Source organism: Paenibacillus sp. NRS-1760, from assembly GCF_050467785.1.
GTDB lineage: Bacteria > Bacillota > Bacilli > Paenibacillales > Paenibacillaceae > Pristimantibacillus.
This window is the reverse complement of the sequence record NZ_JBITPK010000008.1, coordinates 461,372-519,042: the sequence shown is the minus strand read 5'-3', so window position 1 is coordinate 519,042 and position 57,671 is coordinate 461,372. Positions and strand designations below refer to the sequence as shown.

Annotated in this window: 54 protein-coding genes (1 of these 54 cut by a window edge); 1 reads left to right on the top strand and 53 read right to left on the bottom strand. The window is 46.1% G+C overall.

Features of this window, described 5'->3' with window-relative positions:
* From ACIFSR_RS09440 to ACIFSR_RS09425, 4 genes are all read right to left on the bottom strand, one after another.
* Positions 1-1,253, bottom strand: the 5' portion of a protein-coding gene (locus tag ACIFSR_RS09440) for a DUF5693 family protein (RefSeq protein ID WP_430056919.1). The gene continues 892 nt to the left of window position 1, outside the view; the window shows 1,253 of its 2,145 coding nt (coding positions 1-1,253); its start codon is at positions 1,251-1,253; its stop codon lies beyond the left edge, outside the window.
* A 35-nt stretch (positions 1,254-1,288) separates the two neighbouring features.
* Positions 1,289-3,016 carry a phospho-sugar mutase gene (locus ACIFSR_RS09435; protein WP_430056916.1) on the bottom strand — a complete coding sequence of 576 codons (1,728 nt, stop codon included), beginning with the start codon at positions 3,014-3,016 and terminating at the stop codon, positions 1,289-1,291.
* A gap of 33 nt (positions 3,017-3,049) precedes the next feature.
* Positions 3,050-3,481: a 3-hydroxyacyl-ACP dehydratase FabZ gene (gene fabZ / locus ACIFSR_RS09430; RefSeq protein WP_056631018.1), complete on the bottom strand. Its 432-nt coding sequence runs from the start codon at positions 3,479-3,481 to the stop codon at positions 3,050-3,052.
* Positions 3,482-3,656: 175 nt separating this feature from the next.
* Positions 3,657-4,190: a CDP-alcohol phosphatidyltransferase family protein gene (locus ACIFSR_RS09425; RefSeq protein WP_339205382.1), complete on the bottom strand. Its 534-nt coding sequence runs from the start codon at positions 4,188-4,190 to the stop codon at positions 3,657-3,659.
* Positions 4,191-4,434: 244 nt separating this feature from the next.
* On the opposite strand from ACIFSR_RS09425, the gene ACIFSR_RS09420 reads away from it, so the two are divergent.
* On the top strand, positions 4,435-6,639 hold the full coding sequence (locus ACIFSR_RS09420) for an Ig-like domain-containing protein (protein WP_430056913.1): 2,205 nt from the start codon (positions 4,435-4,437) through the stop codon (positions 6,637-6,639).
* Positions 6,640-6,785: 146 nt separating this feature from the next.
* Here the strand turns inward: ACIFSR_RS09420 and ACIFSR_RS09415 are convergent, their stop codons facing one another.
* From ACIFSR_RS09415 to ACIFSR_RS09175, 49 genes are all read right to left on the bottom strand, one after another.
* Positions 6,786-7,103 (bottom strand): DNA-directed RNA polymerase subunit beta, encoded by a 318-nt coding sequence (locus ACIFSR_RS09415; protein WP_083681610.1) that lies wholly within the window; start codon positions 7,101-7,103, stop codon positions 6,786-6,788.
* A gap of 16 nt (positions 7,104-7,119) precedes the next feature.
* A complete protein-coding gene (locus ACIFSR_RS09410; protein WP_076266220.1) occupies positions 7,120-7,962 on the bottom strand; it encodes a flagellar hook-basal body protein in 843 nt (280 codons plus the stop codon).
* Between the two features lie 32 nt (positions 7,963-7,994).
* Positions 7,995-8,858, bottom strand: a complete 864-nt coding sequence (locus ACIFSR_RS09405; protein WP_430056909.1) for a flagellar hook-basal body protein — start codon at positions 8,856-8,858, stop codon at positions 7,995-7,997.
* Positions 8,859-9,033: 175 nt separating this feature from the next.
* The gene (gene mreB, locus ACIFSR_RS09400) at positions 9,034-10,026 is read right to left on the bottom strand and encodes a rod shape-determining protein MreB (RefSeq protein WP_076266222.1); all 993 of its coding nucleotides are present in this window, start codon (positions 10,024-10,026) and stop codon (positions 9,034-9,036) included.
* A 124-nt stretch (positions 10,027-10,150) separates the two neighbouring features.
* Positions 10,151-10,438 (bottom strand): sporulation transcriptional regulator SpoIIID, encoded by a 288-nt coding sequence (gene spoIIID / locus ACIFSR_RS09395; RefSeq protein WP_054025430.1) that lies wholly within the window; start codon positions 10,436-10,438, stop codon positions 10,151-10,153.
* Between the two features lie 192 nt (positions 10,439-10,630).
* Positions 10,631-11,377: a M23 family metallopeptidase gene (locus ACIFSR_RS09390; RefSeq protein WP_076266223.1), complete on the bottom strand. Its 747-nt coding sequence runs from the start codon at positions 11,375-11,377 to the stop codon at positions 10,631-10,633.
* An 82-nt stretch (positions 11,378-11,459) separates the two neighbouring features.
* Positions 11,460-12,650 (bottom strand): stage II sporulation protein D, encoded by a 1,191-nt coding sequence (gene spoIID / locus ACIFSR_RS09385; protein ID WP_430056905.1) that lies wholly within the window; start codon positions 12,648-12,650, stop codon positions 11,460-11,462.
* Positions 12,651-12,774: 124 nt separating this feature from the next.
* A complete protein-coding gene (locus ACIFSR_RS09380) occupies positions 12,775-13,965 on the bottom strand; it encodes an ABC transporter permease (protein ID WP_430056902.1) in 1,191 nt (396 codons plus the stop codon).
* Positions 13,907-14,674, bottom strand: a complete 768-nt coding sequence (locus tag ACIFSR_RS09375) for an ABC transporter ATP-binding protein (protein ID WP_430056900.1) — start codon at positions 14,672-14,674, stop codon at positions 13,907-13,909. The genes ACIFSR_RS09380 and ACIFSR_RS09375 overlap by 59 nt, the downstream gene beginning before the upstream one ends.
* Positions 14,671-16,176: an efflux RND transporter periplasmic adaptor subunit gene (locus ACIFSR_RS09370; RefSeq protein WP_430056897.1), complete on the bottom strand. Its 1,506-nt coding sequence runs from the start codon at positions 16,174-16,176 to the stop codon at positions 14,671-14,673. Before ACIFSR_RS09370 ends, ACIFSR_RS09375 begins: the two co-directional genes overlap by 4 nt.
* A 234-nt stretch (positions 16,177-16,410) precedes the next feature.
* On the bottom strand, positions 16,411-16,782 hold the full coding sequence (locus ACIFSR_RS09365; protein ID WP_430057095.1) for a DUF3846 domain-containing protein: 372 nt from the start codon (positions 16,780-16,782) through the stop codon (positions 16,411-16,413).
* Between the two features lie 218 nt (positions 16,783-17,000).
* A complete protein-coding gene (locus tag ACIFSR_RS09360) occupies positions 17,001-17,951 on the bottom strand; it encodes a carbohydrate kinase family protein (protein WP_430057094.1) in 951 nt (316 codons plus the stop codon).
* A 12-nt stretch (positions 17,952-17,963) separates the two neighbouring features.
* Positions 17,964-19,421: a glycoside hydrolase family 32 protein gene (locus tag ACIFSR_RS09355; protein WP_430056894.1), complete on the bottom strand. Its 1,458-nt coding sequence runs from the start codon at positions 19,419-19,421 to the stop codon at positions 17,964-17,966.
* Between the two features lie 24 nt (positions 19,422-19,445).
* Positions 19,446-20,273, bottom strand: a complete 828-nt coding sequence (locus ACIFSR_RS09350; protein WP_430057091.1) for a carbohydrate ABC transporter permease — start codon at positions 20,271-20,273, stop codon at positions 19,446-19,448.
* Positions 20,273-21,157, bottom strand: coding sequence for a carbohydrate ABC transporter permease (locus ACIFSR_RS09345; protein ID WP_076266231.1), 885 nt, complete (start codon positions 21,155-21,157; stop codon positions 20,273-20,275). Before ACIFSR_RS09345 ends, ACIFSR_RS09350 begins: the two co-directional genes overlap by 1 nt.
* A gap of 106 nt (positions 21,158-21,263) precedes the next feature.
* Positions 21,264-22,571 carry an ABC transporter substrate-binding protein gene (locus ACIFSR_RS09340; protein ID WP_430056891.1) on the bottom strand — a complete coding sequence of 436 codons (1,308 nt, stop codon included), beginning with the start codon at positions 22,569-22,571 and terminating at the stop codon, positions 21,264-21,266.
* 190 nt (positions 22,572-22,761) lie between these two features.
* Entirely contained in the window at positions 22,762-23,739 is a 978-nt protein-coding gene (locus tag ACIFSR_RS09335; RefSeq protein WP_430056889.1) for a LacI family DNA-binding transcriptional regulator, read from the bottom strand.
* A gap of 173 nt (positions 23,740-23,912) precedes the next feature.
* Positions 23,913-25,349, bottom strand: a complete 1,437-nt coding sequence (murA, locus tag ACIFSR_RS09330; protein WP_430056886.1) for a UDP-N-acetylglucosamine 1-carboxyvinyltransferase — start codon at positions 25,347-25,349, stop codon at positions 23,913-23,915.
* Positions 25,350-25,649: 300 nt separating this feature from the next.
* Positions 25,650-25,916: a DUF1146 domain-containing protein gene (locus tag ACIFSR_RS09325; RefSeq protein ID WP_076266234.1), complete on the bottom strand. Its 267-nt coding sequence runs from the start codon at positions 25,914-25,916 to the stop codon at positions 25,650-25,652.
* A 116-nt stretch (positions 25,917-26,032) separates the two neighbouring features.
* Positions 26,033-29,386 carry a S8 family peptidase gene (locus tag ACIFSR_RS09320; RefSeq protein WP_430056883.1) on the bottom strand — a complete coding sequence of 1,118 codons (3,354 nt, stop codon included), beginning with the start codon at positions 29,384-29,386 and terminating at the stop codon, positions 26,033-26,035.
* A 660-nt stretch (positions 29,387-30,046) separates the two neighbouring features.
* A complete protein-coding gene (locus ACIFSR_RS09315) occupies positions 30,047-31,600 on the bottom strand; it encodes an NADH-quinone oxidoreductase subunit N (protein WP_430056880.1) in 1,554 nt (517 codons plus the stop codon).
* Positions 31,601-31,603: 3 nt separating this feature from the next.
* Positions 31,604-33,235 carry a complex I subunit 4 family protein gene (locus ACIFSR_RS09310; RefSeq protein WP_339205396.1) on the bottom strand — a complete coding sequence of 544 codons (1,632 nt, stop codon included), beginning with the start codon at positions 33,233-33,235 and terminating at the stop codon, positions 31,604-31,606.
* The gene (nuoL, locus tag ACIFSR_RS09305) at positions 33,232-35,103 is read right to left on the bottom strand and encodes an NADH-quinone oxidoreductase subunit L (RefSeq protein WP_430056877.1); all 1,872 of its coding nucleotides are present in this window, start codon (positions 35,101-35,103) and stop codon (positions 33,232-33,234) included. The genes ACIFSR_RS09310 and nuoL overlap by 4 nt, the downstream gene beginning before the upstream one ends.
* An 8-nt stretch (positions 35,104-35,111) precedes the next feature.
* Positions 35,112-35,414 carry an NADH-quinone oxidoreductase subunit NuoK gene (nuoK, locus tag ACIFSR_RS09300; protein ID WP_339205398.1) on the bottom strand — a complete coding sequence of 101 codons (303 nt, stop codon included), beginning with the start codon at positions 35,412-35,414 and terminating at the stop codon, positions 35,112-35,114.
* A gap of 4 nt (positions 35,415-35,418) precedes the next feature.
* Positions 35,419-35,934, bottom strand: coding sequence for an NADH-quinone oxidoreductase subunit J (locus ACIFSR_RS09295; RefSeq protein WP_076266240.1), 516 nt, complete (start codon positions 35,932-35,934; stop codon positions 35,419-35,421).
* On the bottom strand, positions 35,935-36,384 hold the full coding sequence (gene nuoI / locus ACIFSR_RS09290; protein ID WP_054025448.1) for an NADH-quinone oxidoreductase subunit NuoI: 450 nt from the start codon (positions 36,382-36,384) through the stop codon (positions 35,935-35,937).
* Between the two features lie 16 nt (positions 36,385-36,400).
* A complete protein-coding gene (gene nuoH / locus ACIFSR_RS09285) occupies positions 36,401-37,417 on the bottom strand; it encodes an NADH-quinone oxidoreductase subunit NuoH (protein ID WP_339205400.1) in 1,017 nt (338 codons plus the stop codon).
* Positions 37,417-38,517, bottom strand: a complete 1,101-nt coding sequence (locus tag ACIFSR_RS09280) for an NADH-quinone oxidoreductase subunit D (RefSeq protein ID WP_430056872.1) — start codon at positions 38,515-38,517, stop codon at positions 37,417-37,419. The genes nuoH and ACIFSR_RS09280 overlap by 1 nt, the downstream gene beginning before the upstream one ends.
* A gap of 7 nt (positions 38,518-38,524) precedes the next feature.
* Complete coding sequence (locus tag ACIFSR_RS09275; RefSeq protein WP_430056869.1) at positions 38,525-39,166, bottom strand: NADH-quinone oxidoreductase subunit C; 642 nt, start codon at positions 39,164-39,166, stop codon at positions 38,525-38,527.
* Positions 39,163-39,681, bottom strand: coding sequence for a NuoB/complex I 20 kDa subunit family protein (locus tag ACIFSR_RS09270; RefSeq protein ID WP_076266244.1), 519 nt, complete (start codon positions 39,679-39,681; stop codon positions 39,163-39,165). The genes ACIFSR_RS09275 and ACIFSR_RS09270 overlap by 4 nt, the downstream gene beginning before the upstream one ends.
* Positions 39,666-39,980: an NADH-quinone oxidoreductase subunit A gene (locus ACIFSR_RS09265; RefSeq protein WP_256710814.1), complete on the bottom strand. Its 315-nt coding sequence runs from the start codon at positions 39,978-39,980 to the stop codon at positions 39,666-39,668. Before ACIFSR_RS09265 ends, ACIFSR_RS09270 begins: the two co-directional genes overlap by 16 nt.
* Positions 39,981-40,116: 136 nt before the next feature.
* Positions 40,117-41,352 carry a GerAB/ArcD/ProY family transporter gene (locus tag ACIFSR_RS09260; RefSeq protein ID WP_339205403.1) on the bottom strand — a complete coding sequence of 412 codons (1,236 nt, stop codon included), beginning with the start codon at positions 41,350-41,352 and terminating at the stop codon, positions 40,117-40,119.
* A gap of 5 nt (positions 41,353-41,357) precedes the next feature.
* Positions 41,358-41,600, bottom strand: a complete 243-nt coding sequence (locus tag ACIFSR_RS09255; protein WP_430056866.1) for a hypothetical protein — start codon at positions 41,598-41,600, stop codon at positions 41,358-41,360.
* A gap of 9 nt (positions 41,601-41,609) precedes the next feature.
* Positions 41,610-42,866: a Ger(x)C family spore germination protein gene (locus ACIFSR_RS09250; RefSeq protein ID WP_430056864.1), complete on the bottom strand. Its 1,257-nt coding sequence runs from the start codon at positions 42,864-42,866 to the stop codon at positions 41,610-41,612.
* Positions 42,863-44,476 (bottom strand): spore germination protein, encoded by a 1,614-nt coding sequence (locus ACIFSR_RS09245; RefSeq protein WP_430056861.1) that lies wholly within the window; start codon positions 44,474-44,476, stop codon positions 42,863-42,865. The genes ACIFSR_RS09250 and ACIFSR_RS09245 overlap by 4 nt, the downstream gene beginning before the upstream one ends.
* 158 nt (positions 44,477-44,634) lie before the next feature.
* The gene (locus ACIFSR_RS09240) at positions 44,635-46,857 is read right to left on the bottom strand and encodes a methyl-accepting chemotaxis protein (RefSeq protein WP_430056859.1); all 2,223 of its coding nucleotides are present in this window, start codon (positions 46,855-46,857) and stop codon (positions 44,635-44,637) included.
* A gap of 302 nt (positions 46,858-47,159) precedes the next feature.
* Complete coding sequence (locus tag ACIFSR_RS09235) at positions 47,160-47,558, bottom strand: F0F1 ATP synthase subunit epsilon (RefSeq protein WP_076266251.1); 399 nt, start codon at positions 47,556-47,558, stop codon at positions 47,160-47,162.
* A 24-nt stretch (positions 47,559-47,582) separates the two neighbouring features.
* The gene (gene atpD, locus ACIFSR_RS09230; RefSeq protein WP_076266252.1) at positions 47,583-48,986 is read right to left on the bottom strand and encodes a F0F1 ATP synthase subunit beta; all 1,404 of its coding nucleotides are present in this window, start codon (positions 48,984-48,986) and stop codon (positions 47,583-47,585) included.
* A 78-nt stretch (positions 48,987-49,064) separates the two neighbouring features.
* A complete protein-coding gene (gene atpG / locus ACIFSR_RS09225; protein WP_054025458.1) occupies positions 49,065-49,925 on the bottom strand; it encodes an ATP synthase F1 subunit gamma in 861 nt (286 codons plus the stop codon).
* 143 nt (positions 49,926-50,068) lie between these two features.
* A complete protein-coding gene (gene atpA / locus ACIFSR_RS09220) occupies positions 50,069-51,583 on the bottom strand; it encodes a F0F1 ATP synthase subunit alpha (RefSeq protein WP_076266254.1) in 1,515 nt (504 codons plus the stop codon).
* A 25-nt stretch (positions 51,584-51,608) separates the two neighbouring features.
* Entirely contained in the window at positions 51,609-52,148 is a 540-nt protein-coding gene (locus ACIFSR_RS09215) for a F0F1 ATP synthase subunit delta (protein ID WP_339205408.1), read from the bottom strand.
* A complete protein-coding gene (atpF, locus tag ACIFSR_RS09210; protein WP_339205409.1) occupies positions 52,145-52,627 on the bottom strand; it encodes a F0F1 ATP synthase subunit B in 483 nt (160 codons plus the stop codon). The genes ACIFSR_RS09215 and atpF overlap by 4 nt, the downstream gene beginning before the upstream one ends.
* Before the next feature lie 85 nt (positions 52,628-52,712).
* Positions 52,713-52,928, bottom strand: a complete 216-nt coding sequence (gene atpE / locus ACIFSR_RS09205; protein ID WP_053373757.1) for a F0F1 ATP synthase subunit C — start codon at positions 52,926-52,928, stop codon at positions 52,713-52,715.
* Positions 52,929-53,004: 76 nt separating this feature from the next.
* Positions 53,005-53,769, bottom strand: coding sequence for a F0F1 ATP synthase subunit A (gene atpB / locus ACIFSR_RS09200; protein ID WP_339205410.1), 765 nt, complete (start codon positions 53,767-53,769; stop codon positions 53,005-53,007).
* A gap of 22 nt (positions 53,770-53,791) precedes the next feature.
* Complete coding sequence (locus ACIFSR_RS09195) at positions 53,792-54,160, bottom strand: ATP synthase subunit I (protein WP_076266258.1); 369 nt, start codon at positions 54,158-54,160, stop codon at positions 53,792-53,794.
* The gene (locus ACIFSR_RS09190) at positions 54,153-54,386 is read right to left on the bottom strand and encodes an AtpZ/AtpI family protein (RefSeq protein WP_076266259.1); all 234 of its coding nucleotides are present in this window, start codon (positions 54,384-54,386) and stop codon (positions 54,153-54,155) included. Before ACIFSR_RS09190 ends, ACIFSR_RS09195 begins: the two co-directional genes overlap by 8 nt.
* A 190-nt stretch (positions 54,387-54,576) precedes the next feature.
* A complete protein-coding gene (gene wecB / locus ACIFSR_RS09185) occupies positions 54,577-55,725 on the bottom strand; it encodes a non-hydrolyzing UDP-N-acetylglucosamine 2-epimerase (RefSeq protein ID WP_054025466.1) in 1,149 nt (382 codons plus the stop codon).
* Between the two features lie 38 nt (positions 55,726-55,763).
* A complete protein-coding gene (upp, locus tag ACIFSR_RS09180; RefSeq protein WP_076266260.1) occupies positions 55,764-56,393 on the bottom strand; it encodes a uracil phosphoribosyltransferase in 630 nt (209 codons plus the stop codon).
* A 168-nt stretch (positions 56,394-56,561) separates the two neighbouring features.
* Positions 56,562-57,659: a hypothetical protein gene (locus ACIFSR_RS09175; protein WP_430056852.1), complete on the bottom strand. Its 1,098-nt coding sequence runs from the start codon at positions 57,657-57,659 to the stop codon at positions 56,562-56,564.
* Positions 57,660-57,671: the final 12 nt, after the last annotated feature.

Sequence of the window (57,671 nt, the reverse complement as noted above, 5' to 3'; positions counted from 1 at the left end):
GAGCTATTTAGCTTGTACAAGCCTGCGCTTCCAACTAAGCCAATCGCATAAACGGGTATATAAACGCCTGGAATAAATGCGCCGATTAACAAAGTAATCAGTGCTACTGCAGCCGCAGCAACGATTGCACGTAGCGGTTTATTCCAAGAAGGCTGCTCATGATCAAACGGTTTTGGCTTGCCTGGCGTAAAGCCGGCGTCCGAGAGCTTATCTACGATTCCGCCCTCTTCACTCATTGCCTCAGCAATGCGGTCCAAGGAGTGAACCACCTTTGCTTTATCCGTATTGGACTGAGCTGTCCCGTTCAAGAAAAACATCCGGATATTACGATCCTTCGCCGCTAAAAGAAAACGATCAGCAATAGCTTCCGGCGTCATCGTCATACCGTCGTTCTCCGACAATGAATATAATCTGACTACATTATAATTTGTAATATAAGCTAATTTATTTATGCCTTGTTGCGGTTTTTTCAAATTTTCTATGGTCGCTACGCCCATATCGTATTTTTTGAGTAGTTCTCCGAACTGATAAAGGCTGTTATCCATCGCTTGATCGGATGCACCCTTTACTTTGTCACCGTCGAACAATACGCGGTCTACATCGTATTCCTTCAATTTCGCAAGCATAGCATCTGTTGCCTGCTGATCATAAGGCTTAATACGGTCAGATAAGCGAGGCAATATTTGAAGTCCGGCATTATGAATCGTTTCAAGTGAAATCGGATCAAAATCCATCGTCTTCATAACTGCCTCTGCAATCGGCATCTCAACGACTAAGCCATTTCGGCCTCCGTACGACCAATTGCTATACACAGCCTCGGAACGATCAAGCGCTTCGCGAACAATCGGACCAATCATTTCTTCTTCTTTGGGCCCATTGAACAAAATATAAGTAAAGTTTTGGCCTACCGGCTCAAATTTACTTTGAAGTAGTGCAGCATCTCTAGAGCTGTAGAAAGTAAGTCTGCCAGAGATTTGCAGATCCTTCAGAGAGCTCTCATAAACAGCCATTGTAGTGACGCCAGCTTCCCTCAGCATCTCCAGCTTCTCCGTTAAAAATTGCTGCGGACGAGCCTGACGCTCCGCCACCTCAATAATATCCCGATAATCAAATACATATTCTACTTGCTTCGACGATTTTTCCATTTCCATACGAACGGCACCGAGCGGCAATGCTGCCGCCACCCCGATAATTGCAATGATCCATAATGCGAATCTTGCGCGCCGATTCCATTGCTGCCAACGTAAAAACACACAATTCCTCCGTTCTAAACAGGTTAATTATTGTACTATTCGGTAGAGTCTACCCGTTCCATAACGGAGGTTTGCAATGTTTGCAGCGCCTCAACAGCAGCATCCTTCGACTCACTTTTAACCGCAAAATAAACTTTGATTTTTGGCTCCGTGCCAGATGGACGAAGGCAGAACCATGAGCCATCCGCGCGCAAATATTTCAATACGTTTTCCGGACGCAAGCCATCTTGGCCTTTGCCGTAATCAAGCACACGCTCCACTTTGACGCCGCCGATTTCTGTAGGCGGGTTTTGACGCCAGTCATCCATAATAGCGCCTATTTTTTGCACGCCATCAAGTCCCTTAAGTGTACGCGACTCCAGGCCTTCCAAATAGAAGCCATGCTCAGCGTATAACTCTAAAAGAACATCATATAGCGTTTTCCCTTGACTGCTATAATAAGCTGCAGCTTCAGCAATTAATAGCGCAGCAACGATCGCATCTTTATCACGCGCATAAGTTCCTGTTAAATAACCGTAGCTTTCCTCGTAGCCAAATAGGAAGGTATGCTCTCCTGTTTGCTCATAACGAGTCATTTTTTCACCAATATATTTGAAGCCGGTCAACGTGTTCTCAACCGCTACACCATAGGAACGGGCAATATCTGCGCCTAGTTCACTTGTTACGATCGTTTTGATCACTACGCCATTGTCTGGCAGCTGTCCACGTTCCTTCAACTGGCTTAGCACATAATGAACCATTAGCGCACCCGATTGGTTGCCAGTGAGTACCACGTACTCGCCCTCATTGTTTTTCACAACCGCACCCATACGGTCTGCGTCAGGATCAGTACCGATAATGATATCCGCATTCACCTGCTGCGCCAGCTTAATCGCAAGCGTGAATGCTTCGCGCTCTTCCGGGTTAGGAGACTTTACCGTGCTAAAATATCCATCCGGCTGCTCTTGCTCCGGTACGATGTGCACATTTTTAAAACCAACCTTTTTCAACACTTCGCGAACAGGCATGTTGCCAGTGCCATGTAGAGGTGTGAAGACAACACTAATTTTTTCTCCAACTTCACCTTTAATAAGGTCAGCATTCAAGCTCTGAGCAACAACCGTATCAATAAATTGTTGATCGGCGTCATCTCCAAGCCAGCGCAGCAATCCTTTTCCTTCCGCTTCTTCGCGGCAAACCCGTTTCACTTCATCGAAACCCGCGATTTGACTGATAGCAGAAATAACCTGTTCAGCTTCCTCAGGAATAAGCTGGCAGCCGTCAGCGCCATATGCTTTGTAACCATTATATTCAGGTGGATTATGGCTAGCCGTAATGACAATTCCACTTGCTGCATTCAGCGCACGTACCGCAAAAGAAAGCTGTGGTGTTGGACGAAGCGCCGTGAACAAATAAGTAGTGATGCCGTTGCCCGCAAGCACAAGCGCTGCATCTAGTGCAAACTCAGGTGAATTATTGCGGGAATCGTGAGCGATAACAACAGAAGGAGCCGCTCCATCCGCCGATTTTCCAGCAAGTAGCCAATTTGCAAGTCCCTGTGTTGCTTTACCAACCGTATAAGTATTCAAACGATTCGTTCCTGCACCCATAACGCCGCGCAAGCCGCCCGTACCAAATTCAAGGTCGCGATAAAAGCGATCCGTAATTTCTTTTTCTTGTCCTTCAATACTGCGAAGCTCGTCCTTTGTTCCTGCATCAATCAACGGATCATTAAGCCACGCCTCATATTTAGCAATAACATTAGCATTCGTTTCGTTCGTCATATTTAGCAGCCTCTTTCATTCATGAATTTTAATTTATGAAGGATTAGATAAAGCAAACATAAGCTCGCCTTCGGCAACGATTTGATCGCCAACCCGTGCTGTTCCTTGTCCTTTTCCAATAGAGCCCTTCAGCCTTGTAATTTGGACCTCTAGCGTCAACGTATCGCCAGGCTTAACTTGACCGCGAAAGCGGAAGCCGTCGATGCCTGCAAAAAAACCAAGCTTTCCACGATTGGCTTCAATCATCAGCATCGCTACAGTACCTACTTGCGCAAGCGCTTCTACTATAAGCACGCCTGGCATAACCGGATAACCCGGAAAATGACCAACAAAGTAAGGTTCATTCATCGTAACATTTTTAAGACCGACTGCGCGTACGCCTGGCTCAACCTCCAAAATACGGTCGATTAGCAGAAACGGCGGGCGGTGCGGAATGATTTCTTGAATTTGGTTAATATCCAACATGAAAAAAAGCCCCTCTCAATTGTTAAGTTAGGTAGTATAAAAAGTGTCATTCTGTACGACACTATACATATCCCTCATAAACTGCAGTTTATGAAGGTTAAGATAAGAGGCTTGGCTGCTTGGACCCGAAGTGTCCTCCGCCAAGCCTCTTTGTTCATATGTAGTGACTTGATGATCACGAATGTCCAGTAGGTGTTTCTGTTATGTGTTTATTCAGCGCTTTAAACATGACGATATACATCATTGAAGTAATGAATGAAAAGCCAATAACGCCCCACAAATAAACATGAGCATTCGGCGCTTCAAAGAAAATGAGCATTATCGCTACATAAAAGAGCACAGTTGTCAGCTTTCCCATCCAGTTGGCAGGCACCGTCTTTTTCCCACGGAAGTGAAAATAGAATCCCCCCGCTATCATGCCCAAATCGCGCAAAAACATCGCTGCAGCCGCAGCCCAGGAAATATGGCCGGATACGAGCAGCGATACAATAACAGTGATCAGCATCATCTTGTCCGCAAGCGGATCAAGCATCATTCCAGCCGTTGTAATCTGACCAGTTCTGCGCGCGATATAACCATCAAGAACATCGGTAATGCCGGCAGCAACCATAATCAAAAAGGCAGGAATCATATGTCCTTCCGCAAAAATCACGATGTAGACAGGGATTAATAAAAAACGCAATGATGTTAATAGATTCGGCAGATTCAACTATTCACGCTCCTCTACCTATAACTGACGGTCCACCATGGTTCCCAACTATTATACAACTACCTCCCGTAAAAATAAAACTATCCGCTGTTCCTAATAAGCAAAGCAAATTGCAAAAGTTAGTTCTAACTGACTATTTGCAATTTTTTAAGTATACATTTTGCGATCGTTATTCATTTTCACCATCTTCTTACCGTTATAAATAGAATACCAATTACTTTAAACAAGAAAGGACAGGGATGTAGTGAATTTTAGTTTACGCTTGAATAAGTCGTTGAAAATAACTCGCAGGTGGCTTGCAGCTACAATTGCAATCGTAATGGTTATGACTTCCATGACCGGCATTGTCAACGCCGCAGAAGATACGGTTACCGGCCTTGATTTCACCTATGACCCATCGGATTACAACAGCAACACATCATCACTGGAAACATTTGTTGAAGATGATAAGGTTAATCTAGCCGTTTTCGCAACAGGTTCAGGCACTAGAAAAGAAGTTACTGCCGATGCGACATGGAAATCATCGAATACCGCTTTCGTCAAAGTGGAAAAAGGCGTTTTAACGGGTGTGGGCAAGGGAACCGCAACGATAAGCGCTACTTATAAAGGCTTCACCATTTCTATCAAAGCTTCATCTGACTATATCTATGATTCCGTAAGCCTCATGCAGAACGGAGTAACCGCTCCAACAACGCTGGATATCGAGATTGGTCAAAATCTAGCCTTCACACTAAACGGCTTGAAAGCAAACAAAGAGCCGCAAAATGTAACAGGTGACGCTGTCTGGACAACATCGAACGCAGCGATCGCAACCGTGGATGAAGGTGCTATTAAGCTGCTAGGTGTTGGAGCTGTTACAATTACCTCCAAGCTTAAAGGTAAATCCGATGCGATTACATTAAATGTAACCTCTCCTTACAAATCAATTACGATTGATTCAGGAACTTCTGGCAAGCTAGTCGAAATCGACATCGGCAATGATGATAAAGTATTAACCGCATCCGTCAATCCAAAGATCGGTTCGATCCTTGATGTAACAAAAGATGCAAAATGGGTTAGTGCTAATGAAAAAGTTGCTACAGTTAAACAAGGCGTAGTATCTGCAGTAAGCGCCGGAAAAACGACGATCACCGTATCTCATAAAGGCGTTAGTACAACGATCGATGTGGTCATACGTACGCCTTACCAATCAATCAGGCTCTCTCCAGAGAAGGAATATCATCTGCAGCTTCAGGACACAAATCTTCAAGTAACAGCAGATGTGCTCGACAATAAAAATGTCGCTTCTCCAGTAACTACCTTAGCCGATTGGACATCTTCAAACGTTGTAGTCGCTACTGTATCAAATGGATTGGTTAGCCCTAAATCCGTCGGTACAGCTAGAATTACAGCCAGCTACAAAGGTGTAAGCCGCAGCATCGAGATTACAGTGTATCCGAGCATAACTGAACTTAGTATTGAAACGGAAACTATCGATGGTTATACCGATATTAGCGAGGATCTTCCTAGAGTCATGGCAACAACATTTGATGGCTCGAAGGTAGATGTATCCAAAATCGTAAAATGGTCATCCGCAGATGAGAAGATTGCAACGATTAAAGATGGTCAATGGACAGCCAAAACACTCGGAGAGTCCGTTCTTACAGCATCTCTTCAAAACTATAAAGCGGATGTAAAATTAGTCGTTCACATGAAGCCGTTAAAGCTGATTGCCGACGTTAAGGAACTTAGCATTATTTTAGGAAAAGAAACGCCTTTCCCTTCCGTAACCGTTATTAATGAAGACGGAGAAGAAGAGAATATTTCAAGCAGAGTGAAATGGAAGGCTTCATCAGACGATATCGTATTGAAGGAAACGACGATGAAGGGCTTAGATGTGACAAGCATCACGCTCACTGCTACTTACCTGACTAAGAGCGTAACGGTACGTGTAAGAATAGAGGAAGAAATCGTCAAGCTTGTTGTTGACCCTATCTCTCTAGATCTTTACCCTGGTAAATCCAAATCCGTTAAGGTTACAGGTTATTACAAGAGCGGCAAGCAGGTTTCACTAGGTTCAAAAATGAACTGGGAGTCTGGCAATCCTAATATCGCAACCGTTAGCAGCACCTCGGTTAAAGGAATTGCCGTAGGAACAACTAAAATTACTGGTTCATACCAAGGCAAAACAGTCATTGTCCCGGTTGTGGTTTCACCTAAACTGAAATCACTTGTTCTATCCAGCAAATCGGTTCAGCTCAGCCCGGGAGGAAGCTATTCGGCTAAGCTGCAAGCTAACTTTACGACTGGAAACCCGGCTGACGTTACCGACAATGCCGTTTGGACATCCTCCAAAGCGAGTGTCGCAACCGTGGTTAATGGTAAAATCATTGCAGTTAGCAAAGGTTCCGCCTCTATTAAAGCAACCTATGCAGGTAAAAGCGTTACGATTAGAGTAAGTGTAAAATAGTTCAAAAATGCAGCAAGTGAGAAGCTCGTTACCTCTTTACATTACGAGTTTTTCACTTGCACAAATAAAGTATTGATCATCAAAAAAGGGATGCCCGCTGCGCAGCATACACTGCAAAGCGGGCATCCCTTCTTCTATTTAATTGATTACGATTCAGCAAACACTAAGTCATAGAGATGCTGCCATGTTGCCCAGCTAAAAACCTCATCCTCAGGCTGCTTGCCTATTACAGCGTAACCAATGTACAAGCCTGCCACAAGCATAATGATCATTATGAGCGGTACGATGCTTTTGCGCAAAAGCCACAGCAGCATGCTTACCCCTTTGGGCCGTTGCTTCTTATTGGAGCTCTTCTCTTCAGCCTTCACGCGACTGGCGCGCTTCTGCCTCCCTGAGCTTTTCTCTTCCGCTTTACTCCCGGATCCGCTTGCTTCGTGGTCCATTCGCTCATCGGCCATACTCATTCACATCATCCTATCCTTATGCGCGCAGCCCGTTGGTAAGACTCATCATCGTATCACTTGACGATAACGCTCTAGCTGCCAATTGATAAGCGCGCTGCACATTAATAAGCTCGGTGATCTCGTCCGTCAGCTCGACATTTGACTGCTCCAAGTAACCTTGACGCAGCACAATGTTATTTTCCGAGTTCGGCACGGTCTGCTGCACGACATCACCAGCATTAATTCCGTTTGCAACGACAAACAGGTTATCAGAAACAGCAGTTAGTGCCGCAGGACGCGAAGCTTGGAGCAGCTTAATGCTGCCAAGCGGAATTGTGCGCTCGGAAGATACTCCTAGCACCGTTCCATCTGGATTAACCCGCAAACTGTACCCTTGTGGTACTACGATATTGCCCTCAACCACGTTTCCTGTCACAGCATTTCTTACATTAGCTACGACTGGATATCCGTCTTCCGTTGCCAAAATCGTATCACCGTTTGCGCCGACCGTCAACTGAAACGCTCCATTGCGTGTATAAGCACGGTTGCCAGCGTTGTCCACTTCCACCTCGAACAATGCATTTCCCTCGATCGCAATATCCGTGTCCTTATCGGTTCCCTGCATTGGACCTTGGGACAAATTAGGCTGAACCATTGTCATTCTTGAGCCCCAGCCTTGTGTGAAATCCATCGGCGTTTTACGGCCAGGCTGATTGAATGCTTCAGGCTGAGTTCTTAAGTTCGTAAGAAGATCCTCAAAGGTAGCTTCCTTCTTTTTGTAACCAACCGTATTCACATTAGCTATGTTATCCGCTAGAAGATCCAGCTTTTGTTGAAGACCATTCATCGATACCATAGCGTTAATCATTGAACTGTTCATGTTTCGTGCACCTCCGCTACTTCAACCTGTTGTTACACGCGACCGACTTCGTTGACGGCTTTGCTTAAGCTTTGATCATAAAATTGGATAACCTTCTGGTTAGCTTCATAAGCACGAAGCGCCGACATAAGGTCAATAGCTGCTTGCGCGGTATCAACATTAGAACGTTCTATGTAGCCCTGTCTCACTTCCACGCGTTCATTCGGAGCGATAGCGACAGCTTCGCCGCCCTCTCCCGAGAATCGGAAGCTTCCGTTTCCTTCGCGCACAAGCATATTCGGATTATCAACACGGCTAATTAGCAATTGAACGCCGATATCTTGCCCATTGGCATCAACGAAGCGCTGATTATCAGTCAATACAAGTCTGTCTAGACCTACACCGGCAGGCATCTGAATGGGCTGACCGTTCGTTCCAAGCACGCTCGAGCCGTCACTTCCCATAAGAAAGCCATCCTCGGTCAGCGTAAACTTCCCGCCCCGCGTATAACGAACCTCGCCATTTTGATCCTGTAGTGTAAAAAAGGCTTGAGGCTGAAAAGTAATCTCTCCGTCCGGGCTTATATTTTTACCGGAAGCGTCAAAGGACAACCCGTCTACTTCAATGTTGGAGATCAAAGCAAAGTCAGACGAGTTGTTCGTCTGTGTGAGATCGCCCTGCAAATGAATAGACAAGCTTTCTTCCGCAAATACACCATTAGTCAGTTTACCGATCTTGGTGAAATTCTCCGGACCAGCGCCTGTCAATGACAGCATCATCTCCGGAAACGAACGAGTTACAGCGTTTGTCTGCTTATAACCAGGCGTATTAATATTCGAAATATTGTTCGTCACCGTATCATGTCTGCGCTGCTGAGAAATCATGCCTGACGCCGCGGTGTACAATCCTCTTAACATCCGTTGTTACCCCCTTAGTGCTTCCAATCGATCCTAGCTATATATGTTATCGGTTGAAAGCAAGGCTGCCTGAATAGCTTGTCCATGCGACCTATGACTCATTTACGCCTCGGCTACGCCCCCCTAAGGCTCCCTACCCGCGCAAATCATCTATTATATAGGCCGCATACGGTCTTTACTTCTTCCCGAGCTTGTCCAAGTTATCTAGAAGGATTCCCGTTCCCTTAACGACGCAGTGCATCGGATCTTCCGCAATAAGCACAGGCACTTTAAGCTCTTCTGCTAAAAGCGAATCTAGTCCGCCAAGCAAAGCGCCTCCACCTGTCAAAATAACACCACGGTCAATAATGTCCGCTGACAGCTCAGGCGGCGTGCGTTCCAGCACAGCCTTAGCAGCCGATACGATGGACATTACGGAATCCCATAGCGCCTCACGAACTTCTCCTGAACGAATCGTTAATGTGAGAGGAAGGCCTGAAACCATGTCGCGACCACGAATATCAATCTCTTCCTGTTTTCCGCCCTCTAGCACAGTACCAATTTTAATTTTAATATCCTCGCTTGTTCTTTCACCGATTAGAAGCTTGTATTTGTTCTTGATAAACTTCATAATCGCATCGTCAAACTTGTCCCCTGCGACTTTAATGGAGGAGGCAGTGACAACGTCGCCCATAGAAAGAACGGCTACATCTGTCGTGCCTCCGCCAATGTCAACGACCATATTGCCGCTAGGCTGGAAGATATCCATTCCAGCCCCTATCGCAGCGGCTTTTGGTTCATCCTCAAGAAATACTTCTTTTGCTCCGCTGCGTTCTGCAGCTTCACGAATAGCCTTCTGCTCCACAGAAGTAATGTTGGTTGGAGCACAGATAAGAATACGGGGACGGCTAAACCATTTCCGTCCCTCCACGCGATCAATAAATGCTTTAAGCATAATTTCCGTAATTTCAAAATCCGCAATAACACCATCACGCAGCGGACGAATCGCAATAATATTGCCCGGCGTTCTGCCTACCATGCGATGCGCTTCCTCGCCTACTGCCAGCACGCGTTTCGAATCACTCTCAATGGCAACTACAGAAGGCTCATCGAGAACAACGCCTCTTCCTTTTACATGTATGGATACATTAGCAGTACCAAGATCAATCCCAATATCCTTGCTCAACATAAGGCTTAAGTCCCCCAACGAATAATAATTACAAAACGTACATTTGGTTCCCTTGACACAGAAACCGCTAACGTTTATTATTCGCCAAAAAAGACAAAATTCCTCTATAATTCGTGAAAAAACTTCAATGCTTTCCTGCTGCGAGCACTTCACGCTTTTTTGTACTCGTTTTTTTATATTTAATTTTGGTCGCTTCTCCTCCCCTCAGATGCCTAATCGATTTGTGGTACTCGAGAATGTGCTTTACCTGATCGGCCAAATCGGGGTTTATTTCAGGAAGCCGCTCAGTTAAATCCTTGTGCACAGTGCTTTTAGACACGCCAAACTCCTTGGCGATCGTCCGCACCGTATGCTTCGTTTCCACGATGCAGCGGCCTATTTTAATGGTTCGCTCCTTAATGTAATCGTGCACGTTCCCGCCTCCCTACTCGAGATAGTTTGGTACATTATATGAGTAGGCACCGTATATATTCGTTGTGGCCAAGCTTGACAGGCAGGAATGTGAATAAATTTTCATAAAAACGTAAAACAGGCAGGGAATTGCTCCCCGCCTGTACGACTAAAGTCCTATTTTCACTAACCTGACGTTATGGTTTAACTTGTATTACTCTTGGACTAACGAGCTTGGGTTTATCGCCTTGCCATTGCTTCTTGTTTCATAATGAAGGTGGATGCCCAAATCGCGTTCCAAATCATTGCGACCGGCTTTTGCGATTATTGTTCCTTGCGTAACATCATCGCCTTCTTTAACTGTTACATCCGCTAAGCTTTGGTAAACAGTCACTAGACCGCCCTCATGTGTGATTTCGACGGAGTTGCCGTTAGTTGGATGCTGCTCCACATAAGTAACCTTGCCTGATAATGCTGCAAGCACATCAAATGTTTTTCCATTTGGGTCAACAAAGTCGATACCCATATGAGGAGAGAACTTGTCACCCGTTTGGATCAATGCAGCTTCGCGTTCTGCGTCACTTGCTTTTGCATCGTAGAATGGAAGCTCTTCTTTAAGCACTGTTTTGTCAGCTAGCGGCCAATGGATTGATTCGTTGGCAGCAATAACTTCTTGCACTTCTTCATCCTTGCCTTGCGTTCCTGACGCTTCCCCTTGTGTAACTTCAGAAGGCTCGGTTTTTCCTGTTGTCGCTGTCGGTTTTGTATCCGCCCCCTGATAGATCCACATTAAGGTTACGATAATTGCTGCCGCGGCCATGAAGATTGCTGGAGATACCCATCGCTTTGCAAAAAGGTTCTTCCATCCACTGCTAGATTTGGCGGCAGACGTTCCTCCCAGAACAGTTTTGGGAGTTTCTTCTGGTCTTTGCTTCGGTTTACTTTGATTTTGATCATTCATTTTCTATCACCTCACTAGCCATTGTTACCAGATCTGCTAGGTTTATACGTGAGGTGAATACGAAATATTGAAAGAGTTCAAATTACGAGCGAGCTCTCAGCTCTTCCGATAGCTTCGAAGCTTGTTCCACTTGAACGCTAGAATAATAATGAGCCAGAATAGCTTCGGCTTTTGCCCCTGATTGCGCCATTCCATTGGCTCCCCACTGGCTCATGCCGACGCCATGCCCATAACCAAAAGTCGTTATGGATATCGATTTATCTTTTATATTCCAAATAAATTGAGAGGAAGCAAGTCCTAGCAGCTCTCTCACTTCTCGGCCTGTGAACGTTTTGTCTCCGATAATCATCTTGCTGATTCGATTTCCTTCTGTCTTCTCTATTACACGAATGGAAGGTTTGGCAGAGTTCTTCTTCGCTACTCCTAGCTTACTGTAAAACTCGTTAAGTGACAGCTTGACCGTTTCTTTATATTTCGGCGACAGCTCTTTGTCCCATGGGCTTGCCACGCTGCGCAAATATGGAATTTCTTGCGTCCAATAGTCCTCCGAGTTTTCGGTGAATCCATTGCTGGTAGAGAAGAAAGCGGCATCTATCGGTTCGCCTTTATAAGTGATAACCTTGCCCTTCGTCTGAATGATCACTTCATTGAGCTTGCTCATATTGTTTTTCTGCTCATTCTTTGGCCATTTGGCTGCGAGCTCTGCAACGGAAATATACACTTGATGATCGGTCGTGTCCGTCACATCCGCTCCTTTTACCGGAACTCCGCTGTCATTGCCAAGAAAAATTCTACGAATCATATACGTACGTGCTGCAATGGCTTGCGCCTTTAACGCCTCAAGCTCGAATCCGATTGGCATTTCCGCAGCTACTACACCGCGAACATACGCTTCAAGCGGAACTCGCTCTATCCGCTTTTCCTTCGTCAAATAAACACGAATAACGAGACGATCAATCGCATCCAGCGTTTCTCCATGCTTCCCATCACCAGCCGTTGGCCGTTTTAAAAGATCATTTTCAGAAGATGGAATGAGCGCATCCACATCATCCAATATGCCCGTTTTCGGCATCGTTTGATTACCCGCTTTAATAGATGCGTTGTCTGTTAAAGGCCTAGCAGCCTTCGCATCGTGAAGCTCGTCAACTGAAAGCCTTACTAGAATGACAGATGCGCCAAGCATCGCTCCGATTGCAAACAAGGCCATCGGTCTGCTTGTCCGTATACGATCGATCATCGAAACTATTGAAAACGTCCCTCTTCTTCGCCTCATGAGCTCTCCTTCCATCTTGGCCGGAAAAAGGAAGCAGGAAGCAGCCACTGCCGCCCCCTCTCTCTTAATACGGGTCCTGATGGTTCATTCTATGAGCACAAATAATAGGGTAGAACCTTAAAGTCTAATCATGGCGAAGCGCGTCAACCGGCCGCAGACCAGCCGCTTTATTTGCAGGCAAATAGCCAAATATAACGCCTACGAGGGCAGAAAAGACAAAAGCTAGCCATACAGTATCTAAAGGTACTTCCGTTTCCGTCTTCATAATCATTCCAATAGTAAAAGAGGCGATATATCCAAGTCCAATTCCTAGTGCGCCTCCCAAACCGCTGATGCACACAGCCTCTACTAGAAATTGAAACATAATATCCCGCTTTTTTGCTCCCAATGATTTTCGAATGCCAATCTCTCGCGTTCGCTCTGTTACAGACACTAGCATAATATTCATGATGCCGATTCCACCTACGATAAGAGAAATGATCGCTACATAAATGAGTTGCCTGTTCATCGTTTCATTAACGGAATTTAATGTTTTCATCGCTTCCTCTTGATTAAACACCCTGTAGGCATTCTCATTGCCTCGGAATTTCTCATAGAGAACAGCTTCTACGGCAGTAACCGTCGCAGCCATACGATCTATATCCGAGACAATTAAGTTAATAGTAGAAACGCCGCTTGTTTGAAATATTTTCTGAGCTGTCGTTATCGGAATTAATATTTTCTCGTCATTTGAGCCGCTGAGTGAGCTTCCTTGCGATTCCAGCAATCCAACAATCGTGAAATTATAACCGTTTATAGTTATCTTTTTCCCTACTGCCGCCGCAGGGTCCACTCTCTCATCCTCAAATAAATCCTTCGCGGTCTCCACACCAATAAGCGCAACCTTGGTGTTGTTTGTTATATCTGGAGAGGCGATATATCTGCCATCCTGTACGGGAAAGCTTTTCACTTCCTCATAAGCGGCGGTTATTCCTTCTACGGTAACGGATACCTGCGTCTTGCCGTATTTCGCATATCCTGTTGTGCTCGTCACAGGCGCAACACCCGCAATATTCATAACATCACCAAGCTCATTCGCTTCATCGACTGACAGCGTCGTAACTGTTCCACGTCCAAGAATATTAACGGAAAGCGAGTTAGGGCTGCCAAGGGAAGATACCTGATTAGCCACTTCATTGGAGGAAGCCTTTCCCATAGCAACAAGCGCAATGACCGTTGCAACACCAATCAATATACCGAGCATCGATAATATTGTTCTAAGCTTGTTGGATAAGACGCTCTTGACTGCCATCCTGAGACCTTGCGTAAGCTTCATCGCTGTCCCTCCTCTCTTGCTTCCGCTCCGTCAACACCCCATCCCGAATAATGACCGTACGGCTTGCTCGTTTGGCTACTTCCATATCATGTGTAATCAAAACGATAGTCTGACCTGCACGATGCAGTTCATCCATCATATTGAGCACTTCCATGCCTGTCTTAGAATCAAGCGCGCCTGTTGGTTCATCGGCAAGCAGTATAGGCGGATTAGTCGCCAGAGCGCGCGCAATGCCAACACGCTGCTGCTGCCCGCCCGACAGCTCGTTTTGGCGATGGTTCATTCGATCACCGAGCCCTACTCTATCCAGCGCTTCCATCGCGCGCATACGTCTCTCCTTGCCCGGCAGCCCCCGATAAATAAGCGGAAGCTCGCAGTTCTCAAGTGCTGTGAGCTTCGGAAGCAAATGATACCCTTGAAAAATAAATCCAATTTTTTTATTTCGTATTTCTGTCAGTTTATTATCGCTTTGTCCAGTCACCTCAAGCCCCTCAAGCTTGTAGCTTCCTTCGCTCGGCAAATCAAGACAGCCAATAATATTCATAAGCGTCGATTTTCCAGAGCCGGATGGACCCACGATCGCTAGAAAATCACCACGTGCAACCGTAAGAGAGACCTCATGGAGCACTGTCATTTTTTCACGCGCCATCGTATAAAACTTCGTGATCTTGTTCATTTCTATTAATGGTGCATTCAGCGTTGAACTCATCGTGGACCACCTGTTCCAGTCCGCATTCCTCCGCCCATGCCTCCTGGGAAGACCATTACGTCGCCAGCAAAGCCGCCCTGCCGCATTGTCATCTCCGCAGAGCTGCTGCCCATGCCAGCCGTTCCTTGGGCAATCGGAACAAGCACACTGTCCCCTTCTTTTAGCCCTGAGACAATTTCCACAAAATTTTCATTGCTGAGTCCTGTGGTCACCTCAACCAGCTGGCCGCCAAGCGCATCCGGCATGCGGCCGCCACGACCGCCAGCTGCAAATCCGCCACCAGCGGCTGCACGACCTGCTCCCGATTGTCCTGCTGAAGCCGAACCATCAGCTGCAATGGATTGACCTGTGCCTGCTCTTGCACCATTACCTTGCGCACCCTGAGCACCTTGCCTCACAGCTCCTGTTCCCGTTCCCCCCGTCGGAGCTTTCTGTGCTCCGCTTGTTGTAGTGCCTTGTCCCGTCGCCGTTCCTTGTTTCCCGTCTGCAGATCCACCAGGAGCACCTGCCCCTTCTTGCTGCTGCCCAGCCTGTCCAGCGCCTGCCGATGTACCCGCTCCGCCATTTTCGGACGGAATACGAACGAAAGATCTTGTGCCCATTTCGACGACGGCATTTACCGGAACAAGAATGATGTTTTCCTTAGACGCAATCGTAATGGCTGCTTCACCAGACATCCCCGCCTTCACGCCTTCGATGTTTTTTAGCAATAAATTCACTTCAAATGAAGATGAACCGTTATTGGAAGTACCCTCCATCGCAATATCCGATACGGTTGCATTGATCTTCTTGTCAGTCAGCGCGCTTAAGGACAAATCTGCCGATTGATTAACCTTTAAAGCAGATATATCAAGCTCATCCACAGATGTAACAAATTCCAGCTTCGTATAATCTACAATTGTAGCTATTGCCGTATTGGCATTCACCTCATCGCCTACCTCAATAGACAATTCGGTAACTTCGCCATCTATGGAGGCTGTCACTACTTTTTCCTCTTTTGCTTGTGCTTCATAGATATCTTGTAGTTGATCTTGGTAGTCTGCGATCTCATCGTTTGCATTCTCAATATTCTTTTGAAGCGATGCCTTCGTGGCCTCTTCGTTTTCAGTGCCCGTTGCTTCCTTATAGCTTTGTTGGTATTCAGTAATCGTTTCTTGTAGTTTTGTGATGCTTTTATTGATCGATTTAATTTTGTCATCATTGTCGTCCGCAGACTCAAAGGTAACAAGAATTTGTCCCGCTTTAATCTTATCTCCTTTTTTGACATTCACAGTAGCTATGGTGCCGCTCTTGCCAGCAGTCACTGATTCCCTCGAATTAGCTGCTACCGAACCTGTCCCGCTAATTTGTTTTACGATTGACCCTTTTGTCGCCTGCACCGTCAGAGACGTAGGCATTACACCTGCTGCTTCCTTATCCTTAGCAAAATAAAAATAATAGGCACCTGCTCCAGCCGCGGCTAAAATAATTAAAATGCCGAGCCCTATCGTCCACTTCTTCATCTGCTTTAATCCACCTTCCATTGGTCTTAGTGAGATCGACTATAGCATTCAAAAATGAACGGAAGATGAACAAGCTTGACGACAAAATGCCCCCATCTAGTGTTCATTTGGGAGCAGGCGTATGATGTAAAAGATTACGTAAGGCGGCAAAAGTTCAGTAATAATAGGGTTCCTACTGAATAACGATATAAATGGGCTAAAAAAAGAGCGGAAATCCCCCTCCGCCCTCATTCTTTATATTCTGGTGAATTGGTGGTATGTTTTGCGGTCAATGAAGTTACTCATGACAGCCTTAATTTCATCCTCCGTCAATCCAACGGGCTCGCCATCTTCATCCGTTCCAGTGAAAATAGCATTTCCAATAACGGATACTTTAGGCTCGTATTCATCTTGGTTTCTGATTCGCGATTTCTCGGTCAGATGGAAATTGAATGCTGACCCATCGGACTGCAAATCCATGTTAAACCATAAAACAACGTCATTCCATATCGTGATAGATTCTACGTTGCCTTCAGCTATTTCATCTAATGCGTCATAGATGTTTCCCTTTATCTCTATTTCTTTTACTTCTAATTCTTTTTCGATTTCTGCAACAATGACTTTCATCGTAGCCAATTGACAACACACCCTTCGTTCTGCCAAAACCATTATTTTAATTCATTCTATGACAAGTGCTTACCCAATTACAAACTTTCACTTGCATGCACATTTATCAACGTTTGCGAGTACTTATAGCCATTCAGTCGTCCATTCAAAAAAAGAGTATGTTTCATTCTCCCGAATTGGCGAGAAAAAACATACTCTCTAAATAGATACAGCGTTGATTACAAAGGAGGAAGCTCCTGCAAAACAGGCAGCGACGAAATCGCGCCTGCTCTTGTTGTCGTAAGAGCAGCGGCGGCGTTCGCAAACGAAACCAAACGTTTGGCCGTATCAGCATTCATTTCGCTTAACGCCTCTTCACTTCGCTGGATCTGGTACAGCAGCGCTCCAATAAAAGCATCGCCAGCTCCAGTCGTATCCACAACGGCTACTTTCTGGCCAGGAGTAGATACTTCGTAGGAAGACGTATACCACACCGCACCATCCGCTCCCTTTGTGTATACAACAGCTTGAACGTCTCCGACAAACAAAGAAGCAATAGCCTCTTTATCGTCTTCAATTCCCGTCACAAAAGCAAGCTCATCCGAGCTTATTTTGACAAGATGGCTCAAAGGAATGAATTGCAGTATCGTTTGTCTGCACTGCTCATGATCTGCCCATAGCGGCAGGCGCACGTTAGGATCAAAGCTGATGAGTCCTCCTGCTGCTTTCATCCCCGCAATCGCTTTGAGATGCGCATATTTCACAGGAGCTTCAATAAGATCTACTGAGCAATAGTGCAAAATATCTCCCTTAGCGAACCACTCTTCGTTAACCTCATCCGCTGAAAGCAGCATATCGGCACTTGGATTTCGGTAGAAAGAAAAATCGCGGTCCCCGTCGGCTTTTAAGCTTACAAACGCAAGAGCAGTATTTGCTTCATTCGTTTGGAGCACATGCTGGGTATCAACACCTGACGCTTTCATCGTTTCCAAGAGAAAGTCACCGAAAGCATCTTTACCCAGCTTACCTATGAAGGCACTGCTGCCGCCTAGCTTCGCAACCGCACAAGCAACATTAGCTGGAGCGCCGCCTGCTTCCTTCGTGAAACCAACGACATCTTTGAGCTCAATGCCGCGAGTATCCGGAATAAAATCAATTAATGCTTCACCAATCGTATATAGTTTAGACAGATTAAGCCCCCCCTAGCTGATGTCCCATTTTTTAAAGGATACCATAGTACAAGCACCTTCTGCGTAAGCGAATATGCCGAGAGATACAGCACCTGGGTAAATACGGCCTGTCATCACCTTCTCGCCGCCTTGAATGAACACCTCGACGGAGGATTTATCGACGAAGATGCGCAAAGCCAGCAAACCATCCTTCAGTTCAACACTAGTCCTGCGCTCACCGCCAAGACCGATCCCTGACTTATCGCGATTAAAACGGAATTTGCCTTCTGCTTGCTGATAAGACAATACGGTTTCTTCCTCGCCGTGCACCCTCAGCTTCAAACCAAATTCCTTGGCTTGATCTGCCTGGAATACGACCTCCAGCTCATAACAATCGCCGCTAACTCCCATATCTTTAACAATATCTGATAAGTTAATATCGCTTGCCTCATAAGCATTTTTCCGGTAATTTTTCATTTCCTCAAGCGGCTTGAACAATAACGACTCACCCTGCAAAATAACTTCACGCGGCAAAGTCATAGCGCCGGCCCAGTAATGCCCAAGCTGCGTCGGAATTTCTTGTTCCCATGTCTCCATCCAGCCGATGATAATGCGTCTGCCTCTTTCATCAACGGTTGTCTGCGGAGCATAAAAATCAAAGCCGCAGTCAACCGGCTCATACCGATCATACTGAAAGCTGCTTTGCTTAATATCCAAGTGTCCAATCATATAGGTAGTGGAATGCAGATTACGATAGTCATCTCCTTGCGCTGGCATACGCTGCGGCGACATTACCAGCACATCACGCCCTCCGAGCTCAAACAGATCAGGACACTCCCAGTTGTCGCCAAGCTTCCCATCACTGCGCGCGATTTCCCCACTAAAACTCCAACTCACAAGGTCCGTTGAACGATATAGCAAAATCAGTCCGCTGCCCCGTCCATCATTTGACCCTAAAACGGCATAATAAACACCGTCGCGCTCGAATACCTTCGGATCTCGGAAATCCTTCTGGCTGAATCCTGACGGTATTTGGTCTGAACCAATGACAGGATTTCTAGCCAGTTTCTCAAAATGGATGCCATCGTCGGAAACAGCGATATTTTGATTTTGACTATAATCAAGCTCCCTATTAGGCCCCGTTATCAAATGTCCCGTATACATCAAATACAACTTGCCATCCCGCTCAACAGCACTGCCAGAGAAGCAGCCGTCACGGTCATAGTCCTGATCGGGCGCAAGTGCAACCGGGAGGTACTTCCACTTGATGAGATCATGGCTAACCGCATGTCCCCAGTGCATAGGCCCCCATACGGGCTGATATGGATAATGCTGATAGAACATATGGTATTCACCGTTATAATAAACAAAACCATTCGGATCATTCATCCACCCAAACTCGCTCATTAAATGATAAGCAAGGCGGTATTCCTCTTTCAACAAATACTTGCGTTCTGCAATAAATGTGTCGGCATTTTCTCTTGTATACAAAATAAAGCATCCAACCCTTACTTATTATTTAATTGAGCCTTGCATGACCCCTTGGATAATATATTTCTGCGCAAACAAGTAGACAACAAGCACAGGCAATATGGTCAGCATAAGCCCTGCCATTAATGGTCCATAATCAACCGAATACGTACCGAAGAAATAGAAAGTAGACAACGGCAGTGTCCGCTCATCCGGCGAAATCAACACGAGGGAAGGCAATAAAAAGTCATTCCAAATCCATAATACATTCAAAATGGCAATCGTAACCGTCGTCGGAGCAAGCACCGGAAATACGATACGGAAGAAAGTTTGCGTCCGCGTGCAGCCATCGATAAGCGCCGCTTCTTCCAGCTCGGCTGGTATGCTTTTTACAAACCCATGATAAATAAAGACGGCCAGCGGACTGCCAAATCCGACATACATATAAATAAGGGCCCATTTGCTATTAAGAAGACCAATGGTTCCGTATATTTTGACGAGAGGGATCATAATGGCTTGGAAAGGTATGATCATAGCCGCAACCATAAGGAAAAACATATATTGGTTCGTTTTTGTTTGGTTTCGCACAAAATAATGAGCCGTCATTGCCGCTAAAATAGAGATAAGCACAACGCTAAGCACAGTTATGACTACAGAGTTCATAAATGCCGATATGAAGTTCATTTTTTCAAATGCATTTGTGTAGTTCGTGAAGCTTAGGCTATCCGGCAAGGAAAGCGGACTTGATGTGATTGTCTTGTTTTCCTTAAATGAGTTGATGAGCAGCATAAAGAAAGGAACGACGAACAGAACTAAAATAACGAAGAGGGCGATGAACTTTGTCCATGCGAGCCATTGGTTCTTTTTCTCCATCACGCCTCAACCTCCAGCTTCTTGCTAAAATAAACCTGTGCTATGGTAATCGTCGCCACCAGCAGGAACAGAACAAATGCTTCTGCTTGGCCTACGCCATAATCCCGCGATAGAAATGCCTTCTCGTAAACATGCATCGATACCATTTCCGTACTTTTGAACGGTCCGCCTTTTGTGAGTGAAACGTTCAGGTCATAAACCATAAAGCATCTTTGCAGTGATAGGAAAACACAGACGATAAACGATGGAACCATCAGCGGCAAAATCATTTTGCGCATTTTCGTCCATAGGCTCGCACCATCAATACTTGCTGCCTCCAAAATATCCTTAGGCACATTCATAAGCCCAGCTACATAAATAACCATCATATAACCGGCATATTGCCATACCGTGACGATAATCATCGACCAGAAGGCTTTGTCCGGGTCAGCCAGCCATGAGGAGCTGAATAACGGAATACCCCATTCTTTGCCTAGATACACGAGTACATTTGAGAAAATAAATTGCCATACAAAGCCGAGTACAATGCCGCCTACCAAGTTGGGAATAAAGAAGCCAGCTCTAAAAATACTTTGCCCCTTCAATCCTCTCGTTAATACGTAAGCTAGCAAAAACGCAACTACGTTAATAAGAGCAACAGAAATAAAAACATATTTTAACGTAAGCAAAAATGATTTCCAAAAAACAGCATCCTTGAATACCGCTACGTAATTCTCAAATCCAACCAAACTGCTTGTCGTCGATATGCCATCCCAATTCGTAAAGGTCAAATAAATCCCATACAAGAATGGAATAATCATTACAGCAAGAAAAGCAAACAAAGTCGGTCCGGTAAACAGCAGCCGCAATCGTAATCGATTCCACAGCCCTTTTTCCGTTATCATCATGATCCCTCACATTCAAGCATGGTTTTGTAAGTCAAAATACGATAAAGAGTAAACAGCTTACCCCGTCGGTTGGCGGGGTAAGCCTTCTATAAGCTATTAAGAATTACTTAACCGTCTTCCAATACTCTTGAATGTCTTTCGTCAACTCCGCACGATCCGAAGCACCTGCTAAATATTTCTGCATCGATGCGCCAAGCTTAGCCCAGTGGTCAGCTGGCAGCGTGCTGATGGAATCCTCTGTTTTGCCGTTTGCGATATGTTCAGATATGGACTTTGCAAGCGGATCTTTGGCTTCAAGTGTAATGTTCTTGAACGCTGGAATAATATTCGCTTTGTTTACGAGGAAGTCTTGACCCTTCTCACTGTATACCATCCACTCCAAAAACGTTTTTGCAGCAGCCTGCTGCTCCGCCGTATTTTTTTCCTTGTCGATGACCAAACGCTTCGAAACCGCAGAAGACACTTGTGTATTGCCAAAATCATCTGGATTGTTGCTTATAGGGACAGGTAGAAAGCCGTATTGTCCGCTTGCCGTATCAAAGCTGCTAATTTGCGGCCAAGCCCAGTTCCCTTGGAACCAGATACCTACCTCGCCTTTACCCAGCACCTCTGGACCGCGCTCATAGGTACCAGACAATGGGGAAGCTTTGTCGATATTGTATTTCGTCATGACGTCGAACGTATCCATTAGTCCATTGAAAACCGTATTGCTAGCTAAATCGATTGTTCCAGCCTTCAAATCGTCTATAAACTTTGCAACTGCAGCCGTATCCGCTGATTGACCCGCGTAAGCCAGCGGCAAATAATGTGCTCCCAGCGACCAATCCATTGGAGAGATAATAAGCGGCGCTTTTCCCGAAGCTTCGATTTTCTTGAACAGCTCTTCAAGTGCGCTTGTTGTGTTGATCGTTGCTGGATCAAATGTTCCGCCTACCGCTTGATCTACAACCGCTTTGTTATAAATAAAACCATAACCTTCAACTGCAAGCGGGAAAGCGTAGTTTTTACCATCAAATGTCGTTAGCGCCGTGCTGCGGTCAACGGCATCCGCCATCCACTTCTCACCGCTAAGATCAAGAACACGATCCTTGAATTTCTCAACATCTCCTGTATCGAGCATCGTAATGGTAGCCGGGTTTCCTGATGCATAAAGCGCAGACGCTTTCTCAAAAGGCGACTGTCCTGCAGGTACCGGTATAATTTCAAGCGTAATGTTAGGATTATCCTCTTTAAATACTTTCGCAGCCTCTTCGAGCTGGGCTTGAATCTCGCCCTTCGAGTTAAGCAACGATATCTTTACTTCAGAACCTCCATTAGACGATCCCGCGTTATTCGAATTGCCACATGCCGTTACAACCATAACTACCATTAGCGATAATGCTATCGCTTGCATCCATTTCAATGATTTCATTTGATTGCCCCCAATTTTTTGAGATTGAAAAAGATTGAAAGACGATTTACCGATCGTGTAAACCGCTTACAAAACGTATTATATAATTGTGAATAAGAGTATGTCAATCGTTTGACATGTTAAACGTTTGACATACATTTAAAAAAAATAAAAAACCCATGCTGCGCTTGGGTTTTTCACGTTTTTTAATCTATGTAGAAGCTCGTTTAATCAGTTCAACCGGTAAAATATTTTCGAATTCGAAAGCTTCCTCGTTCATCTGCTTCATAATCAAATCAATTGCCATTTTCCCAATTTCTGCAATCGGCTGTTTCACCGTTGTCAGCTCCGGTGTGAGCCATCTGGCTGCGCTAATATCGTCGTAACCGATAATTTTCACATCCTCCGGGATTCGTTTGCCGGCGATCACACACTCCTTAACTGCAAAAGCAGCAATAATATCACTCGTTGCGAAAATGCCATCCAGATCGGGATGATCCTGAAACAGCTGATGTATAATTTGCTCGTACTGGAGTTGATCAAACACATTCATATCAGTCTGAATGATCACATGCTCGATCCCCTTCTCCTTCATCACGGCTTGAAACGCTTCTGTACGCTGATTTGCGAGCAAATGCAGCTCCAAATTACCGCATATATGCGCAATTTTTTTGCAGCCTTCACCAACCAGCAATTGTGCCGCAAGGCTCCCGCCTGCATAATTATCGGAAGAGATATACGGAATTTCACTGCTGATCTGACGATCAATCGTGACAATTGGCGAGTTCAAATGTTTGTACTCATCGACCTGAAGCGTATGGCTGCCCATAATAATGCCATCCACACGATTGCGCTTCAGCATTTCGATATAATCCTTTTCTTTCTGAGGGTCAAGCTGGGAATTGCAAAGCAGCATTTTGAAGCCGAGCTCATAAGCATAGTTTTCTATGTGATTCGCGAGCTCGCTAAAAAAAGGATGAGCTACACTAGGTATAATAAGACCAATAACGTTAGATTGTTTTCTTAGTAATGAGCGGGCAATCTCGTTAGGCTGGTAATTCAATTGCTCCATCGTTTGATAAACCTTCATTCTCGTTGCTTCACTAATATAACCCCGATTGTTTAAAACGCGGGAAACCGTCGTCACGGATACGTTCGCTATTTTTGCCACATCGTGTATCGTTGCCATGGCCGCCCCTTTGCTTATTCCAGTAGTAGTAACCATTATAGCTAAATGGTTAGCCTTATTATACTTAATAAATATTTCAAAAGTATAGATTGTCCAAACAAAAAGAAGCTGTTTCAGATAAGCCCTTTGCGACTTATTTGAAACAGCTTCTTTATCTTGTTCTTAACGGAAAATTAAGCCCACGTCGGCTGAACTTTGAGAACCGCAACCTCTTTCTCACGCTTAAAGGAAGCAGCTGTATCCACATCAGAAGACGATGAAGAGATCGCCACTACAGCAGCCGAATCACGCACTGCCGATGTAACTTGGACCGAAACGGATGGCTTGCTTGCCGCCGTGTCTTCCTCGCTAATCAACTCAATACGATGAATATCAGCCCCAAGAGCTGCAAGCTTGCCTGTAATGTTGACATAACCACGATCCACATGATGCAGACCTGTTACCTCAGTCTCGCCTTCCGCCCGCAAAGCCGCACAAATAAGTGCTGCTCCTGCTCTTAAATCGGTAGCGCATACCTTTGCACCCGTTAACGGCATACCGCCATTAACGATAGCTGTACGTCCATCAACTTTAATTTGAGCGTTCATCTTCTGGAATTCCTCGACATGCATAAAACGATTTTCGAAAACCGTTTCCGTCACAACGCTTGTTCCCTCAGATACGAGGAGAAGAGCCATCATTTGGGATTGCATATCTGTTGGGAAACCTGGATGCGGCAATGTTTTCACATCAACCGATTTCAATTGCTTGCTCGATTGTACACGAATTCCGTTATCGCTCTCCGTAATTTCTACGCCCATTTCCTGCAGCTTAGAGATTACCGGCGTCAAATGATCAGAAATTGCACCTTCAACGAAAACGTCACCGCCTGTAATAGCGGCCGCAATCATGTACGTGCCTGCTTCAACACGGTCAGGAATTACATTATGGGCTGCGCCATACATCCGGTCCACGCCTTCAATACGAATAACTCCTGTACCAGCGCCACGAACTTTGCCGCCCATAGCATTGATATAGTTGGCCAAATCCACGATTTCCGGTTCTTTGGCTGCATTCTCAAGAATCGTTGTGCCATCTGCTAAAGCAGCTGCCATCATAATATTTTCCGTTGCGCCTACGCTGGCTACGTCTAGGTAAATTTTCGCACCCTTAAGACGCGTCTTTGTGCTGGCTTCGATAAAGCCCTGCCCAAGCGTAATTTCAGCGCCCATCGCTTCAAAGCCCTTCAAATGCTGATCAATCGGACGAGTGCCGATCGCACAGCCGCCAGGCAATGAAATTCTTACCTTGCCTATCCGACCAAGAAGAGGACCCATAACTAAGAAGGATGCCCGCATTTTTCGAATAAGCTCATAAGGAGCTTCATAAGTCGTAATGGTCTGCGCTGTAATACGCATCGTTTCATTATTATAGGATAATTGTGCGCCTAAAGAGGCAAGCACCTTCTGAATCGTCATAACGTCGTCGAGGAGGGGTACGTCATAGATGACGCTGTCTCCTTCTGTCGCCAATAATGAGGCCGCTAAAATGGGGAGTACTGCATTTTTTGCTCCGCTAACACGGACCGTTCCCTTTAAACGCTGGCCTCCGCGGACGATAATTTTGGTCATCTTTTGGTTCCCTCCGCGAACTGCATTTTCTATTTCCTATTTGTGAAAAAAAAGGTTTATCTCACTTTACCCAACCTTCATCTTATCACTCAATTACACCAATCGACAAGCGTTATATTATTACCATTTTTTACATGTCATTCCCAGCGCATTTTATGACTTTTTTCTCCAAAAACGTCTCTTTTTCACGAAAAAACTACGTTTCCGCTTCGATTACGGGTCCTGATTTATACCTATTCGCAAGCCAACTGCTTTTTGAGACCGTCATGTATTACCCATTGTTGACATGTTTCGCTTTTGTTATTCGACAAACGATTTGAGAAGAACGGTGTAGCCCCAATATTCCAAGATGAATTTTGCTAACAAATGACCCATTATAATTGCAACAAATACTTGAAACAAACGAGCCTTTGGACTCTTTGGAAAACGAAAAAAAGCTTCCCATTTCACCTCTTGCAGTACAAACCACACCAAAATAATGCTAAGAATAACAATGATAATAGAAAACAACCCGGTCATTCCGGTGTAGTTTTGCAAACCATTTATAAGACCGTAATTTACGTCCATGATGCCTCCTGAGCTTTTTCATGTTTTAAGCTTCAAACTCAAGCAGCTTTAAAAGCAACATTTATCTTGCTTCATATTATTAACGTAACTGGAAGTCATTTTGTTTGATGAAAATATTAGGCGATAAATCGGTGGAGCAGCACCGTATAATCTGCACGGCTAGCCTGCAGGCTAGGTTTATACAGATTTGACTCTATCCCTTCAATTTGTTTGTTCAACTTCATGGCATACAGCATGGGTGCTGACCAATGAGACTTTGGTACATCGGCGAACGGATCAATGACAGGCAGCTTAGGCCGTACACCTTCCGCATAACCGATAATCATTGCCATTTCCGCCCTTGTAATCGGCTGATCCGGCTTGAACTCGCCATTCGGGAATCCTTTTACCCAGCCTTGCTCTACAGCCCTCGTAATCGCATCATTAGCCCAATGTTTTAATGGGACGTCTTTGAATCGCTTCCCTTGCACGCGACTTGATGAAGCTGGCTTATATGCCTTCACAACCATGGAAACGGCCTCAGCTCGCGTTATGGAGCGTCTAGGCTCAAAGCGATTTTGTCCTGTTCCGTTAATAATGCCTTTTTTGTTTAACGCGACGATTTCATTTTGAGCCCAATGGCCTTTAATATCACGGAATCCAGCAATCAACTCCTCTGATTTCACCTTTAAGCGATAATACTGCTTGTCAAAAGGAGCATCTGCTTCCAGCTTCACGTAATACACTCCAGGCTGCAGCAGCTTTTCTTCGGTTTGCAGCTTCCCGCTTGCTTTTGTTTTGGATGCCGTAAGCTGCTTCATCCGTTTATCATAGAGCAAGAGGCTCAAATCAACATCAAGCGGTACACCGTTTACCGTCATGCTGATAATGCTGGCGTTTGAAACCCGGATTTGAAACCAATCTACGTCGGAGTAGCTGCTAATTACACCAAGGTACTCCGTACCTGGATTAATCATGAACGCCTCGTACGATTTATTGTTTGGTTCATTCGGATCATCATATTTTGGCATATAATCCATCTTCAATATGTAGGTGCCTATGGTCGGACTAGCTTCTGAGGAGATTGCATTGTGAACACGAATATAATATTTACCAGGAGTCACAGTTATGACTGGTGACTGCTCAGTCTCCCCTTCACCCTCATCATCGTACACCATTAATTGCTGACCTGCCTTCTGTATAGCAAGCCCTGGATCAATACGTGCCGTATTCGTACTAAGCGTCAGACTTAGCTTTCCGCTCTGCGTAAAGGTTACCGTAAACCAGTCGCGATCGGCGGTTTGATGAAAGTTGCCCGTAATCGACTGCGTACGAGGCTGCAATGTATAAGCTTCAAAAGATTTATCATTTTTTTCGTAATCGTCCGGCTTCATCGTAAAAGTAGACGTGAGCAGATAAGGCAATTCATCGTTGCTGCTCTGATTGATGAGCTCCAGATGAATGAGCTGCCGCCCTTTTTTAACCTCAAGATCAATGGACCTGCTTGCAAGCTTCGTATCGCTCGTACTTTGCTTCACGCCATTCATGTAATGGGTGAGCCTAACAGGCGGAACAATCTTTCCGCTAGGAACAAGTCCTTCATATTGTATGGTCAACGTGCCATCATACGGCGCATCGATTTGATACCAATCATGGTCGGATACGCCCTGCAGCAAAGCCGAAATTTGGCTGTTCAGCGGAAACCTTGCAGCAGTTGATTGGGTGTCATTTGGTTCGAAGCCGTCTGGTTTCAAGGTTGAACGTACCGCTTGGTCGATCTGCAGCACACCGTAACCTGACGTGCTGTCCGCACCTGGCGGCCCAATATCCTTAGCTGTTTGGCGCAGCAGCTCGCGTATCTGGTAAGGCTTCATGTCCTTGTAGCGAGCCCATATGAGCGCTGCAGCAGCTGCGGCTTGCGGAGCCGCCATTGAAGTTCCTTCTTCTTTCTTATAGAGTCCACCAATGGCTGTTGTATATACATTCCAAGGTGCGACAAGGTCAAGCTCAGTCCCTCGATTCGATCGACTATCGACCGTATTATTCGACTTGACGCCACCGACAGCGAGTACCGTCGGATAAGCTGCCGGGTATTTTACCGCAGCTTTCTCTCCAAAGGTGACGCCGTCATTGCCTGCCGCTGCTACAAGCAGTACGTTTTTGCTTTCCGCATATTGTACAATGTCGAGCATGTACGGAGAATATCGATGAAGGCCAACCGACAGCACAACGATGCTTGCTCCGCTGCGAACGGCGTACAATATGGCTTCGCCGAGCTCCTGCTCTGTTCCGTCACCTCGGTGATCCAGCGCTTTTATCGGCATGATTTTGGCTTTCCACAGTATGCCTGATACGCCAATGCCGTTATTTCCTACAGCTGCGATAACACCCGCTACACTTGTACCGTGCCCATTGTCATCATCGGGCGACTCACCAGGGCTCACTAGATTAGCGCCTGGAACAAGATTAGGCTTCAAATCCGGATGTTCCAAATCAACACCTGTATCCACGATCGCTATCGTAAGCTGCTGCTGCTCGCGAACGGTTTCCCACGCCTTTTGCGCGCCGATCTGACTGAGATAAAGCTGCTTAGACAACTCAGGATCATTTGCTTTCAGTACTGTTGCCGCTGCCGCAATCTTCGCTGTGGAAGCAGCCTCAGACTCCTGCGGCGCCGCTGGCGGTGTCGATGGAGTCTCTGGAGGCGATGCTTCGGTAGGTACAGAAGCTGCCGGTGATACATTGGATGGTGATGACTCTTTAGTCGACACATCAGTAGATGCAGCTCCTGAGAGTGATGCCTCTGAAGATACAGAGGTTGTAGGCGACACATCAGAAGACGCAGCTCCTAGGAGTGATGCATCTGAAGATTCAGAGCTTGCGGGCGATACATTGGATGGTGAAGAGCCTGTAGGCCGCGCATTGCTGCGCGCGGCCTCTGAGCCTGCCGAGGCTGCGTCCTCCGACTCGCCGGCAGGCAGAGCAAGCATATGCACCCTATTGTTCGGGTGCACGTACTCTACGCCCGGCAGGCTTCGCAGCCGGTCGAGCCATTGCTGTACGTCCGCGCCTTCAGCGGCCGGACGTACGAGCATGACCGCCGCCTCATTCTGGCGGCGGAGCACCTCTGTCCCGCGCAGCTCTTGCGCTAGCGCGGGGTCATGCCATTTGAGCAGCCAGCTTTGCGGCTGCTCTGCATCGGCGCCTTCGGCGCCCTCAGCCGCAGGGGATGCTGCGGCCAGCGCCGTAGGCGCCGCTCCGGGAGCGAACCCTGCGGGGGCTATGCCCCCGAGGGTGATGCTCCCGATCAGCAGCGCGGGCAGCGCGCGACGAAGGAGCTTGCGCGCGGCGAGCGTGGCAATGGCGATTGCTTGCAAAGACAAGCGAGCTGTATGCTTTTTGAGCGCAGAGCCCTGTCGATCAACAGATGGGCGCTGACTAATCATTTGTGAATTTCGTAATCGCTTTGGTTCTTTTTGAGTGCTCATCATTTTCTGCCTTTTCGTATGAAACGGGTTATGGTTTGTTCCCATTTTCAATTGGATATTCCTTAACTACAATTTCTCTTTACAGGTATCATTTCCCTTGTTTCTGCAAGACAAAAAGGACGAAAGTCCTACAACTATCCCGCTCCATAGCTCGGAACGTCAGTATTCGGCACAAACTATTATTTCCCGGTAAATATAGACGAGCGGCAACACTGGTCCACATAGATAGAATAGTACTTCATGTCTACCTATACGATGAACCTATACTCCCCCTGCTGCACATTACCCGCAACATTCTCCGCTGAAACACCGAATTATATTTCTGCTCGTAATTCCTGATTAAAACAGCGTTAGACAGCTTCTTCTCTTTTTGCTATATGCAAGGAAAATAAATATAGAAATGACTATAGTCCATCTATTACTATCATCATATCTAAAACTGCCGCTACAGTCTGTGTCCTTAACAGTAACTTTAACTATGATGCTGCTTTTTAGCTTATAAACTACTTTCTATTTCCCCTGTGCCACCTCGAAAATCCCCTTCATCGAGTAAACAAAAAAATAGATCGTTTAAATAGACATCATTTCCTCATCTACTTAAACGACCTATTATTTTCACACCTTTAGAATACGAATGCTTCGCATCACTCTACTACAATCTGCTCATCCCATTATCATTAAATCGCCCTTGATCGAGAATATGGCATCAATCCATTGCATTAACGGTCCTGGGAAAATACCTAGTGCAATCGTTGCTGCTGCACACAGCCAGATCACAACTCCCGTTGCTCCAGATATTCGCACTTCATTATTTTCTTCTCCGCTGCGCATGAACATTTGACGAACAATGCCAAAGTAGAAATAGTAAGAAATGACGCTGCTCACGACGATAACAGCTACGAGCCAATAAGCTTTAGCATTCGCTGCTCCGAGCAAGATAAACAGCTTCCCAAAAAATCCACCAGAAATCGGCAAGCCCGATAAAGACAAGATAAATACCACCATAGCCGCTGCCGTCCAAGGCGCTCGGTAGTACATACCCGCGAAGCTTTTCAGCTCCTCATGCCCCGATGCGCGGCTAACTACCGTAAAGACAGCAAACGCGCCTATCGTCATAAACAAGTACGCAACCAAATAATAAACAAATTCAGAGAAGTTGCTGCTATGAACCATCGTTATCGAAATACCGATAGGCACCAGCATGTAACCCGCATTGGCTACTCCTGACAGGGCCAGCAATCGCTTTACGTTCCTTTGTTTAAGCGCAGCTGTCGTTCCGACGAGCATCGCTGCGGCAGCCAGCACCAGCAGGACCAGGAAGAGATCATTTGATATTTTTGCCGCTTCTCCCGCTGCGCTGAATAAACTAGTACTAAACATAACTCTAAATATAGCAGCCAGCGCAGCACCTTTGGCAATGACCGCTAGAAAAGCCGACACAGGCGTTGGAGCTCCTTGATATACATCAGGCGCCCATGCGTGAAACGGAGCCGCTGCAATCTTAATACCGAATCCAGCAATCATAAACAGGAAGCCCACATAGGCAAGCGCTTTGAAATCCTGCATCGCCCGCGGCAAAGCATCCCCAATTACACCCAAATCGACTGATCCGGTTATGCCGTAAATGTACGACATGCCGAACAACACCATCGCCGAGGAAATCCCGCCCGTAATGACATACTTGAATGCCGCTTCAGCAGACAAAGTTGATTTGCGCCTAATGCCAACCAATACATAACTTGTAATACTAAGAAGCTCTAATCCGATATACAACGTAACCAGGTTACCTGATGAAGCCATCATCATCGCGCCCATAAGCGCGGGAAGCACCAAATAGAAATACTCTGATTTGTCTGTTATCTCCTCTTCATCCCGATCCGATCCAATTGCGAGCAGGATGATAAGCGCAGTACCTGTTAAAAATACAATTTTCAGCAGGCTGGCGAAATCATCAATGCGGTAGCTGTTGCTTAGCAGATGGATAGAGTCGGCAGATGCTCCGCCCTGATTCATATCCAACATCCGGAGCACGACTAGCAGCAGCGATGCAAGAATGCCCGCTAACGTCAGCCACCCTGTAAATTTTCTGTTCACGCGCTTCGGCAAGAACAAATCCAATACAACAAGAAACAAAAACATGGCGGCCAGCATAAACTCAGGGGCAAGGTAGCGCATATCCGTCCATGTCAGTGGTATAAATGAAACGCCTTCGTACATGGTTTATCCCCCCGCCCTTGATGCAAGTAATTGTCCGAACAGCTTATCCATGCCATGCTGCACAGTATCCGTAAGGACGGAAGGAAAACAGCCGAGAAGCACAATGAATGCAAGCAGCACAATCATGGGAGCCGCCTCAATTAGCCTTGCGTCCTTAAATGCTCCAAACGCCTCACGCTGTGGACCAAATGTAATCTTTAGTACAGCGCGAAGCATATAGACAGCGGTCAAAATAATGCCAAGCGCCGCAGCCGCAGTCAACCAGCGATTCGACTCGAATAGGCCGAGCAGCGATAGAAACTCCCCAATAAAACCGGATAAGCCCGGCAAACCGAGTGAAGCGAGCCCCGCAGTCAGCAGTACGCCGCTTATAAATGGCATAGAGCGCGCTAACCCACCCAGCTCTTGCAGCTCGGTCGTTCCCGTTCGTTCATAGATGCTGCCTACGATCAGAAATAACAAGGCAGATATGAGTCCGTGCGATACGAGCTGGTATACAGCTCCCTGCAAGCCAATCTCATTTATTGCTGCTATCCCTAGCAATACGATACCCATATGGCTGATGGAGGAATAAGCAAGCACTAGTTTAAACTCACGCTGCCTGAAGGCTAGCAGCGCTCCATACAATATATTTATGACGCCAAGCACAGCGAGCACTGTCGCAAATTGTCGCGCTTGATCAGGGAAGAGCATAATCCCAAATCGCAGTAATCCGTAAGCGCCCATTTTCAGCAATATCCCGGAGTGAATCATGACAATCGAGGTCGGAGCTTCCGTGTGCACCTTAAGCATCCAAGTATGGAATGGAAATATTGGAAGCTTTATGCCGAAGGCAACTAGCAGCATAATAAACAGCACCCATTGCATCGTATCCGTCAACTGGAATGGATTAATTGAACCAAGCTGCTCATTAGTCAGGTTAACCCAAGCGGATGCGTCCGCCATGTTGCGGAAAATGTCTGTATAGCTGCCGCTGTAAATAAAGCTAACTTGTTCGCCTACTTGATCTACGTGGAAGCCAGCCGTGTTCACGAGAATAACGAACGCAATCAGCATAATGGCTGAACCAATTCCGTTATAGATTAAAAACTGATTGGCTGCACGCTCGCGATTGAAGTAACCCCAAATTCCGATTAAGAAATACATCGCAACAAGCGTAATCTCGAAAAATACAAAAAACAAAAATAAATCACGAGCTAGAAACACGCCAAGCATTCCGAGCTCCAGCAGCAAAAACCATATAAAAAAAGATTTCCACCTTTTCTTGATATGAACTGCTGCAAGTGCAGCCATTGCAGATACGAGCGTTGCGAGAAGCAGAAGCGGAAGCGACAGGCCGTCAATGCCTAGCTCATATTGAAACGTAAACTTAAATTCAGATACGCCCGATGGCACCTCTTTATTTAGCGGCACATCCACCCAGCTATATTGCTCGTCATATGCCGCCCCGCCCTGCTGCTTATTATAATCAGCATAAAGCCACAAGGAGAGCAGCAAAGGAACTAATGTGGTTACGACAACCGTTGTCTTCATCCAGCTGCTGCGCTGCTTCGGAAGCAGCAGCAGAACGATTATACCAAGCAGCGGTGCCAGTAATATAAGTGATAATATCGGAATGTCACTCAGGATGCTCATGGCAGGAACCTCCTTCCAACGATAGCAGCCACAAGAATGACGAACCCGATAACAGCTGCCAAACCGTAGGTTTGTACTTGACCGTTCTGCAGACGAGCAGCCACTCTTCCAGCCGAGGTAACAGCCGTGCCTGTCAACCTCACAATCCCCCCTATGACATAAGAATCAAACGCCATAAGCGCAGAACCAATCAGCTTCAGCGGCTTCACTATGATAACGGCATAAAGCTCATCGATGTAATAACTATTTTCCAGCAATTTGACTAGCTTAGGCATTTTTTCTTGCAGTACATCTTTGTTCACACTGTTTTTCCCATAGATGAGCCAGCCGATATAAATACCTAGAAGGCCAACCGCAATGGATGCAACAATGGCGATGCCGCTTTTATGTAGCGACTCTCCCTCATCGGTGATCCATGAGCCAAATGCTCCGTTCCATGGCGTCTCAATAAACCCGACAACAATGGCGAGAGCAGCCAGCACGATCATCGGCAGCGTCATCGAAACTGGTGATTCTTTCGCATGTAAAGAGGCCTCGTTTGGTTTTCCCATAAATACAAGGAAGAACAACCGAGACATATAAAGCGCCGTACAGAAAGCGGCTGCCAAACCTACAATAAATAATAGTGGATTCGTCTCCCAAGCAACCGTCAAAATTAAATCCTTAGACCAAAAGCCGGATAATGGCGGAATGCCAGCAAGCGCTAAAGCGCCGATCGCGAACGTCCATGTCGTCACTTTCATTTTCGAGGCAAGTCCGCCCATCTCATGAATGTTCTGTGTATGTACCGCATGAATGATGCTGCCAGCACCAAGGAAGAGCAGCGCTTTGAAGAAAGCGTGCGTGAACAGGTGGAAGATGCCGCCTGTTAAGGAACCCAGACCGAGCGCCATCATCATATAACCCAACTGGCTGACCGTGGAATAGGCTAATATCCGTTTAATATCCTTTTGTACGAGTGCAATCGTCGCAGCGAATATAGCTGTAAAACCGCCTACATATGCGATGGTCTCCATAGCAGCTGCAGAATCCTGAAAAATATCATACGTTCGTGCAATAAGGAATACGCCTGCCGCAACCATAGTAGCAGCATGAATCAGTGCACTGATCGGTGTCGGGCCCTCCATTGCATCAGGAAGCCACACATGAAGCGGAAACTGGCCTGATTTGCCGATCGCGCCTACAAAAATAAGCAAAGCAATCAACGTCGTAATCCCGTTCGTAATTGCACCTGATTGCCCATCAAATACGCTTTGAATCGTAGTGAAATCAAGGGCATGATCCGGCATATACCAGAAAAGGAGCAAAATAGCGATCAGCAAGCCAACATCGCCGATTCTTGTCACAATAAATGCCTTCTTGGCCGCCGCTCGCGCTTTGGGCAATGTAAACCAGAAGCCAATTAGCAAGAACGAGCATACGCCAACTAGTTCCCAGAAAATATAAAGCGATAATAAATTATCGGATAATACAAGTCCCAGCATAGAAAATGTGAACAAGGCAACATAACCAAAAAACACAGTTATTCGCTCATCATTTTTCATATAGCCGGCCGAGTATACATTCACGAGAAAACTGACGAGTGTCACGACCACCAGCATAAGCGCTGTCAGGTTGGTCACCTCGAAACCAATCTTCAACGTATAATCTCCGATAGCAATCCAATCAAAGGAATAATTATAATCCACTTCATTGGTACCAAGTCGATCAATCATAATAAGCAAGGATAGAACGAAGGCGCCAAATGATCCAAGCGAGCCGATGATAACGCCCGCTCGTCGATAGCTGCGACCGAGCGCCGTCAAAACGAGGAATGCTGCCAGCGGAAACAGCGGAATTAACCAAGCCGTCTGTGAGTACATATTCATACGCCGCGCTACCTCCTCATTTTGTCAAACTCATCGACATTAACTGTCCCGCGCAATCTGAACAATGCTATTAATATAGCTACCCCAATCGCCGCTTCTGCCGCTGCAACTGTAATTGTAAATAATGAAAAAATTTGCCCCGTCAATGACGGAACAACACCGTATTTGGAGAAGGCAATAAGATTCAAGTTGACCGCGTTCAACATTAGCTCAAGCGAGAGCAGTACGACGACTGCATTTCTTTTCACTAATGCGCCATATAGCCCAATGCAAAACAAAATAGCCGCCATCGTTAAATAGGAAGGAAGCATGTAATTATTCCTCCTCCTTTTTGGCAAGTACGATTGCTCCAATAAATGCTACCGTCAGCAGCACCGAGAGCAGCTCGAACGGTATCACATACCCTGTATATAATAGCTCGCCAATTGCCATCGTATTGTCTTCTCCAGCTTGAAAAGACTGCGGCTCTGGAAAAGTTGTTGAACGGATCGCATAAAACAATAGGCCAAACAAGCTGAGCGCGCCTACGGCGGCAAGCGTTTCATGGAGCGGCTTCACCGGCTCACGCTCTCCTGGCTGATGCTTCGTCATCATAATGCCGAATATCATCAGAATCGAGACTGCTCCAGCATAGATAAGCACCTGAACAAATGCGACAAACTCAGCTTCCAGAAGCACGAACATTCCGGCTAAGCCTAGAAATACAGCAGCCATAGAGATGACCATATGTACGACCTTCTCTAAGCTGATCATTAGGACAGCGCCGCATATCATGATGGCTGAGAAGATAAAAAAAGCGACAAATTCGCCTGTAAAATCAATATTGAACAACTATTTTGCGCCCCCTTTGGCCGGCGCTCCGATATTGTTATTGTCCTGCCGAGTAAGTGTATTATTGTCTGTCAGCCATTCTGCATCCTTGAACAAATCATCGCGGCTGAACGTTGCCAGCTCGAAATGATTGGACATAACGATCGCTTCGGTCGGACAAACCTCGGTGCACAGATCACATAAGATGCATATTTCAAAATTAATATCAAACGTATCGATTACCTTGCCCTTTTTATCAGGGTCCGGGTTCGGTTTGCCGGTCAGCGTAATGCAGTCGGTTGGACAAATGCGTGCGCATTGGTTGCAAACGATACATAAATCCGGGATAAAGTGCTGGATACCGCGGAAGCGATCCGGCATGACAAAGGGTACATCAGGATAGGAGGTGGTCACTTTTGGAGCCGTCATTGATTTGAGCGTTACACCCAGTCCTTGCAGCATTCCTTTCATTTCCTTCTCCCCTTTGCTAGTTCTTGATAAACAGCTCTAAATATACAGCCGTTAAAAACACATTAAGCAGCGACACAGGCAGCAGCACCTTCCAGCCAAGACCCATAAGCTGATCTACTCGTATGCGCGGCAGTGTAGCACGAATCCAAAATAAGAAAAACACAATAAACGCAAACTTGAGCAAAAACCATATAATGCCCGGTACAAAATCAAGAAATGGCGCCGGTGCGTGCCAGCCGCCCAGAAACAATACTGTTGTTAATGCAGCAATGGCATAAACGTATACGTATTCCGAGAGCATAAAAAATGCAAACCGAAAGCCGCTATATTCAACGTGATAACCTGCAACAAGCTCAGATTCCGCCTCCGGCAAATCGAAGGGCGTACGATTGAGCTCGGACACAGCTGCAATAATAAAGACAATGAAACCGATAATTTGAGGAATGAAGTTCCAATTCCAAAACCAGCCGCCTTCCTGCGCCGCTACAATATCACGCAGATTCAAGCTTCCGCTAAGCAAAATAACGCCTACTACCGAAATAACAAGCGGTACCTCATAGCTTATCATTTGTGCCGCCGAGCGCATACCCCCAAGGAGTGCATACTTATTATTGGAAGCCCAGCCGCCAAGCACGATGGCAAGCGTCGAGATGCCTGAAAGGGCTACATAATAGAGCAAACCGACATTCAGATCTGCGAAATATAAGTTTTGTGTATAAGGCAGTACAGCGAGTACGGAGAATGCCGGTATGTATGCTAGGGCAGGTGCAAGAATGAACAATGCCCGATCTGCCTTGCGCGGAATTGTGTCCTCTTTAATGAGCAGCTTAAAAATATCTGCTACCGTCTGCAGCAAGCCAAAGGGCCCTACGCGATTGGGACCGATGCGAAGCTGCATCCACCCGATTACCTTACGCTCGAAATAAATGGCGTACGTGACGAAACCAAGCACAATGAATAAAAATACGACAGCCCAAAGGAACAGCACAAGTGCATTTCCCCAAGTTAGCGATTGGTTAAGCCATGACTGCATTAGCAATCGACCTCCCCGACGACAATATCAATGCCGCCTAATATCGTAATGAGGTTTGTCATCGTTTCGCCTACGAGCAGCTTCGGCAGTATTTGTAAATTAACGAATGACGGTCTTCTGAATTTGAGCCTATAAGGTTCTGCTTTGCCTTTGGATACGATATGGCAGCCAATTTCGCCGCGCGGCGATTCGATCCGCACATACACCTCGCCAGCAGGGGGCCTTATTGCGCGCGGAACCTTCCCCATCGTCTCCCCGCCAGAAGGGAATTGCTCGAGCGCCTGCTTCAAAATACGCAAGCTTTGGCGGATTTCTTCCAGCCGAATCCGATAGCGATCATAACAATCTCCCACTTTTCCAAGCGGCACGTCAAATTCAAATTGGCTGTACAAGCTGTAGGGCTCCGCCTTGCGAATATCAAAGTCTACACCTGTACAACGCAAGTTGGCTCCAGATAAGCCATAATCAATCGCTGTTACCGCATCATATTTTCCTATCCCTTTAATGCGGGCAAGGAAAATTTCGTTGCCGCTGACGAGCTTATCATACTCTTGCAGCTTATTCTCCATATAAGGAATAAAGTCGCGCACTTTGTCCAGCCAGCCTGGAGGCGCATCCCACTTCACTCCGCCAACTCGCATGTAATTGTAAGTTAATCTTGCGCCGCACAGCTCATTAAATAAATCGATAATGATTTCCCTGTCACGGAATGCGTAAAGAAACGGACTCATTGCCCCAATATCAAGCAGATAAGTTCCCCACCATACTAGATGGCTAGCTATACGCTGCAGTTCCATAACGAGAAGCCTGAGATACTCCGCCCGCTGCGGTACTTCAAGCCCCATCATCGTTTCCACTGCATGCACGAGAACATAATTATTAGTCATTGCAGAGACGTAATCCATTCGATCGGTGTAGGGGATGATTTGCGTGAAATTCAAGTTTTCCGCGATCTTCTCGGTGCCTCGGTGCAAATAACCCATAACAGGTGTCGCTTCGGTTATGACTTCACCATCGAGCTTAACGATAATCCGGAATACGCCATGCGTGCTTGGATGCTGAGGACCTACATTTAAGAGCAGTTCTTCTGTACGAATCAAGGGCTGCCTACACCTCCGAATCTATCGACTCATAATCTTTGCGCAGCGGATGGCCCACCCAATCATCAGGCATCATAATCCGCCGCATATCGGGGTGTCCAGGAAAATCAACTCCCAGTAAATCGTAAATTTCACGTTCATTCCAATTCGCTGTTGCCCAGACTGGTGTTGCCGAATAGACGGCTGATGCTTCCCGCTCTGTCTTTATCTTAATTCCGACCTCTCTTTTGGTTCCAAGCGAGATCATATGATATACCACTTCTATGTGGGTCTCGTAATCGACACCTGACACATTACGTAAATAATTAAATTGAAGCTGCTCGTGCTCCTTAAGCAGCTTTGCAGCTTCCCGCCAGTGTTCATTGCGTAAGATAATCATCGGCATATCGCCATTCAGTTCATTTACATAGGCATCCTCAACCGCTGCTTCTGCTACCTCCTGCTTCAGAAGCGCGACTATGGCATCAAGCTCAGGCTGCCTTGGCGAAGGTGCTTTCGGCTGCTCCGGCTCTGCTTCACTCGCTTCCGCTTCGGCCTTAGCTTTTGCTGCCGCTCTCGCAGCGCGTGCTTCCGCAGCTGCCTTCAGCTTGGCTTCCTTCTCCGGGTCTACGGGAGGCGTCTCTGCGACCGGTTTATCCTCTTCGCTCATCGACTGGTCACCCGCTTCCCAGTCTTCGCTTCATAGCGAATTTTCTCCTGCAGTTTATTAATGCCATAGATCAGCGCGGCCGGATTAGGCGGACAGCCCGGAATATACACATCAACAGGTACGATCTGATCGACGCCTTTAATGACTGAATAGGATTTAATATAAGGTCCGCCAGCCGTTGCGCAGGATCCCATTGCAATAACCCACTTCGGCTCTGGCATTTGATCATAAAGCCTGCGTAAAAGGGGACCCATCTTCTTCGTCACTGTACCGGCCACAATCATCACGTCAGACTGTCGCGGCGAGGTTCGGAACATCACTCCAAAACGATCCAGATCATAATGCGATGCGCCCGTTCCCATCATTTCAATCGCACAGCAAGCAAGACCGAATGTGAGCGGCCATAACGAGTTGCTTCTTGCCCAAGCCTTCAATTGCTCCAAGGTGCCCATAAATACATTGCGTTCCAGCTCTTTGCGTTCCTCTAACGAAATTGATTCTAAACTGAATTCCATTTCAGCACCTTCTTTTTCCAGGCATATAGAAGACCAATAAGCAGCATTCCCGCAAAAATCAACATTTCGACTAGCACAAATAAGCCGAGCTTATTATATGCGACGGCCCAAGGATATAAGAAAACGGTTTCTACATCAAAGATGACAAACATTAGTGCAAACAAGTAATAGCGGATGTTAAAACGGACCTGTCCCTCACCTACCGGCTCATTTCCGCTTTCATAGGTGGTTTGTTTGAGCTCACTTGGCTTATTCGGCCTTAGCAGTCTTCCTACAGTTAATGCAACGACGGGAAGCATAATGCCAAGCACGATAAAAATAGCCACGACGACATAATTATTGGAGTAGTGTTCCACACGATCGCCTCCGTAAATTTGAGTAGGTAGCCGCTTGGTCAATTTTCCTCACAATTATAACAAATGCTTCCACCGCCGTCTATGATGGAGTTGTGCCCAAGGCAGGTTCCTTGTTCGTTATATCGGATTCCCCTTCTGCTGCGTCATTCCCTTTTTGCCTGCGGCTGCTGGACTTCTGTTCATCTTGAAACCGTCCGTCGCTCGTATCTTTTTTTCCTCTAACAACGGCTACCACCAGCAGCAATAACGGTATAGCACAACCATGCAGCAAGCTGTAAACCGTCCATACTCCTATGCCAAACTCATGCGCATGAGCCGCATTTCGATATATCATGAGCGATATAGGCACAATGACAAATGCATAGGGAATGACCAATGGACGATAGGTAGAAAGCTTAAGCATTTGAGCCGTTAAGACCGTCAGTACATAAACGCAAAGTGCAAGCTTCATGAAGACCGTTCCAATCCAAACCATCGCAACTAATATTTCAACACGCACCAATATCTCTTCGATATTAATGTTTTTCGCCATATCATAGACGGCAAACGGACTTCTACCCGCTTCTTGCACCCCCATTACAGCAACCAAAAAAATCGTAATCAGCGTACTTACAAAAGTAATGGCGGAAACAGAAAGCTTCAGTTTTTTTCTTAATTTTTTGCGGTCCTCCTGACGTACAAGCGGGAAAATCGTCGTTATAAACACGAATTCCGCAATAGGGAACCCGAGAATCGGATAGATCCCCTTAATCGGCCTTACCCAGCCGTCGTACAAGAAAGGCTCAAAGTTTTGAAAATTAAATTGATTGAACAAAGCAAGGAGAACAATCCCAATAACTAAGGCAGCCCATCCAAATAAAATCTCACCCGTTCTCGCAATCGTCTCAATGCCTAAAAGAACACCATATACAACAACAATCATAAAAGTGAGGTTGATGAACCACTCCGGTGTCTCGGGCAATACAGATAAATTCAAAAAATCGGATATATTGCGCAGTACCAATGCGCTTAACAATAAGAAATAAAAAATATATAGGGTAGTCAATACCTTTCCGAGCCAAACCCCCAGCAGCTTTTCTGAGTATTGCGCTAAGGTCAGCTTTGGAAAACGATCAGCAAGCGCTAGATAAATGAGCAGTATGAAATAATTAAACGGTCCTGCGAGCAGCATTGAAATCCAACCATCCTGCTTGGCAATCGACGTCACCATTGTTGGCAATATGAGCGCTGCACTTCCGAGTGCAAATAAAAACAATATTTTGGCGCATTGCCCCGATGTGATTTCGGCATTGTTTATTCCCGCAAATTTGCTCATCTATGCTATGCCCCCTGCTCGATCCACTTTAATATAGGTTTATACACGGGTGAGAATATAGCTGTAATCCAATCTGCCGGATTAGGTATCGGTAGATGCATTTGCTTTGCCGTCATAATTCCCACCCCTATGATCAAAATAACCAAAGCCCAGCCCCCTTCACGCTGGCGGTTATTTTTGCTGTTCCTTCTCCATATTGCCGTTCCAACCATAACGGAAAATAAGAAGAGGACAATGAGAGAAATCATACTACCCACTCATTTCGATATAGATTCGCCCCGTACACCTGAGCCTGTTATTTGAGTCGTACAGATAACTTCGCTTTTCACTTGAGGGAATATATCTTCCCAGTCCGCTTCGATTATCCTCCAAATATTCGGCTCTTGAAAGTAAACCTCTTTTCCCCACCCTAATACATCCGTGTGGAATTTCTTCTGTACGCTATTGATCGTGCCCGCTACCTCTTCCTCAATCGCTTTATCTGTCATTTTGCCGACCTTGATCAGTACACTTTCCTCCGTGATGTTGACGCCGTGGCACATGATTTCTTGAATTCCACCCACTACACTAATATGGACCTGTATAATTGGATGACCATCCGGATCTTGTTTAACCTTATACACGGTCGCCGTATCCTGTACCTCAACAATGAGCTCCCCTTCTGACTCCGGACATCCAAGCTTTACGACAGTGCTCTCCACTTTATTTTGAAGCCAAGATAGACCTCTTGAATCCTTGGACTTCAAATAACCAACAAGCTTGCCATCGCGAAAAACAGCCATCGTCGACAGCACTGGAATCGCTTTTGCAGGAATGCTGTTTAAATTGTCATTTGAATGTCCCATCTCCTCACTTCCCTCTATCAGAATAGAAGGCAATACAGCTTGCTGCTTCCCTCTTCCCAATAGTCTCGTTAAATCTTTGACTAATACGACATAACTCGACGCATACGCAGACTGATTGACTTCAACTATTTCCCGAAGCTGATTAACAGGAATAGACTCCATTTGAGTCGTTAATTGAAGCAAATCCTCCGCTCTCACGCCTCGTGTAACAAGAACCGAAATATCAGTGCGTATATCCGGGTTTCTCTCAATTAAGTCAACTAAGGGGTAGATACCTTTTCTAGCCATACTCTCACTAATAATCAGCATTTGTGTGTGGGAGAAAAAAAGCCGTCTAGATGTTTTTGTCGACATTTTTCTTATCGCCTCAAACAGGGTATCCCCTTTTTCCGTAAACGTCGTCACCGCGGTGCCGCCAATGGCCCCTTTGGTTTCCGCTGCAACGTTTTGGGGCAATACGACCTGAACGGTCAACTGAAGCTTGTTTTTTCCTGTTGGGTCATCGTCAACTCCTATGGCGTATACGACGCCAAGCTTGTCCAAATATCGTAAATCCCAACAGCCGTTTAATAGCGCCAGCATACATGCTGTCCATACAAGAATAAGCTTCCGTCCTATTTTCCTAATTGAAAATATCCGTTTCCTTGCATTGACGCTGCCATGGCTCATTGCTGCGGCTCCTTCCTATGCTCCGTTTCAATGTCTTGTCTAACTCTATTTCTCGAAGCAAGCTTCTCTGGCCGTTCACGCATCATCCAAAGTGGCGCCCTAACCAGCGTATCCTTCATATCCTTTAAATACATAGGAGCGAATGGTTTAATATAGGGCATGCCAAACGATCTTAAATTGCTCAAATGCAGCAGAAGCAGCAGCACAACTAATCCAATTCCATAAAAACCGAGTGTCGACGCTGCTAGAAGCAGCAGAAAGCGCAGCAGCCTAGCCGCAATTCCAAGACTGTAGTTAGGAGATACGAAACTGGCAATCGCTGTGAAGGAAACGACGATAACTACGGCTGGCGAGACGATTCCCGCCTCTACGACCGACTGTCCGATAACAAGACCTCCAACGATTGATATCGTGTTACCCGCAGCACTAGGCATTCGTACAACGGCTTCCCGTAATATTTCAAATACAAACTCCATAATAAAAGCTTCCAAATAGGCAGGAAAAGGCACGCCCTCCCGCTGTGCTGCAAGCTTTAGCAGCAGCTGAGTCGGTATCATTTCCTGATGATATCCAACGATTGCGACATAAATCGACGGCATAAGCAATGCGATTAAAAAGGATACAAAACGAAGCAGCCGCAGAAAAGTCGCGATATCAAACCGCTGATAATAATCTTCTGAAGCCTGAAAAAACATATTTAAAATTGTAGGTACGATCAGAACAAATGGCGTCCCGTCAACAAAAATCGCTATTCGGCCTTCAAGCAAATTGCCTGCTACAGCATCCGGCCGCTCTACGCTCATGATGGTAGGAAACGGCGACCACTTCTGATCCGTAATTAATTCCTCGATATAACCGGATTCAAGTATGCCGTCAATTTGTATTTCTTCCAGACGTTCTCTTAAATCCTTAAGCACATTCTCATCCGCCAAATCTTTGACATACATGATGCATACGGGAGTTTGTGAAATTTCTCCGATCGTCCATTGCTCCATCCACAGCTTCGGACTTCGTATCTTCCTGCGAATCAGCGATGTATTTGTTCTAATCGACTCCGTAAACCCTTCCCTAGGACCACGTATGGCCATCTCGGTTTTCGGTTCTTCTACGCTTCTTCTTGCTCCCCCTACTACATTGGTTCCTATTGCCTGAGTTGCACCCTCTATCATGATGACGCAATAGCCCATAAACAATTTTTGAAACAATAGCTTCCAATCGCATAAATCATTAATAATACCGGTTGAGAGCAAATTGTTTTTCATAAATGCAAGCAGCTCAGCAGGTTCTAAATTAGCCTCCTCCGGGTATTCGCCTCCATGCATCGGTTGAATGACAAAATGGTCAAGGCGTTCATCGTCAACCATCCCTTGTACATAAACAACTAGCGCCTTCGTGTGGCCTCTATCCGTTAACGTCAGCTCACGATAAATAATATCCTGACTCTCACCCAGCTCACGCTTCATGGTCTCCATATTTTGCTCCAGGGAAGTGGAAAGGGCCTTCTCAGCAAAAGGCTGAAGCTGCTCCTTTTCATGCATCTCCGCTTTGGTTATGCGCTTATCAGCCTTGTTGCCAGCGCTGCCATTGCCCTGCTTATAGGTTCGGAACATTTACCCATCTCCTTTCTGTTGCATAATCGGATTGATGCTTAGGATAACTCTTCCATGGCATAATTATGTATTGAGTCTTAGTTGATTAAAGAATGCATCGCATAAAAAAAGAGCCGCAGCTCCGTTTACACGGACTTCTGCAACCCTATCTCGTTCAATTATCTTATTCGCGACTCCGTCAGCTTAAACTGGCCAACAAGCTGCTGAAGCAGCGTCGTTATAGACTCCACACTCTGAGAGGTTTGTCTCACATTCGTCATTTCGCCAATGAGCTCTTGCACTTTGCTCTCTACATCGGAAGAAATCTTCCGGTTTTCTCTGCTTACCAGTGCGATTTTCTCCATTAGCTGCACGACCTCATCAACGACCTGCGTCTTGCGATGATCCTCGGCATGTGCTAAAGCAAGCGTACTGGCAGCGGCTGCTACAAGCTGATTGCCCTCCTCAACTACGCGAGTACCTTCATCCATAGAGGCGTACGCTTGTTTCGCTTCATCATAAATGTGACGAGTAATTTCATGCACTTCCTCGGTCGATTTTTTGGTCATATCGGCAAGCTTGCGAATTTCCGATGCCACAACGGCAAAACCTCTGCCTTGCTCGCCAACCCTCGCTGCCTCGATTGATGCATTAAGCGCTAATAAATTCGTTTGTGCAGATATTTCTTCAATGACATGCAAGACCCCTTGTATTTCTTGTACCGTATCCATAAATTTATGGATGGTTCCGTTGGTTTCCCCTACCTTGGCAGAAATGTGAAACATCTTGTCCCCGATGCGATCAACCTCGGCTTTGGCTACCTCAATTTGTCCAGCTGCCTGCTCTTCGATCTGTTTCAGCGTTGCCTGCATATCGCCTGCAGCATCCTTCGCCATATCAATATCCTTCAATTGCAATCTAATGCTTCCAATCATATCAGATACTTTTCCGCTGACTCGTTCCGTTGAAGCTGAAGTGACAGCCGCTGATTCGTTTAGGACAAACTGGCTGGATAGAACATCAGAGGAGGCAAGCTTAACCTGCAGCATAATGCCTTCCAAGGAATCTATCATATTATTTATCCATTTTGCTAATTCTTTTGATTCATCATTATCAAAATGATTAAGCTGCAAGCGCTGCGTCAAATCTCCCTTTCCTTCTGCATTTATGCGAATAAAACGATTAATTTGGCGCAGATGCGATACGACACGCTTCGATTCCCTATTTTGAAAGGCAAAACTGAATAACAATCCAAATACAAGATTGAATAAACCTGCCGCTGTTGCAGTCACCCAGATTGGAGCATGAACGGCAATAAATAACATAAGCAATGCCGACAAAATACTAACACTTGTAATCGATATAAGCTGCAGCTTGCGTTGTCTCCAGCCTATACTGCGAATGCGGTATACTTCCTCTAAGTCACCCTCGCACATCATCCCCCATTTATCCGGACAATGCGGCAGCTGAAAGGTCACTCCCTTGCCAATAACCGATATATGCCTATAATCCGAATAACCTGGATATTCAACGAATAGATTGCTGTCGCTTGCAATGGTATTCGCAACCCCAGGATGAAGCTGTCCAGTTGCCGGATCATTAAAGACAATTTCAAGCTCTGTATGCTCCTTGATCGAAACTTTGCCCCAATCGGTTGTTACGCCATCCTTGAGATTTTCACCATGTGTGAAGGTTCGATCCTCGAACCTGCTTCGAGATAAAGCCGTCCCTGGCGCTATATGAGTATTCAAGCCTGCCTTCGCCATAAAGATATAATTATCACCCGAATCTGGATAGACATGGCCCGATTCCCGCTGAATTAAATCTCCTAATACATCATTCGGCACACGCGCACACAACGTCCCAGCAAAGCTGCCATTTACCGTAATTGGAAGCATAAATAATAGAGTCATTTTGTCATGAAAAGAGGAGGAACGAGCTCCTAGCTTTAAGGTGAGAGAATCACTATAAGGCCCAAACAAGCATCGACGAGGGCTGCTCAACTGCTTAGTGTAGCTCAGTCCAAGCTGCAAGCTGCTATCTTCCTGATAGATTGTCCCAATATGCGGCCTATGTGTGGAACTGATAACAGTTTGCTTCACATCGAGTAAAAACAGCTCGGTTATATCGATCGCTCGAGCATATGTTCTTTCAAATAATCGTTCTATATGCGACTGTTCAGTAGAAGTAGTAAAATCTTTGTTTGGAGCGAGGAGCTCCGTCAGTTGGCCGCCCAATTGATCGATGTAATTCCAATACTCCATTGCCCATGAAGTTAGCAATTCCTTACGCGTCTCCGCAATCCCCTCGAAGCTTTGCTCGACATCTGTTTTCATATCTTTATTCAATTGCCATGAAACCCAGAGCGGAAACCCTACTTTCATACCTAGCCAATCAAACATATGATTCTCCCCCCGCTATTCTCATCGTCTATGATGTTAACTATATTAACATATATTAGAGGGAATTATATACAAATAATTAGTTTTTTTGTCGAAAATACGCATATTTCAGAATACATAACACCAATTAGGGGGTGAAACACGAATATTCGAATCAACCTGACATTCGAATTCAGCACTCACTTTCATTTAGACAAGAATATGTTACATATAAGCTATCTTTATATCTAACCTCTCTATTCCTATAAAAAAAAGCACCGCCAGCGCCTTAAAGGCGCTGACAGTGCTTTGGTGGTTGTTGCTTATTTGTGTTTAATATGCAGACGATTCATCGCACGCTGCAAAGCAAGCTCTGCACGGCGGAAATCAACTTGGTCTTGCTTCGCAGCAAGACGCTGCTGAGCACGCTGTTTAGCGGCTTCTGCACGTTCAACGTTAATATCAGTTGCAAGCTCAGCGCTCTCAGCAAGAATAACGATCTTATCCTTGCGTACTTCGATGAAGCCTCCATTAACTGCTACTACATCTACTTGATTACCGCGTTTGATAACGACAGGTGCAATACGAAGCGGTGTGACAAGTGGAATGTGATTTGGCAATATGCCAAGCTCACCTTCAACGCCTGTTACACTAACCATATTAGCAGTCTCTGCGTATACTTTACGCTCAGGTGTTACAATCTCTACTAAAAAAGAACTCATGTGGATTCCTCCCGCCTTTCGCTATTAAAGCGTTTTGGCTTTCTCCACGGCTTCTTCAATCACACCAACATATCGGAAAGCTTCTTCCGGAAGGTCGTCATGTTTGCCCTCGAGAATTTCTTTAAAGCTGCGAACCGATTCTTTTACAGGTACATATTTACCTTTAGTTCCTGTGAACGGCTCAGCAACGTGGAACGGTTGAGAAAGGAATAGTTGAATTTTACGTGCGCGAGACACGGTCAATTTATCTTCTTCACTTAGCTCATCCATACCAAGGATTGCGATAATATCTTGAAGCTCTTTGTAGCGCTGAAGAATTTTCTTAACGCCTTGAGCTACGTTATAGTGTTCTGCACCCAAAACAGATGGGCTTAGGATACGTGAAGAAGACGCGAGTGGATCAACCGCTGGGAAGATACCCATCTCGGAAATTTTACGCTCCAAGTTCGTTGTGGCATCCAAGTGGGCAAACGTCGTTGCTGGAGCTGGATCCGTATAGTCATCGGCAGGTACATAGATCGCTTGGATCGAAGTAACCGAACCTTTTTTCGTAGACGTAATACGCTCTTGCAATTGACCCATTTCAGTTGCCAATGTTGGCTGGTAACCTACCGCGGAAGGCATACGGCCTAGAAGGGCCGAAACCTCGGAGCCTGCTTGTGTGAAACGGAAGATGTTATCGACGAACAATAGTACGTCTTTTCCTTCTTCGTCACGGAAATACTCAGCCATTGTCAGACCAGTCAAAGCAACGCGTTGACGTGCGCCTGGCGGCTCATTCATTTGTCCGAATACCATCGCTGTTTTGCTTAGTACGCCGGAATCTTTCATCTCGTGGTAAAGGTCATTACCTTCACGAGTACGCTCACCAACACCCGCGAATACGGAGATACCGCCGTGCTCTTGTGCGATGTTGTTGATAAGCTCTTGAATCGTAACCGTTTTACCTACGCCCGCGCCGCCGAAGAGGCCGATTTTACCGCCTTTTGCGTATGGAGCGAGAAGATCGATTACTTTAATTCCTGTTTCAAGAATTTCCGCTTGCGTGGACAATTCGTCGAAAGCAGGTGCTGCGCGGTGAATCGGAAGGTTAACTACCGATGAAGCATCGCCAGCTTCGTCAATCGGTTGGCCTAGCACGTTAAATACGCGACCAAGCGTAGAAGCACCAACCGGAATAGTAATAGGTGCGCCTGTATCTACGGCAATCATACCGCGTACAAGACCGTCTGTCGTACTCATAGCTACGGCACGTACCTTATTGTCACCGAGGTGAACGGCTACTTCAAGCGTCAAGTTAATATCAATGCCGCCTGCTTCGCCCTTTTGCTCGATTTTGACAGCGTTCAAAATTTCCGGCAAATTGCCGCGTTCGAACTCTAAGTCTACGACCGGACCCATGACGGATACAACATGTCCTTTTTTCATGGTTTTCCCTCCTGGTTCCTTCTTGTAACTGCACGCCGGTCAGCTTATCGCAAGCGCCTGGCCCTTGCAGTGTATATATTAAGATTGAGCATTTGCCCCAGCAACGATCTCGGAAATTTCTTGTGTAATCGCTGCTTGACGCGCCCTATTGTAAGTGAGCGTCAATTGGTTGATGATTTTCGTCGCGTTTTTCGTCGCGCTTCCCATGGCAGTCATACGTGCCCCGAACTCACTTGCTTTTCCGTCTAGAACTGCGCTGTAAATGAGCGTTTCCGCATATTTAGGCAGCAGCACTTCAAGCACGCCCTCCGGTGATGGCTCGTATTCATACGATGTGACAGCCGTGTTCCCGCCTACTTCTGCAAGAGGCAGCAAACGTACGTCTGTCGGCACTTGAGTAATCGCATTAACGAATTCGTTATAGTACAAATACAACTCATCATAAGCGCCTTCTGAGAACATATTAACGGCTGAATAAGCAACCGATTTAATGTCTGCGAATGTAGGAGCATCCGGCAAGCCGATAACTTCCTCAACGATTGTCATATTGCGGCGGCGGAAATAGTCGCGACCTTTCCGTCCGATAACGAACAATACATATTCATCCGTCGACTTATGATTCTCTCGAATCGTTTGCGTTACTTTACGAAGAATATTCGCATTGTAGCCGCCCGCTAGTCCACGGTCCGATGTAATAACGAGATAACCCGTTTTTTTCACTGGACGCTTCTCTAGCATCGGATGCTTCACATCTTTAGTGCCAGCTGCGATGCTTGCTACAACTTCCTTCAGCTTCTCAGCATATGGGCGTGATGCTTGCGCTGCTTCTTGTGCCTTTCTTAGGCGGGAAGCGGCAACCATCTCCATTGCTTTCGTAATCTGCTTCGTATTTTGTTTACTCTTGATTTCGCGTTTAATATCGCGCATACCTTTTGCCATTTGGTTTCACCCGCCTTTGTTGCTTTGGACCTGCTCCAAAGCCTGGTGTTGGTGGAGAAAGTTATCTAGGCCCGAACATAAAGAACGGGCTTCGATTTATATTGGATTATAAGAAGGTATAAGTTTCACCCGTATATGCTTAATTATGCCGATACAGAGAAGCTTTTCTTAAATTTATTGATAGCTTCAACGAGAGCTTTCTCGTTGTCAGCAACAAGATCCTTAGTATCGCGGATCGATTGGCCAATTTCAGGGCTGTTCGAATCGAGGTACGCGTGGAACTCTTCCTCAAAGCGAAGGATATCGCCAACTGGAATCTCATCCAAATGACCTTTAACAGCAGAGAAGATTGAGATAACTTGCTTCTCAACAGGCATCGGCTTGTTAACGTCTTGTTTAAGGATTTCCATCGTGCGCGCACCGCGGTTAAGGCGAGCTAGCGTCGATTTGTCAAGGTCGGAACCGAACTGCGAGAACGCTTGAAGCTCACGGTAAGCCGCAAGATCCAGGCGAAGCGTACCAGCAACCTTTTTCATTGCTTTGATTTGAGCGGAACCGCCTACACGGGATACAGAGATACCAACGTTAACCGCTGGACGCTGACCGGAGTAGAACAGATCTGCTTCTAGGAAGATTTGACCGTCTGTAATCGAGATAACATTCGTAGGAATGTATGCCGATACGTCTGATGCTTGCGTCTCAATGAATGGCAATGCCGTCATTGAACCGCCGCCTCTAGCGTCGCTTAGTTTAGCCGCACGCTCTAGCAAACGGGAGTGAAGGTAGAATACATCACCTGGGTATGCTTCACGACCCGGTGGACGACGAAGCAATAGGGAAAGCTCACGGTAAGCAGCGGCTTGTTTCGATAGATCATCGTAGATAACAAGAACGTGCTCGCCTTTGTACATGAAGTACTCACCCATTGTACAACCAGCATAAGGAGCTAGGAAGAGCAATGGAGCCGGCTCAGATGCACCAGCAGTTACTACGATCGTGTATTCAAGAGCACCGTGGCGACGAAGTGTTTCCACTACGTTTGCAACAGTGGATTGCTTTTGACCAACAGCAACGTAAATACATTTTACGCCGTTGCCTTTTTGGTTGATGATTGCATCGATTGCAATGGATGTTTTACCCGTTTGACGGTCACCGATGATAAGCTCACGTTGTCCGCGGCCTACTGGTACCATTGCGTCGATAGCTTTCATACCTGTTTGCATAGGCTCATGAACCGATTTACGGTCAATTACGCCTGGTGCTGGAGATTCAATCGCGCGGAATTGAGTCGTGTTGATTGGACCTTTACCATCTAGTGGCTGTCCAAGTGGATTTACTACGCGGCCAAGAAGCTCTTCGCCGACAGGTACTTCCATGATACGGCCTGTACGTTTAACTTGATCGCCTTCGCGAATATCCGTGTATGGTCCAAGGATAACGACACCGACGTTGCTTTCTTCGAGGTTCAAAGCCATACCGACTACACCGTTTGAGAATTCGAGCAATTCACCCTGCATCGCATTTTCCAAACCGTGTACGCGGGCGATACCGTCACCGACATTGATTACGGTGCCGACGTCTACGACTTGAATTTCGGATTTAAAATTTTCGATCTGTTGTTTAATCAGCGTGCTGATTTCATCAGGTCTGATACTCAATTCGTTCACCCCTATCTACAGTGCATTAGATTTTAAACGATTTTTGTAAACGTTCCAACTTGCCGGACAAGCTTCCATCATAAAGACGGTCGCCGATGCGTACTTGTACGCCACCTAGCAATGAAGGTTCTACTATTTGCTCAGCAATAATAGCTTTGCCAGTCAATTGTCCGAACTGCGCCGCTACGTTAGCAAGCTCAGCATCAGACAAAGCTTGTGCGGAATAAACCGTAGCATGTGCTTGACCGAGCGAATCTCCCGCAACCTTCGTATATGCTGCATAAACCTCAGCAATAATATCTTGGCGTCTGCGAGTAATAAGAATTTGTACGGTGTTGAATACCAGTGAAGATACACGATCACCGAATGCTGCTTTTAGAACGGCAATCTTTTGTTCTGGAGCAATACTTGGAACAGACAGGAACTTTTCAATGTCAGCGTCCTGCTCAAGAGCTTGCACGATCAGCTTAAGCTGCTCCTGAACCTCTGAAACAACCTTTTGCTGCTGTGCAACCTCGAACAGTGCTTTAGCGTAGCGCTTCGCTACGACTGCATCGCGGCTCATTTATTTCCAACTTCTTTCAAATATTGACCAACAAGCTGTTCTTGTGATTTCTCATCCACTTGCTTCTCAATAATTTTCGATGCGATTTTTACGGAGATGCCGCCAACTTCAGTACGAAGCGCTGCAATTGCTTTGTTTTTCTCGCTTTCGATATCTTTGAGAGCATCGTCTTTCAGACGGGATGCTTCTGTTTTTGCTGTTTGAACGATCTCGTCTGCTTGCTTCGAGCTCGTTGTTCTGGATTGTTCAATAATTTCGTAAGCTTCTTTGCGAGCTTGTTGGAGTGCAGCCTTCTGCTCTTCCATTTGCTGCTCAGCCGCTTTACGACTGTTCTCAGCTGTATTCATTTGTTCAAGCACAAGCTGTCTGCGCTTCTCCATTACTTCGAATAATGGGCCAAATGCGTACTTATTGAGTAACCAGTACAAAACACCAAACGCAACCATTGCGATTACTGTAGATTCCCAAACCCATGACATAGATGCCGCTCCTTTCTCACCACAATATTGTCTTAATCATAACGAAGGCGAAGAGGGCTAAGGCCTTCCCCGCCAATTTCAGTTATTAAGCTTGGAAGAAAGCCAAGAAGCCGATAACTACGCCGATGATAGGCACAACTTCGACGATACCTACACCGATGAACATTGTTGTTTGCAATTTACCTTGAAGTTCAGGCTGACGAGCGATACCTTCAACTGTTTTACTAACGATCATACCGTTACCTACACCCGCGCCAACTGCACCCAAACCTACTGCCAAAGCTGCTGCTAATAATTCCATTTTTAAAATCCTCCTCGAAAATTGTTGTTTTTTTGTATAACCAACCTCAATGTTGAATTAAGGCATAAAGCGAAAATTAATGTGCTTCCTCTTCATCGTGAATGGCAGCTTGTGAAATATATACCATCGTAAGAATCGTGAACAAGAAAGCTTGAATACCGCCTACAAAAAGACTGAAGCCCTGCCATGCAACCAGGAATGGCGTACCAATCCAGCCCATCATCAGGATTGTTGCAATCAGTACTTCACCTGCGAAGATGTTAGCGAACAACCGAAGCGCAAGTGTTACTGGCTTAGCGATTGTCTCAATAAGGTTAACTGGGAAGAATATTGGGTAAGGATGGAAATAATGTTTCAAGTAGTGCTTTCTATTCTGTTTCAGACCAAGGAAATGGACGATTACGAATACGATAAGCGCTAACCCTGCCGTTACTGAAATATCAGCAGTTGGCGATTTCCACCAAGCAAGTTCAACATGACCATGCTTCTCATCCAATAATTCCTGCGTAACACCGATATTTTCATTAACAGTACTAGTTTCGGTTACGATACCGAAAGGCAAACCGAGCAGGTTGGAGATGAAAATGAACATAATCAGCGTCATTCCTAAAGAAATGAACGGTCTGACTCGTTTTGCAGGCATTGTGCTTGAAATAAAGTTTTGAACGAAATCAACGACCCATTCCAAAAAGTTCTGCATCTTCGAAGGGTTGTCCACCGAAAGGTTGCGAACAGCCAGCTTAGCGATCAAGAACGTCACAATGACTGAAACCACAAGTGCTACCAAGGTCGAAATGTCAATATTAAACGGCCCCAGTGGCATCACCGGAAATTCATGCATCTAAAATTTTCACCCCTTTCCGCTAAGATTGTCGTTTATTGTGAATATATGCTGCTACCAAAAGAATAAACGGCATGACCATACAGCCAGCTAACGCGGCCGGCATGCTGAGATCCTCCGGAAAACGATAGGCGATCATGGCAACCAGCAACACTGTTGCGATGCGGTTTCCTAGACCAAGACCTCTCTTGCGTGGTCCAACCCCCGCTGCTCCTAGGGTGACCATTTCTACTCTGCGTCTTAGTAAAAACGCATTCATGGAACTTGCTGCCAATCCCACAAGAAGACCGAGAGACACCGTACGCCAGTCCGGCAAGAAAGCCCATACAATTAGGCATACCGCCATTGCATAAATAAGCGTACGTAATGCTGTCTTCATTATTTTATCCATCGGCGTCCTCCATAACCTTCTTAACAAGCAGAATGGCTGAGAGTAGTCCGACAGCCAGACCGACCAGTATGCCACCGAGCGTCCATCCCTTCGCGTCCCCAAAACGGTTCCCGAGAGAAGAGCCGATCCAATAGCCTAAAAAGATACATACAGCGACTTGCAATCCGAGTGCGCCGACTAGTCCGGCTGCGAGCAGTGGATTGTCCCTTCTGTCCTTTTTATTCATGGTTCATACCCCTGTCAATCCTCATTTATTTTATCCAAGCCACAACACGTTTGTCAATTGAAATCACTGCAAACTTTTGGTGAATTGATCGACCAAAACCCTTGATACATAAGGTGTTGTGCGTCCCGGAAACCGTACAGTACTACTGTATGCTGTACATTCGCCTCTCAGCTCATCACTCCTGTGTAATCTATGAACGTTCTGTGAACGAAACAGGACGATCCTTTAGTCTGCCAAAATGATGCAAGATCGCATCTACAATACGCTCGGAAGCGGTGCCATCCCCATAAGGGTTAGCAGCTTGACTCATGCGAGAATAAAGCTGAGAATCGGTTAGCAGTGCATGAGCTCTGCTGTACACCAGCTCCTCATTTGTACCTACCAACTCTAGCGTTCCTGCTTCGATGCCCTCTGGACGCTCTGTCGTATCGCGAAGCACGAGAGTCGGCACGCCAAACGATGGAGCCTCTTCTTGCAAACCGCCGGAATCCGTCATGATCATAAAGGCATGCGGATAGAAGTTATGGAACTCGAATACATCCAGCGGATCAATCAAGCGAATACGCGGATGATCGCCCAAAATTTCATTCGCAGGCTCTCTGACCGCAGGATTCGGGTGGACCGCATACACGACTACCACATCTTCGTGCTCGTCGGCGATTCGTTTCACCGCTCTGAAAATATTGCGATGCGGTTCTCCTAACGCTTCACGACGATGTGCTGTCATGAGAATCATCCGTTTCCCTTTAGCCCAGTCGATGACCGGATGCGAGAAAGACTCATCCACCGTATATTGGAATACATCAGTAGCGGTGTTCCCAGTCACATAAATGGCAGCATCCGACTTGTTCTCTTTGCGTAAATTGTTGGCCGACCATTCTGTCGGAGCAAAATGCACATCTGAGAGCACGCCGGCAAGCTGCCGATTCATTTCTTCCGGATACGGAGAAAGCTTATTCCAAGTACGAAGCCCCGCCTCAACGTGGCCAACTTTTATTTGCTTAAGAAACGCTGCATAACTTGCAAGAAACGTTGTCTGTGTATCGCCATGAACAAGCACGATATCAGGCTTCGCTTGCGTTAGAACAGGATCAAGCCCTTCTAGCACGCGAACAGTCGTCTCCGTTAACGTTTGACGATCCTTCATCACATTCAAATCGTAATTTGGATGAATTTCAAAAAAATCGAGTACCTGATCAAGCATCTGGCGATGCTGCGCAGTTACACAAACGATCGATTCGATTTCATCCTCTCGCTTCTGGAGCTCGAGTACGAGCGGCGCCATCTTGACTGCCTCCGGACGTGTTCCAAAAATAGTCATTACCTTCAGTTTAGACAAAAGATTCCACTCCTATTATCATTTCATACGACACTGTGCTAATTTGTTCCGAACATGCGGTCTCCAGCATCGCCTAGACCAGGGATGATGTAGCCTCTTTCATCCAGACGCTCATCGAGTGCGGCGATATAAATATCGACATCAGGATGCGCTTCTTGAACAGCCTTCACGCCCTCCGGAGCAGCAATAAGACACATTAATTTAATTTGATCGCAATTATGATTTTTCAGTGAATTGATCGCTGCGATAGCAGAGCCGCCCGTAGCAAGCATCGGATCGATAACAATAAGCAGACGATTCGGTGCATCTGTAGGCAAATTAATGTAATACTCTTTAGGCTGGAGCGTTTCATGATCTCTCGCTAGACCGATATGCCCTACCTTTGCCGATGGAATCAGCTTCAATATACCGTCAACCATCCCAAGACCAGCGCGCAAAATAGGCACAAGCCCAAGCATTCTTCCGGATACAACCTTCGAATCCGTCTCGGCTACAGGCGTCTGCACCTTAATCGTATCAAGCGGTATTTCTCTCGTAATTTCGTAAGACATCAATGTTGCAACTTCATCAACCAATTCCCGAAAATCTTTTGTATTCGTTTCTTTATTCCGAATAAAAGTCAGCTTATGCTGAATTAACGGATGGTCGCAAATAATTACTTTGCTCATGGAGCGGTATTCCTCCCGTTTGTTGTTGTTATTGTATAGTAGTCTTCACACAATCCCGTATATTATAGCATTGTAAACAAGCCCTTGCATCTTGAGTTTTGTGTTTTCGCAAATAAAGGCCAGTGATTCTAAAATTAGGAGTCACAGGCCGCTGTAAGTATATTCCTTTTAACTGCTGCAGCCTCCGCCGCCGCAGGATGATCCACCGCCGTCTCCACCGCTTCCGCAGGAGGAATCCCCGCCTGATCCGCTATCACCGCCGTCACTTCCACACGAATGGTCATCTCTTCCATCGTCGGATGAGCCGCTGCAAGCATAAGTGGTATCGCCGCTTCCATTCGCTTTACGTTCCTCTTCATTTTGAGCTTGATCCATCTGCTGGGCAAAATCATTCGGGTGCGATATTGAATTATAAATGAGAAGGCCTGATAATAGGCCGGTTGCTCCTAAAACAGGATCATACCCATAGCTGCTCGCGGAGCTAGGCTCTTTCCCGTAAGGCGCTTTGCCCTTTCCAGCAGCCAAAAGCTGAGATTTGGCTCTGTCTATCATGTAGTTAGCTGTCGCTTTCAAATCAGAGTGTCTCTCTGTCGTACTCACGTTAAACCATTGCTTGCGCAGCTCTTCTGTACTCCAGCTATCAAGCTCCTCCAGCCTCTGTTCCGACATTTGCGTTCGGTAAAAGGCTCCCCATATTCTGCCGCTAACCGGCGCCTGTCCAAACAGCTCACCATAAGCCCAGTCGAACATCGCTCTTTCTCCCGGGAGCGGCTGCGCACCCGGCGCATGAGGCGCATGATGAATCATTGCACCGGAGAATTTCATGCAAAACTGTTCATACTCCCTCGTGAACATAAGCATTTCATGCCATACCGCATCAACCTGCTTGCTATACATAGGAACACTGCGCATGATGCCGCACATAAGAAAATATCGCTTCAGCTCAAACCAGGTCCAATTCCATTCTTTATCTGATATTTTTGGGAATTCCTTTAATACTCTGTCCTTCACTCGGCTCTCAAAATCGATACCTAGCGCGGACTCCAAGCATTCCGCCGCAGTTCTCGCAGGGTGCCCATACGGCACGCCAAGTGCAGTCGGCAGCTCGGCATTTGGCCAAGGTGTAAACGCATTGGTACGGCCAGCATATTCTCTGCCTCTGCCGCCTGATTTAGCCTTGCTGTTTGAACTATTCGATTTTGATAGTGCACTTAATACAACAATAACCAAAACTACAATAATCAATATCGTTACCACTTGATCCATCCTAACCCTCCA

Excerpts from the sequence above, each read along its gene's own strand:
- ACIFSR_RS09405 (WP_430056909.1), bottom strand. The coding sequence starts at position 8,858 with ATGTTAAGAGGATTGTACACCGCGGCGTCAGGCATGATTTCTCAGCAG.
- ACIFSR_RS09270 (WP_076266244.1), bottom strand. The coding sequence starts at position 39,681 with ATGGAATTCAGTTTAGAATCAATTTCGTTAGAGGAACGCAAAGAGCTG.
- upp (WP_076266260.1), bottom strand. The coding sequence starts at position 56,393 with ATGAGCAAAGTAATTATTTGCGACCATCCGTTAATTCAGCATAAGCTG.
- ACIFSR_RS09435 (WP_430056916.1), bottom strand. The coding sequence starts at position 3,016 with ATGACGAACGAAACGAATGCTAATGTTATTGCTAAATATGAGGCGTGG.
- ACIFSR_RS09255 (WP_430056866.1), bottom strand. The coding sequence starts at position 41,600 with ATGATTTCTCTCATTGTCCTCTTCTTATTTTCCGTTATGGTTGGAACG.
- ACIFSR_RS09365 (WP_430057095.1), bottom strand. The coding sequence starts at position 16,782 with ATGAAAGTCATTGTTGCAGAAATCGAAAAAGAATTAGAAGTAAAAGAA.
- ACIFSR_RS09195 (WP_076266258.1), bottom strand. The coding sequence starts at position 54,160 with ATGGATAAAATAATGAAGACAGCATTACGTACGCTTATTTATGCAATG.
- ACIFSR_RS09370 (WP_430056897.1), bottom strand. The coding sequence starts at position 16,176 with ATGAAGAAGTGGACGATAGGGCTCGGCATTTTAATTATTTTAGCCGCG.
- nuoH (WP_339205400.1), bottom strand. The coding sequence starts at position 37,417 with ATGCAGTCATGGCTTAACCAATCGCTAACTTGGGGAAATGCACTTGTG.
- ACIFSR_RS09350 (WP_430057091.1), bottom strand. The coding sequence starts at position 20,273 with ATGGAGAAAAAGAACCAATGGCTCGCATGGACAAAGTTCATCGCCCTC.
- atpB (WP_339205410.1), bottom strand. The coding sequence starts at position 53,769 with ATGCATGAATTTCCGGTGATGCCACTGGGGCCGTTTAATATTGACATT.
- ACIFSR_RS09190 (WP_076266259.1), bottom strand. The coding sequence starts at position 54,386 with ATGAATAAAAAGGACAGAAGGGACAATCCACTGCTCGCAGCCGGACTA.
- ACIFSR_RS09335 (WP_430056889.1), bottom strand. The coding sequence starts at position 23,739 with ATGGCAACGATACACGATGTGGCAAAAATAGCGAACGTATCCGTGACG.
- murA (WP_430056886.1), bottom strand. The coding sequence starts at position 25,349 with ATGACCAAAATTATCGTCCGCGGAGGCCAGCGTTTAAAGGGAACGGTC.
- nuoL (WP_430056877.1), bottom strand. The coding sequence starts at position 35,103 with ATGAATATGTACTCACAGACGGCTTGGTTAATTCCGCTGTTTCCGCTG.
- ACIFSR_RS09175 (WP_430056852.1), bottom strand. The coding sequence starts at position 57,659 with ATGGATCAAGTGGTAACGATATTGATTATTGTAGTTTTGGTTATTGTT.
- ACIFSR_RS09250 (WP_430056864.1), bottom strand. The coding sequence starts at position 42,866 with ATGAGCCATGGCAGCGTCAATGCAAGGAAACGGATATTTTCAATTAGG.
- ACIFSR_RS09310 (WP_339205396.1), bottom strand. The coding sequence starts at position 33,235 with ATGAGCATCCTGAGTGACATTCCGATATTATCACTTATATTACTGGCA.
- ACIFSR_RS09415 (WP_083681610.1), bottom strand. The coding sequence starts at position 7,103 with ATGAGTATGGCCGATGAGCGAATGGACCACGAAGCAAGCGGATCCGGG.
- nuoK (WP_339205398.1), bottom strand. The coding sequence starts at position 35,414 with ATGCTTCCTTCCTATTTAACGATGGCGGCTATTTTGTTTTGCATTGGG.
- nuoI (WP_054025448.1), bottom strand. The coding sequence starts at position 36,384 with ATGAAAGGAATGCTGCAAGGACTGGGTGTAACGCTCAAATCAATGACG.
- atpF (WP_339205409.1), bottom strand. The coding sequence starts at position 52,627 with ATGTCATGGGTTTGGGAATCTACAGTAATCGCAATGGTTGCGTTTGGT.
- ACIFSR_RS09320 (WP_430056883.1), bottom strand. The coding sequence starts at position 29,386 with ATGATGAGCACTCAAAAAGAACCAAAGCGATTACGAAATTCACAAATG.
- ACIFSR_RS09315 (WP_430056880.1), bottom strand. The coding sequence starts at position 31,600 with ATGTACGAAGGCGTTTCATTTATACCACTGACATGGACGGATATGCGC.
- ACIFSR_RS09380 (WP_430056902.1), bottom strand. The coding sequence starts at position 13,965 with ATGAAGCTTACGCAAGGTCTCAGGATGGCAGTCAAGAGCGTCTTATCC.
- ACIFSR_RS09275 (WP_430056869.1), bottom strand. The coding sequence starts at position 39,166 with ATGAGCGAAGAGGATAAACCGGTCGCAGAGACGCCTCCCGTAGACCCG.
- ACIFSR_RS09345 (WP_076266231.1), bottom strand. The coding sequence starts at position 21,157 with ATGATAACGGAAAAAGGGCTGTGGAATCGATTACGATTGCGGCTGCTG.
- atpD (WP_076266252.1), bottom strand. The coding sequence starts at position 48,986 with ATGAAAAAAGGACATGTTGTATCCGTCATGGGTCCGGTCGTAGACTTA.
- ACIFSR_RS09265 (WP_256710814.1), bottom strand. The coding sequence starts at position 39,980 with ATGCTTCCCGTCGTTGCATTAACTGTAGGAAGACTGCTAAGGCCGAAT.
- ACIFSR_RS09235 (WP_076266251.1), bottom strand. The coding sequence starts at position 47,558 with ATGAGTTCTTTTTTAGTAGAGATTGTAACACCTGAGCGTAAAGTATAC.
- ACIFSR_RS09375 (WP_430056900.1), bottom strand. The coding sequence starts at position 14,674 with ATGAGTTCAACGCTGAATGCACCATTAATAGAAATGAACAAGATCACG.
- ACIFSR_RS09245 (WP_430056861.1), bottom strand. The coding sequence starts at position 44,476 with ATGTTCCGAACCTATAAGCAGGGCAATGGCAGCGCTGGCAACAAGGCT.
- atpG (WP_054025458.1), bottom strand. The coding sequence starts at position 49,925 with ATGGCAAAAGGTATGCGCGATATTAAACGCGAAATCAAGAGTAAACAA.
- ACIFSR_RS09340 (WP_430056891.1), bottom strand. The coding sequence starts at position 22,571 with ATGAAATCATTGAAATGGATGCAAGCGATAGCATTATCGCTAATGGTA.
- ACIFSR_RS09215 (WP_339205408.1), bottom strand. The coding sequence starts at position 52,148 with ATGAGCCGCGATGCAGTCGTAGCGAAGCGCTACGCTAAAGCACTGTTC.
- atpE (WP_053373757.1), bottom strand. The coding sequence starts at position 52,928 with ATGGAATTATTAGCAGCAGCTTTGGCAGTAGGTTTGGGTGCAGTTGGC.
- ACIFSR_RS09260 (WP_339205403.1), bottom strand. The coding sequence starts at position 41,352 with ATGAGCAAATTTGCGGGAATAAACAATGCCGAAATCACATCGGGGCAA.
- ACIFSR_RS09325 (WP_076266234.1), bottom strand. The coding sequence starts at position 25,916 with ATGGACGTAAATTACGGTCTTATAAATGGTTTGCAAAACTACACCGGA.
- spoIID (WP_430056905.1), bottom strand. The coding sequence starts at position 12,650 with ATGAGGCGAAGAAGAGGGACGTTTTCAATAGTTTCGATGATCGATCGT.
- ACIFSR_RS09240 (WP_430056859.1), bottom strand. The coding sequence starts at position 46,857 with ATGTTTGATTGGCTAGGTATGAAAGTAGGGTTTCCGCTCTGGGTTTCA.
- mreB (WP_076266222.1), bottom strand. The coding sequence starts at position 10,026 with ATGTTGAGCAAGGATATTGGGATTGATCTTGGTACTGCTAATGTATCC.
- ACIFSR_RS09390 (WP_076266223.1), bottom strand. The coding sequence starts at position 11,377 with ATGAATGATCAAAATCAAAGTAAACCGAAGCAAAGACCAGAAGAAACT.
- ACIFSR_RS09410 (WP_076266220.1), bottom strand. The coding sequence starts at position 7,962 with ATGAACAGTTCAATGATTAACGCTATGGTATCGATGAATGGTCTTCAA.
- fabZ (WP_056631018.1), bottom strand. The coding sequence starts at position 3,481 with ATGTTGGATATTAACCAAATTCAAGAAATCATTCCGCACCGCCCGCCG.